This window comes from Streptococcus sp. 1643 (assembly GCF_006228325.1).
Lineage (GTDB): Bacteria > Bacillota > Bacilli > Lactobacillales > Streptococcaceae > Streptococcus.
In genome coordinates this window covers 1,230,759-1,288,429 of the sequence record NZ_CP040231.1, presented here as the reverse complement: position 1 = coordinate 1,288,429, position 57,671 = coordinate 1,230,759, and the positions used below count along the sequence as shown (strand labels likewise).

Annotated in this window: 56 protein-coding genes and 2 pseudogenes (2 of these 58 cut by a window edge); 51 read left to right on the top strand and 7 right to left on the bottom strand. The window is 41.0% G+C overall.

What is annotated here, in order from left to right:
• The 7 genes from prfB to metK all read left to right on the top strand — a co-directional run.
• Positions 1-208, top strand: a protein-coding gene (gene prfB, locus FD735_RS06795; protein ID WP_096753628.1) for a peptide chain release factor 2 (it extends 888 nt beyond the left edge of the window). Within the gene, positions 1-208 belong to an annotated coding region that runs on past the window's edge; the region does not span the whole gene.
• A gap of 17 nt (positions 209-225) precedes the next feature.
• Positions 226-918 carry a cell division ATP-binding protein FtsE gene (ftsE, locus tag FD735_RS06790; RefSeq protein ID WP_000022275.1) on the top strand — a complete coding sequence of 231 codons (693 nt, stop codon included), beginning with the start codon at positions 226-228 and terminating at the stop codon, positions 916-918.
• Entirely contained in the window at positions 911-1,837 is a 927-nt protein-coding gene (gene ftsX / locus FD735_RS06785; RefSeq protein WP_000625554.1) for a permease-like cell division protein FtsX, read from the top strand. The genes ftsE and ftsX overlap by 8 nt, the downstream gene beginning before the upstream one ends.
• A 218-nt stretch (positions 1,838-2,055) precedes the next feature.
• On the top strand, positions 2,056-4,242 hold the full coding sequence (locus FD735_RS06780; protein ID WP_080702762.1) for a PTS transporter subunit IIBC: 2,187 nt from the start codon (positions 2,056-2,058) through the stop codon (positions 4,240-4,242).
• Between the two features lie 51 nt (positions 4,243-4,293).
• Positions 4,294-5,109, top strand: a complete 816-nt coding sequence (locus FD735_RS06775; protein WP_139658806.1) for an endonuclease/exonuclease/phosphatase family protein — start codon at positions 4,294-4,296, stop codon at positions 5,107-5,109.
• A 104-nt stretch (positions 5,110-5,213) separates the two neighbouring features.
• Positions 5,214-6,557: a DEAD/DEAH box helicase gene (locus tag FD735_RS06770; protein ID WP_042767771.1), complete on the top strand. Its 1,344-nt coding sequence runs from the start codon at positions 5,214-5,216 to the stop codon at positions 6,555-6,557.
• Between the two features lie 211 nt (positions 6,558-6,768).
• Positions 6,769-7,959, top strand: coding sequence for a methionine adenosyltransferase (gene metK, locus FD735_RS06765; protein ID WP_139658805.1), 1,191 nt, complete (start codon positions 6,769-6,771; stop codon positions 7,957-7,959).
• Positions 7,960-8,026: 67 nt separating this feature from the next.
• Here the strand turns inward: metK and FD735_RS06760 are convergent, their stop codons facing one another.
• From FD735_RS06760 to FD735_RS06745, 4 genes are all read right to left on the bottom strand, one after another.
• Positions 8,027-8,326: a DUF1827 family protein gene (locus FD735_RS06760; RefSeq protein WP_000767203.1), complete on the bottom strand. Its 300-nt coding sequence runs from the start codon at positions 8,324-8,326 to the stop codon at positions 8,027-8,029.
• 58 nt (positions 8,327-8,384) lie between these two features.
• Entirely contained in the window at positions 8,385-8,837 is a 453-nt protein-coding gene (locus FD735_RS06755; protein ID WP_139658804.1) for an NUDIX hydrolase, read from the bottom strand.
• Positions 8,838-8,967: 130 nt separating this feature from the next.
• Positions 8,968-11,226, bottom strand: coding sequence for an ATP-dependent Clp protease ATP-binding subunit (locus FD735_RS06750; protein WP_139658803.1), 2,259 nt, complete (start codon positions 11,224-11,226; stop codon positions 8,968-8,970).
• A gap of 237 nt (positions 11,227-11,463) precedes the next feature.
• Positions 11,464-11,694: a DUF1797 family protein gene (locus tag FD735_RS06745; RefSeq protein WP_000443577.1), complete on the bottom strand. Its 231-nt coding sequence runs from the start codon at positions 11,692-11,694 to the stop codon at positions 11,464-11,466.
• A gap of 191 nt (positions 11,695-11,885) precedes the next feature.
• Between FD735_RS06745 and FD735_RS06740 the strand changes: the two genes are divergently transcribed.
• From FD735_RS06740 to FD735_RS06670, 15 genes and pseudogenes are all read left to right on the top strand, one after another.
• On the top strand, positions 11,886-12,569 hold the full coding sequence (locus FD735_RS06740; protein ID WP_139658802.1) for an amino acid ABC transporter permease: 684 nt from the start codon (positions 11,886-11,888) through the stop codon (positions 12,567-12,569).
• Complete coding sequence (locus tag FD735_RS06735; RefSeq protein WP_000140921.1) at positions 12,569-13,303, top strand: amino acid ABC transporter ATP-binding protein; 735 nt, start codon at positions 12,569-12,571, stop codon at positions 13,301-13,303. The genes FD735_RS06740 and FD735_RS06735 overlap by 1 nt, the downstream gene beginning before the upstream one ends.
• Before the next feature lie 33 nt (positions 13,304-13,336).
• Positions 13,337-13,657, top strand: a complete 321-nt coding sequence (locus FD735_RS06730) for a TfoX/Sxy family protein (RefSeq protein WP_139658801.1) — start codon at positions 13,337-13,339, stop codon at positions 13,655-13,657.
• 148 nt (positions 13,658-13,805) lie between these two features.
• On the top strand, positions 13,806-14,663 hold the full coding sequence (locus tag FD735_RS06725) for a bifunctional methylenetetrahydrofolate dehydrogenase/methenyltetrahydrofolate cyclohydrolase (protein ID WP_000057225.1): 858 nt from the start codon (positions 13,806-13,808) through the stop codon (positions 14,661-14,663).
• A 4-nt stretch (positions 14,664-14,667) separates the two neighbouring features.
• The gene (locus FD735_RS06720) at positions 14,668-15,441 is read left to right on the top strand and encodes an HAD hydrolase family protein (protein WP_139658800.1); all 774 of its coding nucleotides are present in this window, start codon (positions 14,668-14,670) and stop codon (positions 15,439-15,441) included.
• 56 nt (positions 15,442-15,497) lie between these two features.
• Positions 15,498-16,349 (top strand): NAD(P)H-hydrate dehydratase, encoded by an 852-nt coding sequence (locus FD735_RS06715; RefSeq protein WP_139658799.1) that lies wholly within the window; start codon positions 15,498-15,500, stop codon positions 16,347-16,349.
• Positions 16,350-16,545: 196 nt separating this feature from the next.
• On the top strand, positions 16,546-19,038 hold the full coding sequence (locus FD735_RS06710) for a bifunctional DnaQ family exonuclease/ATP-dependent helicase (protein WP_139658798.1): 2,493 nt from the start codon (positions 16,546-16,548) through the stop codon (positions 19,036-19,038).
• Positions 19,039-19,043: 5 nt separating this feature from the next.
• Positions 19,044-20,267 (top strand): FtsW/RodA/SpoVE family cell cycle protein, encoded by a 1,224-nt coding sequence (locus tag FD735_RS06705; protein ID WP_084882746.1) that lies wholly within the window; start codon positions 19,044-19,046, stop codon positions 20,265-20,267.
• 10 nt (positions 20,268-20,277) lie between these two features.
• On the top strand, positions 20,278-20,832 hold the full coding sequence (locus FD735_RS06700) for a DJ-1 family glyoxalase III (protein WP_084882748.1): 555 nt from the start codon (positions 20,278-20,280) through the stop codon (positions 20,830-20,832).
• An 84-nt stretch (positions 20,833-20,916) separates the two neighbouring features.
• Entirely contained in the window at positions 20,917-21,480 is a 564-nt protein-coding gene (locus FD735_RS06695) for an HAD-IA family hydrolase (RefSeq protein ID WP_008278047.1), read from the top strand.
• A gap of 13 nt (positions 21,481-21,493) precedes the next feature.
• A complete protein-coding gene (gyrB, locus tag FD735_RS06690) occupies positions 21,494-23,440 on the top strand; it encodes a DNA topoisomerase (ATP-hydrolyzing) subunit B (protein WP_000134070.1) in 1,947 nt (648 codons plus the stop codon).
• Positions 23,441-23,520: 80 nt separating this feature from the next.
• Positions 23,521-25,248 carry a septation ring formation regulator EzrA gene (ezrA, locus tag FD735_RS06685; protein ID WP_139658797.1) on the top strand — a complete coding sequence of 576 codons (1,728 nt, stop codon included), beginning with the start codon at positions 23,521-23,523 and terminating at the stop codon, positions 25,246-25,248.
• 74 nt (positions 25,249-25,322) lie between these two features.
• Positions 25,323-26,586: pseudogene (locus FD735_RS06680) on the top strand (IS3 family transposase).
• Positions 26,587-27,099: 513 nt separating this feature from the next.
• Positions 27,100-30,738, top strand: coding sequence for a Cna B-type domain-containing protein (locus FD735_RS06675; protein WP_139658796.1), 3,639 nt, complete (start codon positions 27,100-27,102; stop codon positions 30,736-30,738).
• Positions 30,739-30,945: 207 nt separating this feature from the next.
• Positions 30,946-31,686 (top strand): annotated as a pseudogene (locus FD735_RS06670) (class I SAM-dependent methyltransferase).
• An 81-nt stretch (positions 31,687-31,767) separates the two neighbouring features.
• Here FD735_RS06670 and FD735_RS06665 read toward each other — a convergent pair.
• Positions 31,768-32,127 (bottom strand): DUF3397 domain-containing protein, encoded by a 360-nt coding sequence (locus FD735_RS06665; protein WP_139658795.1) that lies wholly within the window; start codon positions 32,125-32,127, stop codon positions 31,768-31,770.
• A gap of 91 nt (positions 32,128-32,218) precedes the next feature.
• Between FD735_RS06665 and FD735_RS06660 the strand changes: the two genes are divergently transcribed.
• Genes FD735_RS06660 through FD735_RS06640 form a run of 5 tightly spaced genes read left to right on the top strand, consistent with a single transcriptional unit; the run spans position 32,219 to position 36,919 of the window.
• The gene (locus FD735_RS06660; protein ID WP_000867026.1) at positions 32,219-33,175 is read left to right on the top strand and encodes a TIGR01212 family radical SAM protein; all 957 of its coding nucleotides are present in this window, start codon (positions 32,219-32,221) and stop codon (positions 33,173-33,175) included.
• Positions 33,159-33,716 (top strand): class I SAM-dependent methyltransferase, encoded by a 558-nt coding sequence (locus tag FD735_RS06655; protein ID WP_042902095.1) that lies wholly within the window; start codon positions 33,159-33,161, stop codon positions 33,714-33,716. Before FD735_RS06660 ends, FD735_RS06655 begins: the two co-directional genes overlap by 17 nt.
• On the top strand, positions 33,709-33,963 hold the full coding sequence (locus FD735_RS06650; protein ID WP_139658794.1) for a hypothetical protein: 255 nt from the start codon (positions 33,709-33,711) through the stop codon (positions 33,961-33,963). Before FD735_RS06655 ends, FD735_RS06650 begins: the two co-directional genes overlap by 8 nt.
• Before the next feature lie 11 nt (positions 33,964-33,974).
• A complete protein-coding gene (locus FD735_RS06645; protein WP_139658793.1) occupies positions 33,975-36,029 on the top strand; it encodes a sodium:proton antiporter in 2,055 nt (684 codons plus the stop codon).
• Between the two features lie 29 nt (positions 36,030-36,058).
• Positions 36,059-36,919 (top strand): YihY/virulence factor BrkB family protein, encoded by an 861-nt coding sequence (locus FD735_RS06640; protein ID WP_139658792.1) that lies wholly within the window; start codon positions 36,059-36,061, stop codon positions 36,917-36,919.
• 39 nt (positions 36,920-36,958) lie between these two features.
• Here the strand turns inward: FD735_RS06640 and queA are convergent, their stop codons facing one another.
• Entirely contained in the window at positions 36,959-37,987 is a 1,029-nt protein-coding gene (gene queA, locus FD735_RS06635; protein ID WP_139658791.1) for a tRNA preQ1(34) S-adenosylmethionine ribosyltransferase-isomerase QueA, read from the bottom strand.
• Positions 37,988-38,133: 146 nt separating this feature from the next.
• On the opposite strand from queA, the gene FD735_RS06630 reads away from it, so the two are divergent.
• From FD735_RS06630 to FD735_RS06525, 21 genes are all read left to right on the top strand, one after another.
• Positions 38,134-38,841: a glucosamine-6-phosphate deaminase gene (locus FD735_RS06630; protein WP_000864607.1), complete on the top strand. Its 708-nt coding sequence runs from the start codon at positions 38,134-38,136 to the stop codon at positions 38,839-38,841.
• A gap of 525 nt (positions 38,842-39,366) precedes the next feature.
• A complete protein-coding gene (rpsU, locus tag FD735_RS06625; RefSeq protein WP_000048054.1) occupies positions 39,367-39,543 on the top strand; it encodes a 30S ribosomal protein S21 in 177 nt (58 codons plus the stop codon).
• A gap of 130 nt (positions 39,544-39,673) precedes the next feature.
• Complete coding sequence (gene hprK, locus FD735_RS06620) at positions 39,674-40,609, top strand: HPr(Ser) kinase/phosphatase (RefSeq protein WP_000115190.1); 936 nt, start codon at positions 39,674-39,676, stop codon at positions 40,607-40,609.
• A complete protein-coding gene (gene lgt, locus FD735_RS06615; RefSeq protein WP_139658790.1) occupies positions 40,602-41,390 on the top strand; it encodes a prolipoprotein diacylglyceryl transferase in 789 nt (262 codons plus the stop codon). Before hprK ends, lgt begins: the two co-directional genes overlap by 8 nt.
• Positions 41,391-41,774 carry a DUF948 domain-containing protein gene (locus FD735_RS06610; protein WP_000895033.1) on the top strand — a complete coding sequence of 128 codons (384 nt, stop codon included), beginning with the start codon at positions 41,391-41,393 and terminating at the stop codon, positions 41,772-41,774.
• A 15-nt stretch (positions 41,775-41,789) separates the two neighbouring features.
• Entirely contained in the window at positions 41,790-42,188 is a 399-nt protein-coding gene (locus FD735_RS06605; RefSeq protein ID WP_000517390.1) for a YtxH domain-containing protein, read from the top strand.
• Positions 42,189-42,261: 73 nt separating this feature from the next.
• Positions 42,262-43,392, top strand: a complete 1,131-nt coding sequence (hemW, locus tag FD735_RS06600) for a radical SAM family heme chaperone HemW (protein WP_139658789.1) — start codon at positions 42,262-42,264, stop codon at positions 43,390-43,392.
• Between the two features lie 4 nt (positions 43,393-43,396).
• Positions 43,397-44,134, top strand: a complete 738-nt coding sequence (locus FD735_RS06595) for an acyl-[acyl-carrier-protein] thioesterase (protein ID WP_000524791.1) — start codon at positions 43,397-43,399, stop codon at positions 44,132-44,134.
• 10 nt (positions 44,135-44,144) lie between these two features.
• Complete coding sequence (locus FD735_RS06590; RefSeq protein WP_139658788.1) at positions 44,145-44,918, top strand: TIGR01457 family HAD-type hydrolase; 774 nt, start codon at positions 44,145-44,147, stop codon at positions 44,916-44,918.
• On the top strand, positions 44,908-45,525 hold the full coding sequence (locus FD735_RS06585; RefSeq protein WP_139658787.1) for a TIGR01906 family membrane protein: 618 nt from the start codon (positions 44,908-44,910) through the stop codon (positions 45,523-45,525). The genes FD735_RS06590 and FD735_RS06585 overlap by 11 nt, the downstream gene beginning before the upstream one ends.
• A gap of 220 nt (positions 45,526-45,745) precedes the next feature.
• Positions 45,746-46,147, top strand: a complete 402-nt coding sequence (locus FD735_RS06575) for a Spx/MgsR family RNA polymerase-binding regulatory protein (RefSeq protein ID WP_000631261.1) — start codon at positions 45,746-45,748, stop codon at positions 46,145-46,147.
• On the top strand, positions 46,148-46,426 hold the full coding sequence (locus FD735_RS06570; RefSeq protein ID WP_049485131.1) for a UPF0223 family protein: 279 nt from the start codon (positions 46,148-46,150) through the stop codon (positions 46,424-46,426).
• Positions 46,416-47,189, top strand: coding sequence for an inositol monophosphatase family protein (locus FD735_RS06565; RefSeq protein ID WP_139658786.1), 774 nt, complete (start codon positions 46,416-46,418; stop codon positions 47,187-47,189). Before FD735_RS06570 ends, FD735_RS06565 begins: the two co-directional genes overlap by 11 nt.
• Positions 47,190-48,494 (top strand): RsmF rRNA methyltransferase first C-terminal domain-containing protein, encoded by a 1,305-nt coding sequence (locus FD735_RS06560; protein ID WP_139658785.1) that lies wholly within the window; start codon positions 47,190-47,192, stop codon positions 48,492-48,494. It begins immediately after the preceding gene.
• Between the two features lie 210 nt (positions 48,495-48,704).
• A complete protein-coding gene (locus FD735_RS06555) occupies positions 48,705-49,583 on the top strand; it encodes a phosphate ABC transporter substrate-binding protein PstS (RefSeq protein ID WP_049485127.1) in 879 nt (292 codons plus the stop codon).
• Positions 49,583-50,500: a phosphate ABC transporter permease subunit PstC gene (gene pstC, locus FD735_RS06550; RefSeq protein ID WP_001070951.1), complete on the top strand. Its 918-nt coding sequence runs from the start codon at positions 49,583-49,585 to the stop codon at positions 50,498-50,500. The genes FD735_RS06555 and pstC overlap by 1 nt, the downstream gene beginning before the upstream one ends.
• On the top strand, positions 50,490-51,374 hold the full coding sequence (pstA, locus tag FD735_RS06545; RefSeq protein ID WP_000543050.1) for a phosphate ABC transporter permease PstA: 885 nt from the start codon (positions 50,490-50,492) through the stop codon (positions 51,372-51,374). Before pstC ends, pstA begins: the two co-directional genes overlap by 11 nt.
• Positions 51,375-51,384: 10 nt before the next feature.
• Entirely contained in the window at positions 51,385-52,188 is an 804-nt protein-coding gene (gene pstB, locus FD735_RS06540) for a phosphate ABC transporter ATP-binding protein PstB (protein ID WP_000049851.1), read from the top strand.
• 12 nt (positions 52,189-52,200) lie between these two features.
• A complete protein-coding gene (gene pstB, locus FD735_RS06535) occupies positions 52,201-52,959 on the top strand; it encodes a phosphate ABC transporter ATP-binding protein PstB (RefSeq protein ID WP_001287328.1) in 759 nt (252 codons plus the stop codon).
• Positions 52,960-52,970: 11 nt separating this feature from the next.
• On the top strand, positions 52,971-53,624 hold the full coding sequence (gene phoU / locus FD735_RS06530; RefSeq protein WP_000946468.1) for a phosphate signaling complex protein PhoU: 654 nt from the start codon (positions 52,971-52,973) through the stop codon (positions 53,622-53,624).
• 158 nt (positions 53,625-53,782) lie between these two features.
• On the top strand, positions 53,783-54,598 hold the full coding sequence (locus tag FD735_RS06525; RefSeq protein WP_139658784.1) for an ABC transporter substrate-binding protein: 816 nt from the start codon (positions 53,783-53,785) through the stop codon (positions 54,596-54,598).
• A gap of 19 nt (positions 54,599-54,617) precedes the next feature.
• On the opposite strand, the gene FD735_RS06520 is transcribed toward FD735_RS06525, so the two are convergent.
• On the bottom strand, positions 54,618-55,889 hold the full coding sequence (locus FD735_RS06520) for a PLP-dependent aminotransferase family protein (RefSeq protein ID WP_049505528.1): 1,272 nt from the start codon (positions 55,887-55,889) through the stop codon (positions 54,618-54,620).
• Positions 55,890-56,033: 144 nt separating this feature from the next.
• Between FD735_RS06520 and budA the strand changes: the two genes are divergently transcribed.
• From budA to murB, 3 genes are all read left to right on the top strand, one after another.
• Positions 56,034-56,765: an acetolactate decarboxylase gene (budA, locus tag FD735_RS06515; protein WP_139658783.1), complete on the top strand. Its 732-nt coding sequence runs from the start codon at positions 56,034-56,036 to the stop codon at positions 56,763-56,765.
• A gap of 9 nt (positions 56,766-56,774) precedes the next feature.
• Positions 56,775-57,527 carry a YhfC family intramembrane metalloprotease gene (locus tag FD735_RS06510; protein ID WP_139658782.1) on the top strand — a complete coding sequence of 251 codons (753 nt, stop codon included), beginning with the start codon at positions 56,775-56,777 and terminating at the stop codon, positions 57,525-57,527.
• A gap of 111 nt (positions 57,528-57,638) precedes the next feature.
• On the top strand, positions 57,639-57,671 hold the start of the coding sequence (murB, locus tag FD735_RS06505; protein WP_139658781.1) for a UDP-N-acetylmuramate dehydrogenase. Its footprint extends 873 nt past the window's final position; the window shows 33 of its 906 coding nt (coding positions 1-33); the start codon lies at positions 57,639-57,641; the stop codon falls past the right edge of the window.

Below are 57,671 nucleotides of genomic sequence, written 5' to 3'. Positions count from 1 at the left end.
GCAAGAAAAGAAAGCTGCGGAAGTTGATTCCCTTAAAGGTGAGAAAAAAGAAATCACATGGGGAAGCCAAATCCGTTCATATGTTTTCACGCCTTATACTATGGTAAAAGATCACCGTACAAGCTTTGAAGTTGCTCAGGTAGATAAGGTGATGGATGGAGACCTTGATGGTTTTATCGATGCCTACCTCAAGTGGCGAATCAGCTAAGATAGAAAGGAACTCATATGTCAATCATTGAAATGAGAGATGTTGTCAAAAAGTATGACAATGGAACGACTGCCCTGCGTGGAGTATCTGTTACCATTGAACCAGGAGAGTTTGCCTATATTGTAGGACCTTCTGGGGCAGGTAAGTCAACCTTTATTCGAGCTTTATACCGAGAAGTAAAGATTGAAAAAGGAAGCCTAACAGTTGCAGGCTTTAATTTAGTTAAAATTAAGAAGAAAGATGTCCCGCTTCTACGTCGTAGTGTTGGGGTAGTCTTTCAGGATTACAAACTCTTGCCTAAGAAGACTGTTTATGAGAATATTGCCTATGCAATGGAAGTAATCGGTGAGAGCCGTCGCAATATCAAAAAACGTGTTATGGAAGTATTGGACCTGGTTGGTTTGAAACATAAGGTTCGCTCTTTCCCTAATGAACTCTCAGGTGGAGAGCAACAACGGATTGCGATTGCTCGTGCGATTGTCAACAATCCTAAGGTATTGATTGCCGATGAGCCAACAGGAAACTTGGACCCAGATAATTCATGGGAAATTATGAATCTGTTGGAACGCATCAATCTCCAAGGTACTACTGTCTTGATGGCGACTCACAATAGCCAGATTGTAAATACCTTGCGCCACCGTGTCATTGCCATTGAAAATGGCCGTGTCGTTCGTGACGAAGCTAAAGGAGAATATGGATACGATGATTAGTAGATTTTTTCGCCATTTATTTGAATCATTAAAAAGTTTAAAACGAAATGGCTGGATGACAGTAGCAGCAGTGAGTTCGGTTATGATTACCTTGACCCTCGTTGCCCTGTTTGCATCTGTAATTTTTAATACAGCAAAACTGGCTACCGATATTGAAAACAACGTTCGGGTCATGGTTTACATTCGTAAGGATGTAGCTGATAACAGTGAAACGATTGAAAAAGAAGGTCAGACAGTTACCAATAATGACTACCACAAGGTTTATGATGCTTTGAAAGCTATACCTGCTGTTAAGAGTGTTACCTTCTCAAGTAAAGAAGAACAGTACGAAAAACTGACGGAAACAATGGGTGACGATTGGAAGGTCTTTGAAGGGGATGCAAACCCTCTCTATGATGCTTATATCGTTGATACAAATTCTCCAAGTGATGTTAAAACGGTAGCTGAAGAAGCTAAGAAAATTGAGGGAGTATCAGAAGTTCAAGATGGTGGAGCCAACACTCAACGACTTTTTGAACTGGCTTCCTTTATTCGTGTTTGGGGATTGGTTATTGCAGGGCTCTTGATTTTTATCGCAGTCTTCCTCATTTCCAATACCATCCGTATCACCATTATTTCACGTAGCCGTGAGATTCAGATCATGCGTCTGGTAGGAGCGAGAAATGGCTATATCCGTGGTCCATTCTTGCTAGAAGGTGCTTTTATTGGCTTGCTTGGTGCAGCGATTCCTTCTGTTCTTGTTTTCTTTGTTTACAATATGGTCTATCAATCGGTCAATAAATCCTTGGTAGGTCAAAACTTGTCAATGATTACGCCAGATGTGTTTATTCCTCTGATGACAGTCCTATTATTTATAATCGGAATTTTCATTGGTTCAATTGGTTCGGGGATTTCGATGCGTCGATTCTTGAAGATCTAGTTGGATTTAAATGCAAATTGCAGAACAAATCAGAAAAATAATACATTTTTAAAAGAGAAGTTTTCGTAAACTTCTCTTTTTCCTTTTTAAAAATTAAAAAAATAGACAATTTTTTTATAAAAGCCTTTACAAAAAAAATAAAAGTGGTATAATTAATACATAACCAAATGCAAACGTTTTCGTAAAACGTTTGCCTAAATAAAATAAAGGAGATTTGAATGATGAAAGCTACATTCAAAAATGTCTTGTCTTTCGAATTTTGGCAAAAATTCGGTAAGGCTTTAATGGTGGTTATCGCCGTTATGCCAGCGGCGGGATTGATGATCTCAATCGGTAAATCAATCGTGATGATCGACCCAAACCTTGCTCCTCTAGTGATTACAGGTGGAATCCTTGAGCAAATTGGTTGGGGGGTTATCGGTAACCTTCATATCTTGTTTGCCCTTGCTATTGGGGGAAGCTGGGCAAAAGAACGTGCAGGTGGTGCATTTGCAGCCGGACTTGCATTTATCTTGATTAACCGTATCACAGGTACTATCTTTGGTGTTACAGGTGATATGTTGAAAAACCCTGAAGCAATGGTTACTACCTTCTTTGGTGGTTCAATCAAGGTTGCTGACTACTTTATCAGCGTTCTTGAGGCACCAGCGCTTAACATGGGGGTTTTCGTAGGGATTATCTCTGGTTTTGTTGGAGCAACAGCTTATAACAAATACTACAACTTCCGTAAACTTCCTGATGCCCTTTCATTCTTCAATGGTAAACGTTTCGTACCATTCGTCGTTATTCTTCGTTCAGCTATTGCTGCAATTCTACTTGCTGCCTTTTGGCCAGTAGTTCAAACAGGTATCAACAACTTCGGTATTTGGATTGCCAACTCACAAGAAACTGCTCCAGTCCTTGCACCATTCTTGTATGGTACTTTGGAACGTTTGCTCTTGCCATTCGGTCTTCACCACATGTTGACAATCCCAATGAACTACACAGCTCTTGGTGGAACATACGAAGTGTTAACCGGTGCAGCAAAAGGAACACAAGTATTTGGTCAAGATCCACTTTGGCTTGCTTGGGTAACGGACCTTGTTAACCTTAAAGGTTCAAATGCCGACCAATACCAACACCTTCTTACAACAGTCACTCCAGCTCGTTTCAAAGTTGGACAAATGATCGGTTCATTTGGTATCTTGATGGGTGTCATCGTTGCTATCTACCGCAATGTTGATGCTGACAAGAAACACCAATACAAGGGTATGATGATTGCGACAGCCCTTGCAACATTCTTGACAGGGGTTACTGAACCTATCGAGTATATGTTCATGTTCATCGCAACACCGCTTTACCTTGTTTATTCAGTAGTTCAAGGTGCTGCCTTTGCTATGGCAGATATTGTTCACCTTCGTGTCCACTCATTCGGTTCAATTGAATTCTTGACTCGTACACCATTGGCAATTAATGCTGGTATTGGTATGGATATCGTTAACTTTATCTGGGTAACTGTTCTCTTTGCGGTTATCATGTACTTCATTGCCAACTTCATGATCAAGAAATTCAACTACGCAACTCCAGGACGTAACGGAAACTACGAAACAGCTGAAGGAGCATCAGAAGAAGCAGCTCCTGGAACTCCAAAAGTTGCAGCAGCTTCTCAAGCCGTAAACATCATTAACCTTCTTGGTGGTCGTGCAAATATCGTAGATGTGGATGCATGTATGACTCGTCTTCGTGTAACTGTTAAAGACGCAGATCGCGTTGGTACTGAGGAACAATGGAAAGCAGAAGGAGCTATGGGTCTTGTCATGAAAGGACAAGGTGTCCAAGCTATCTACGGACCAAAAGCTGACGTATTGAAATCTGATATCCAAGATATCCTTGACTCAGGGGAAGTAATTCCTGAAACTCTTCCAAGTCAAATGACAGAAACTCAACAAAATACTGTCCATTTCAAAGGTGTAACTGAGGAAGTTTACTCAGTAGCTGACGGTCAAGTTGTTGCCTTGGAACAAGTGGAAGATCCAGTTTTTGCTCAAAAAATGATGGGTGATGGATTTGCAGTAGAGCCAGCAAATGGCAACATTGTATCTCCAGTTACTGGTACTGTATCAAGTATCTTCCCAACAAAACACGCTCTTGGTCTTGTCACTGACTCAGGTCTTGAAGTGCTTGTTCATATTGGTTTGGATACAGTAAGTCTTGAAGGAAAACCATTTACTGTTCATGTCTCTGAAGGACAAAAAGTGGTTGCTGGTGATCTTCTTGTCACAGCTGACTTGGATGCTATTCGAGAAGCAGGACGCAAAACATCAACAGTGGTTGTCTTCACAAATGGTGATGTCCTCAAATCAGTTAAATTAGAACAAACAGGTTCTCTTGCAGCTAAAACAGCAGTTGCTAAAGTAGAATTGTAATATACTTGGGGTTGGAAGCTGTTTTCCAACCTCTTGTTTTAGGAGAAAAGCATGAAATTTCTAACACTCAATACCCACAGTTGGATGGAGAAGGAAACAGAGGAAAAATTCCAAATCTTACTCCAAGACATTCTAGATAAGGACTATGATTTGATTTGTTTCCAAGAAATTAATCAAGAAATGACCTCGCCTGAGGTAGAGGTTAACACTCACTATCAAGCTTTACCATCAGCAGAACCCATTCACCAGGATCACTATGTCCGACTCCTGGTTGAAAAATTGGCTGAGAAAGGGAAAAACTACTACTGGACTTGGGCTTACAATCATATTGGCTATGACCGCTACCATGAAGGCGTAGCTATCTTATCCAAAACACCTATTAAGGCGCGTGAGATTTTAGTATCAGATGTAGATGATCCAACGGATTACCATACTCGCCGTGTTGCCTTGGCTGAGACAGAGGTTGAAGGCAAGGAACTGGCTCTTGCAAGCGTCCATCTCTCTTGGTGGGATAAAGGTTTCCAAGAAGAGTGGGCACGATTTGAGGCTGTACTAAAAGAGTTGAAGAAACCTCTGATTTTAGCAGGTGATTTTAATAATCCAGCTGGTCAGGAAGGCTATCAAGCGATTTTAGCTAGCCCATTAGGATTACAAGACGCGTTTGAAGTTGCGAAAGAAAGAAGTGGTAGCTATACCGTTCCACCAGAAATTGATGGTTGGAAAGGTAATACTGAACCGCTACGAATCGACTACGTCTTTACGACCAAAGAGTTAGAAGTAGAGAGTTTACAAGTAGTTTTTGATGGGCAGAATGGTCCACAAGTCAGTGACCACTATGGTTTGAATGCCATTTTAAACTGGAAATAGAAAATGAAAGGGAACAATCCCTTTCATTTTTTGCTATTCGGACTTAACTACTGAAAAGGTTCAAAATATGGTATAATGGTTAGATGAATAGAATCGAGGATAATATGTCATTTACGAAATTTCAGTTTAAAAACTATATAGAAAAAGCCTTGGAGGAGTTAAAATTTACAACTCCAACAGAGGTACAAGAAAAATTAATTCCTATTGTCTTGGCAGGTCGTGACTTGGTTGGTGAATCAAAAACAGGTTCAGGAAAGACTCATACTTTCTTATTACCCATTTTCCAGCAATTAGATGAAACTAGCGATAGTGTGCAAGCAGTCATTACTGCACCAAGTCGTGAGTTGGCCACTCAAATCTACCAAGCAGCTCGTCAGATTGCAGCTCACTCAGATGTCGAAGTTCGTGTGGTTAATTATGTGGGTGGTACGGATAAGGCGCGTCAGATTGAAAAACTGGCTAGCAACCAACCACATATCGTTATCGGAACGCCAGGTCGCATCTATGACTTGGTCAAATCTGGTGATTTGGCTATTCACAAGGCCAAGACCTTTGTCGTCGATGAAGCCGATATGACCTTGGATATGGGATTCTTGGAAACCGTTGATAAGATTGCAGGGAGCCTTCCAAAAGACTTGCAATTCATGGTCTTTTCAGCAACTATTCCACAAAAATTGCAACCGTTCTTGAAAAAATACTTGTCAAATCCTGTCATGGAAAAAATCAAGACAAAAACAGTCATCTCAGATACGATTGATAACTGGTTGATTTCGACCAAGGGCCGCGACAAGAATGCTCAAATTTACCAGCTGACTCAGTTGATGCAGCCTTATTTGGCAATGATTTTTGTTAACACAAAAACGCGTGCTGATGAGTTACATGCCTACTTGACTGCTCAAGGATTGAAGGTAGCTAAGATTCATGGGGATATTGCTCCTCGTGAACGCAAACGGATCATGAATCAGGTGAAAAATCTGGATTTTGAGTACATTGTTGCAACAGACTTGGCAGCGCGTGGAATTGACATTGAAGGGGTCAGCCATGTTATCAATGATGCCATTCCGCAAGACTTGTCTTTCTTTGTTCACCGTGTTGGACGAACTGGGCGCAACGGACTGCCTGGTACAGCGATTACCCTTTACCAGCCTAGTGATGACTCGGATATCCGTGAGTTGGAGAAATTAGGGATCAAGTTTACTCCTAAGATGGTCAAAGACGGAGAGTTTCAAGATACCTATGACCGTGATCGTCGTGCTAATCGTGAAAAGAAGCAGGATAAGCTTGATATTGAAATGATTGGCTTGGTTAAAAAGAAAAAGAAAAAAGTCAAACCTGGCTATAAGAAGAAGATTCAATGGGCGGTGGATGAAAAACGCCGCAAAACCAAGCGTGCTGAAAATCGCGCACGTGGGCGTGCTGAGCGAAAAGCCAAACGTCAAACATTTTAAAAACTCAGTAGAATCAGGTGATTCTACTGAGTTTTTATTTAGAGAAAATACTGCAAAAAAAAATAAAAAGTGGTATAATGATAAGGTTATATAGTCCCGATAAGGTGGTAGAAAGGTCTATTTTTCTTTCGAGTCGCAACCCGTAGAGGATAGGATTTTTTATCAGTACTTTGTAACTCTATAACAATATTTTTTAAGGGGGGACATTTTTATGTCAGAACGTAAATTATTCACGTCTGAATCTGTATCTGAGGGGCATCCAGATAAGATTGCAGACCAAATTTCAGATGCGATTTTGGATGCTATTTTAGCAAAGGATCCAGAGGCGCACGTTGCTGCTGAGACAGCTGTCTACACTGGTTCCGTCCATGTTTTTGGTGAAATTTCTACACATGCTTATGTGGATATTAACCGTGTGGTTCGTGACACCATTGCAGAGATTGGTTATACCAATACAGAGTATGGTTTTTCTGCGGAAACAGTTGGAGTTCATCCATCGCTTGTTGAGCAGTCACCAGATATCGCCCAAGGGGTTAACGAAGCCTTGGAGGTTCGTGGAAATGCAGATCAAGATCCACTGGACTTGATTGGTGCTGGAGACCAAGGTCTCATGTTTGGGTTTGCGGTGGATGAGACAGAAGAACTCATGCCATTACCAATCTCACTTAGTCACAAGTTGGTTCGTCGTTTAGCAGAACTTCGTAAGTCTGGTGAAATCAGTTACCTTCGTCCAGATGCTAAATCACAAGTTACGGTTGAGTATGATGAAAATGATCGTCCAGTGCGCGTGGACACAGTCGTGATTTCAACTCAGCACGATCCAGAAGTTAGCAATGAACAAATTCACAATGATGTGATTAGCAAGGTTATCAAAGAGGTGATCCCGGCTTCTTACTTGGATGAACAAACAAAATTCTTCATCAATCCAACTGGTCGTTTTGTAATCGGTGGACCTCAAGGGGACTCAGGTTTGACTGGTCGTAAGATTATCGTGGATACCTATGGTGGCTACTCTCGCCATGGTGGTGGTGCCTTCTCTGGTAAAGATGCGACGAAGGTGGACCGTTCAGCCTCTTATGCAGCTCGCTACATTGCCAAGAACATCGTTGCAGCAGGTCTTGCTAAGAAGGCAGAAGTGCAATTGGCCTACGCTATCGGTGTTGCGCAGCCTGTTTCTGTCCGTATCGATACTTTTGGTACTGGAACGGTAGCTGAAAGCAAGCTTGAAAAAGCAGCGCGTCAAATCTTTGACCTTCGCCCTGCAGGAATTATCCAAATGCTGGATCTCAAACGTCCAATTTACCGTCAAACAGCGGCTTATGGACACATGGGACGTACAGATATTGACCTTCCTTGGGAACGTTTGGACAAGGTAGACGCTTTGAAAGAAGCTGTGAAATAAAACTAAAAGATTGGTAGAAACTACCAATCTTTTTTTGCAAAAGAAAACCAGCTTTTGGCTGGTCTTCTTATTTTATAGGGATTGAAATCTCAATCAATTTATCAGAATAAAGCGTCTTGATATTGGCTTCATCAATGCTTTCCTTGTCGATTTTACGTTTTAAGAAGAAGTCTTGGATAGTTTCGATTTCAGGTTCACGAATAGCACGGTGTTTGTTGGAAATGAGGATTTCATAGTGAAGCGGGGCTTGTGTGAAAACTACATCTGTGTTTCCAGCAGAATAGACCTCGACAAGAGTTGCGTCTGTGCTTTCTAATTGGCTTTTAACAAGTTGCGAGTGTGAGTTTGTCGTATTGATAAGCTTCATAACAGTTCCTCCGATTTTCTAACTCTATTATAGCACTTTTTGGATAAAATCGTGTATTTTAGTCAATTTTATGCTGGATTTTCCAAGCTTCTATTCCCCATTTATGGCTACCACGTTTGAGTTTTTCAATTGCTTCATCAACAGGAAACCAAGTAATATGATTAAAATCTTCTAATGGTTTTTGTACTTTTTGGAAAGAAGTAGCTTCATAGAGATAAGCTGGGTTGTAGTAGTAGGTATCACGGTGGCGAGAGTAGAAATATTCATCAGCTTGCCCATAATAGGTTCCAATCTCAGCTGTAAAGCCAAGTTCTTCGATTAGTTCTCTCTTCAGTGCTTCTTGATGATCTTCGCCTGCTTCAATTTCTCCACCTGGCAAGAACCAAGCACCATTGGGAGCTTGAACTAAGACAATTTGTTTTTTTTCTGCATCCGGAATAACTGCGTACACACCATAGCGGGGCTGGTAGGTTACATTCTCTTTTTTAACGCCAAAAGTTGGGTTTGCCATTGCATTTTCCTCATTCTCTAGTATCTTTATTATTATCATAATGGACGAGGGGCAAGCTGTCAAGGTTTTGAATTTATTTTAGTAAAAAAAGTGCAGAAAATGATAGACTTTCTGCACTTGTTAGATAGATTTATTCTTCTATTTCAGAAGCAATCTCTTCTGTTTTCTCAGTTTTTTTGGCAGATTTGATTTGAATATTACCATTACTTGTCATAACTGCCTTGAGGGTTTTCTCACTTGGATTTTCAAGGTAGAAGTCAGTGATGGCATCCTCGATATAGTCTTGAATGGTGCGGCGGAGTGGGCGCGCCCCCATTTTTGGATCATAACCTAGGTCAACCAACTTTTCCTTGACTTTGTCAGTCACATCGAGGTGGATATTGTTGCTAGAGAGGCGTTTGTTGACATCCGCTAGCATGAGTTCGACGATTTGGAGAAGGTTGTCCTTGCTGAGAGGTTTAAATTCGATGATGCCGTCAAAACGGTTCATAAACTCAGGACTAAAGAAGTTACCAAGTTCACCAAGAACAGAATTAGTACGTCCTTCACGAGCAGCTCCAAACCCAACACTGGCTTCGGCCTTTCCAGTACCCGCATTTGAGGTCATGATAATGATAGCATCCTTAAAGCTAACTGTACGTCCTTGCCCATCAGTCAAACGACCATCGTCCAAGACTTGAAGGAACATGTGCATCACATCTGGATGGGCTTTCTCGACTTCATCGAGAAGGATGAGAGAATATGGATTGCGACGAACTTTTTCCGTTAACTGACCAGCTTCATCATAGCCGACATAACCTGGAGGGGCTCCGACCAATTTAGCCACACTGTGTTTTTCCATGTATTCACTCATATCAAAGCGAATCATGCTATCAGCTGAACCAAAAAGTTCAATGGCTAGTTGTTTGGAAAGTTCTGTCTTACCGACACCAGTTGGTCCGACAAAGAGGAAGCTTCCGATTGGCCGGTTAGGAGTTCCAAGTCCAACACGATTACGACGGATGGCCTTGGCAATCTTATCGACAGCTTCATCTTGACCAATGACATGAGCTTTGAGGTCGTCTGCTAGATGGATAAGCTGAGACTGTTCTTTTTCTTTGAGTTCTCCAACAGGGATATTGGTTTTTTGCTCAATGATATGTTCGATGGTTTTCTCGCTAATGATTGGAGTATCCTGATCGGTCACCTTGTTCTTTTGCATTTCTTTGTACTTGGCAATCTGATCGCGGAAATAAGCAGCCTTTTCAAAGTCTTCCTCTCGTGTAGCTTGCGCCTTGAGATTTTCAGCTTCTATTAAACGCTGATCAATCACTTTAGGATCAACAAAGTTCAGTGTCAGATTCATCTTAGAACCAGCTTCATCCAACAGGTCAATAGCCTTGTCTGGCAAGAAGCGATCTTGGATATAGCGGTTGGAAAGATTTGCAGCAGCTTCGATAGCAGCATCAGTATACTTGACGTGATGGTAGTCTTCGTATTTCTTTTGAACCCCTTTAAGGATGATAATGGTTTCTTCGACAGTTGGTTCATCTACCTTGACAGGTTGCATACGGCGCTCTAGGGCGGCATCTTTTTCAATGATGCGGTATTCATTGAGAGTAGTGGCTCCGACCAGTTGCAATTCACCACGGGCAAGGGCAGGTTTGAGGATATTGCCAGCATCCATATTGCCATCGCCTGCTGACCCTGCACCAACAATTTCATGGATTTCGTCGATAAAGAGGATGATGTCCTCGCGTTTGCGAATTTCTTCCATGAGCTTTTGCATTCGTTCTTCAAATTGGCCTCGAATCCCTGTTCCTTGGACTAGACTGACCACATCCAGACGGATGACCTGCTTGCCTTGGAGTTTATGGGGAACATCGCCATCAACAATCTTCTGAGCTAGACCTTCAACAACGGCTGTTTTACCAACACCTGGTTCTCCGATAAGGACAGGGTTGTTCTTGGTTCGACGGTTGAGGATTTCGATAACGCGGATAATCTCCTCATCTCGACCAATAACAGGGTCAATATCTCCCCGACGAGCAATCTCAGTAATATTGATACCATATTCCTCTAAGAGTCCTCTTTCTTGGCTAGGAGGTGTTTGAAGTGGGCCGCGGTTTTGAGGCCCATAACCACCGCTTCCTCCGTATCCCCCACCAGATTGAGTTGGAGGGACGTTATTAGAAGAAGGTTTGAAATTGTTCAAATCATTGAAAAAGTCGCCGAAGGGATCAAAGTCATGATTATTTAAGTCAGTCATTCCTTTAAAGAGGGTATTATTTGGATCTGTTTTGATAATTTTATAGCAATTTTGACAGAGATCAATTTGCTTTTGCTGTCCATTGATATTGGTATACAGATGAATTGTTGAGTCGTTAATTTTACAGTTTTGACAGAGCATACATCTACCTCATTTCATTCTTATTCTTGGTCTAAGAAAAAGGTCAAGAATAGTCAAAGTTTTATACTCTCATTATAGCATGATTAAGGTGTAAAGCAAGTAAAAAGATTGGGAAGTGGTCGTTTTTAAAAGAAGGATTTATGGAGAATCCAGCGACATTGAAGGTAAGAAAAAATCCCATTTGTGGTGACAAAAAGGATTCTCATTCATCGGGCCTTTCTGCCCGTTGTTTTTATATTAGTAAAGGAGTTCGTAGATCTCCATTGCAATCAAATCAATGCTATCAAAGGTATAAGTTTCACGAGCTTCTACATCGCGAAGGGTGAAGAGCGATCCGTTTTCTTCGTCATGGCTGTATGCAACTTCTGCGACAACAACACCTTCACGTTCAAAATTACGTTTTAGATTTCCACCATCTTTTGTCATTGCTTCTAGGCGGTTAATGATTCTAACCAAATGTGATTCCATTTTGATTCTCCTCCATTTCTTATCGTTTCTATTTTACCATAAACAAGAGGTAGTTGACTAGAAAAAAACTGTGATTTCTCTCTATTTCTCTATTCTATCAAGTTAATTGGTAAAATTAGAGAAAAAGGATTGAATTTTAATTCAATTCATGTTATAATCATACAATCCAATACATAGAAAGTTGATTGAATATGAATTTTTCTTTTTTACCAAAGTATTTACCGTATTTTAACTATGGTGCTCTGATTACCGTATTGATTTCTATCCTTGTTGTCTGCTTAGGGACCATTATAGGTGTGTTACTGGCCTTTGCTCAGCGATTACGCTTTAAACCGCTCGTCTGGTTTGCGAATGTCTATGTTTGGATCTTCCGTGGTACTCCGATGATGGTTCAAATAATGATTGCCTTTGCTCTTATGCATATCAATGCTCCGACTATTCAAGTGGGAATTTTAGGAGTTGATCTTTCTCGTTTGATTCCTGGTATTCTGATTATTTCTATGAACAGTGGTGCTTACGTTTCAGAAACTGTTCGTGCGGGGATCAATGCGGTTCCTAAAGGGCAGTTAGAGGCAGCTTATTCCTTAGGTATTCGTCCCAAAAATGCCATGCGTTATGTCATTTTGCCACAAGCTATCAAAAATATTCTTCCAGCTCTGGGAAATGAATTTATCACCATTATCAAGGATAGTTCCCTCTTGTCTGCGATTGGGGTGATGGAGTTGTGGAATGGTGCAACGACTGTAGCGACAACAACTTATTTACCGTTGACTCCCCTTTTATTTGCAGCCTTTTACTATTTGATTATGACCTCTGTTTTGACAGTGGCATTGAAAGCGTTTGAAAAACATATTGGACAAGGAGACAAAAAATAATGACAGAAACCTTGATTAAAATTGAAGAACTACATAAGTCTTTTGGGAAAAATGAAGTTTTAAAAGGTATCAACCTTGAGATTAAACGAGGAGAAGTTGTGGTCATTATCGGTCCGTCAGGGAGCGGGAAATCAACTTTCCTTCGTTCTATGAATCTCCTTGAAGAAGCAAGTAAAGGTAAGGTTATCTTTGAAGGAGTTGATATCACTGATAAGAAAAATGACCTTTTTGCTATGCGTGAAAAGATGGGCATGGTATTCCAACAATTCAACCTCTTTCCCAATATGACAGTGATGGAAAATATCACTTTGTCACCAATTAAAACCAAAGGTGAAAGCAAGGAAGTTGCTGAGAAAAGAGCACAGGAACTGTTAGAAAAAGTTGGTTTGCCAGATAAGGCAACGTCCTATCCACAGAGTTTGTCAGGTGGTCAGCAACAACGGATTGCCATTGCACGTGGACTTGCTATGGAACCAGATGTTTTGCTCTTTGATGAGCCGACTTCAGCCCTGGATCCTGAGATGGTTGGAGAAGTTCTAGCTGTGATGCAAGACCTTGCCAAGTCGGGGATGACCATGGTGATTGTGACTCATGAAATGGGCTTTGCGCGTGAGGTAGCAGACCGTGTTATCTTTATGGCGGATGGGGTTGTTGTCGAAGATGGAACGCCTGAGGAGATTTTCGATCAAACAAAAGAACAACGGACCAAGGAATTTTTGAGTAAGGTTTTGTAATACCTCATTTTTAGAAGAAATGGAGTAGGCATCATGGCTTCCAGTAAAGAATATTTAGATTTTATTCTCGAACAGCTATCAGAGCTAGAGGAGATGAGTTATCGTCCAATGATGGGAGAGTATATCCTTTATTATCTTGGGAAGATTATTGGGGGAATCTATGATAATCGTTTGTTACTGAAGCCTGTGAAGCTGGTCTTGGATCAACTGGGACAGACTAAGCTTGAACGTCCTTATGAAGGAGCTAAGGAGATGATTTTGATAGAAGACATTGAAGATAAGTCATGTCTAATCAGATTAATCAAGGAGATGTATGAAGTCTTACCGGCTCCAAAAGTCAAAAAGAAAGCCTGACAAGTTTACCTAGTATAAATAAGCATAAAAGCTCGATAAGGGCTTTTTCTTATAGTTTCAGACTATAAGGTCCATTAGGCAAGAAGTGTTAGAATGGCGAGTTTTTTTTTGATATAATAGAGGATATTTGATAGAAAAGAGAAGAGATATGGCACAGATTATCGATGGGAAGGCTCTTGCGGCTAAGTTACAAGGACAGTTGGCTGAGAAGACGGCTAAACTAAAAGAAGAAACAGGTCTAGTTCCAGGATTGGTAGTGATTTTGGTGGGGGACAATCCTGCCAGCCAAGTCTACGTTCGCAACAAGGAACGGTCAGCTCTCGCTGCTGGCTTCCGTAGTGAAGTAGTGCGAGTTCCAGAGACCATTACCCAAGCGGAATTGTTAGACTTGATTGCCAAATACAATCAAGATCCAGCTTGGCATGGGATTTTGGTCCAGTTACCTTTACCAAAACATATCGATGAAGAGGCAGTTTTATTAGCCATTGACCCCGAAAAAGACGTGGATGGTTTCCATCCCCTAAACATGGGTCGTCTCTGGTCAGGTCATCCAGTTATGATTCCTTCGACACCTGCAGGAATTATGGAGATGTTTCATGAATATGGGATTGATCTAGAAGGTAAAAATGCAGTTGTTATCGGTCGTTCAAATATTGTTGGAAAACCGATGGCTCAGCTTCTTTTAGCTAAAAATGCAACAGTGACCTTGACTCACTCACGCACCCATCATCTTGCCAAGGTGGCTGCTAAGGCAGATATTCTTGTGGTTGCAATCGGTCGCGCTAAGTTTGTGACTGCTGACTTTGTCAAACCGGGAGCGGTTGTCATTGACGTTGGGATGAACCGAGATGAAAATGGCAAGCTTTGTGGAGATGTTGATTATGATGCGGTTGCACCACTTGCTAGTCACATCACACCTGTACCTGGTGGAGTTGGTCCTATGACTATTACTATGCTAATGGAGCAAACCTATCAGGCAGCGCTTCGAACACTAAACAAGGACTAGGAAGATGAAATTCGTATTTGACCTGGATGGAACGCTATCTTTTGACTATATGACCATAGATGAAGAGATTAAGCAGGTTCTTTTAAAGGCTGAAGATTATGGGCATGAGATTGTATTTGCTTCAGCTCGCTCTTATCGGGATTGTTTGGGTTTATTAGGTTCTGAACTCAGTCAGCGTTTGGTTATAGGTTTGAATGGTGGCGTAGCCTATTATCTGGGGAAGGCTATCTTCGAAAGGAATCTCGATACTAGAGTTTATCAGGCGCTAGTGGATTATTGCCAGACCTATAATCTCCCTTTCTTTGTAGATGATTGCTTTGACTACAGTGGTCAGATTGTAGAGAAGATTCCATTTTTCTCCAGTGTGGATCCCCTAAAGGTGGCTCGTCATCAGAAACTTGAGGACTTAGGGACTCCGATTAAGGTAGTCGTTTATATGGGTGACCATGAGGAGTTGCTTGATGATCTACTTGGTCAGTTAGAAAGACTGGGGCAGGCTCATCTCTCCTATCATGCGCATGAAAAGTGCCTTTATGTTAATCCCTTGGATACTCATAAGGCGACAACTGTTGAAAAATTATGTGGGGAGAACTTCATCGCTTTTGGAAATGACCAAAACGATATTGAACTATTTAAAACGTCTCTCTATTCTGTCCAGATAGGAGATTTTGCCGGCCTTACTCCATATGCAGATGACACGTTAGAGCTAAAAGGAGCTCCTTCTCCAGCAGTGGCAGCTAAAATCTTACAGACCTTTGCGGAATTTAAGGGAAAATAGATAAAAGGAGGTCTGAACCTCCTTTTGTAGTATAATAGAGTGAGAGGGAAAAAACGATGAAAGTGATTGATCAAGCTTTACTAGAAAAAGTCATTATTGAACGTTCTCGTCACAGCCATAAGGGAGATTACGGGCGTTTGCTATTGCTGGGAGGGATCTATCCTTATGGGGGAGCTATCATCATGTCAGCCATTGCAACTGTCAAAAGTGGTGCAGGATTGGTGACCGTTGGAACAGATAGGGAAAATATCCTTGCTCTACACAGTCATTTACCTGAGGCCATGGCATTTTCTCTTCAAGACCAGCAATTGTTAAAAGAGCAGTTGGAAAAGGCAGAAGTTGTCTTGTTAGGTCCGGGTTTGCGAGAGGATGCATTTGGAGAAGAACTCGTAAAACGAGTCTTTGACAGCCTTAGAAAAGACCAGATTTTGATTGCAGATGGCGGCGCTTTGGGCATCTTAGCAAAAGCTCATTTTCCATTCCCATCTAGTCAGCTCATCCTAACTCCCCACCAAAAGGAATGGGAAAGACTGTCTGGTATAGTTTTTGACCATCAAAATACAGAGACGACTGCTAGGGCTCTTTCAGCTTTTCCTCAAGAAACGATTCTAGTCGAGAAGGGGCCAGCAACTCGTATCTGGAAAGCTGGTCAGCCTGAATATTATCAGTTAGAGGTTGGAGGTCCCTATCAAGCAACTGGTGGGATGGGAGATACTCTGGCTGGGATGATTGCAGGTTTTGCAGGTCAGTTTCACCAAGTCAGCCTCTATGAGAGAGTGGTGGCAGCAACCCACCTTCATTCAGCTATCTCGCAAGAACTTGCTCAAGAAAACTACCTTGTCTTGCCAACAGAAATTAGCAAGGCTCTTCCGAAAGCAATGAAAAAAATATCTCAAAAAGGCAGCTAATACCTTAGTTGTCTTTTTTTGTTGATGTAGCTTTGTTAATAAGGTTTTCAAATACCTCAGAATCAGGAATCAACTGCTGAACTTGCGTGAAATTCTCACTTTTAAGGTCTGGGTTTTTAGTCAAACTCGCAAGTGAATCCAGATTGTTATCAAAGTTGAGGGGTGTCAAATCATGCTTTTTTTGATATAATTTTTAATGATGAATGCGAGAAATGATCGGTATGTGGTCGTTGATTTAGAGGCGACCAGCACCGGAAGCAAGGCAAAAATTATTCAAGTAGGTATTGTGGTGATTGAGAATGGTGACATCATCGATCAGTATGCGACTGATGTCAATCCTCACGAACCCTTGGATTCTCATATCAAAGAATTAACAGGTCTGACCGATCAACGTTTGGCTGTGGCACCAGAATTTTCTCAGGTAGCTGGAAAAATTTTTGAATTGGTTAAGGACGGTATTTTTGTTGCGCACAATGTACAGTTTGATGCCAACCTTCTTGCAGAATTTCTCTTTTTTGAAGGGTATGAATTGCGTACACCGCGGGTGGATACAGTTGAGCTTGCCCAAGTTCTATATCCTCAGTTTGAAAAGTATAACTTAGGTATCCTTTGTCAAGAGTTGGGCATTGAGCTGGAACATGCCCATACTGCCCTGTCAGATGCTCAGGCAACAGCTGAACTCTTGCTTTACATGCGTCAAAAACTTTTTGAGCTACCTAAAGGGCTCTTAGAAAGCTTATTAAACCTTGCAGACAACCTTCTCTATGAAAGTTATCTGGTGATTGAGGAGGCCTATCAGCAACAATCTCTCTTGTCTTCGCCAGACTTGATGGAACTTCATGGGCTTTTCCTCAAAAAGGAAAGCAAAGGCTTAGTCCCACGAAAGTTATCCAAAGACTTTGCTAAAAACATTTCTTTATTGGGGCTGGAGGAGCGTCCACAACAGCTGGAATTTGCGGAGAAGATTGAGCAATTATTGGAAGAAGACCAGACTTCCTTTATCCAAGCTCAAACGGGACTGGGCAAGACTTATGGTTATCTCCTCCCAGCTTTGAACTTGGAGAGTCAAGCAGGTATCCTAGTGAGTGTTCCGACCAAAATTCTTCAAAATCAAATCATGCAAGAAGAAGGTCAGCGCTTAAAAGAGGTCTTCCATCTGGAAATTCATAGTCTCAAGGGGCCTCAAAATTACTTGAAACTGGATGCCTTTCACAGAGTTCTCAATCGATCAGAGTCCAATCGCCTTTTCACACGCTTTAAAATGCAGTTGCTTATCTGGCTAACAGAGTCAGAGACAGGTGACTTGGACGAAATCGGGCAGCTTTATCGCTACCAGCACTTTCTGCCAGAACTAGTCCACGATGGCAAGCTTTCAAAGAAAAGTTTATTTGCTACAGAGGATTTTTGGAAACGAGGGCAGGAAAAGGCCAAGACCAGTCGTGTTCTTCTGACCAATCATGCCTATCTGGTCACTCGTTTGGAAGACAATCCAGAGTTTGTTGACAACCGTTTGGTAATTTTGGATGAAGCTCAAAAAATGCTGCTAGCTCTCGAAAATCTAGCTCAGCAGGCTTATCGCCTTGAGGAATTTGTAAGCCAGCTTGATAAGTCCTTGGAGTCAGAAGAAGATTTGATTCAGAAACGCTTGCTTGAGAGTATAGGTTTTGAATGTCGTTACTTGATGGAGCAGTATCAATCAGGTCTTAAGAATGGAAAGTGGTTGGATTCTCTCGAAGAGTTGCGCCAGCATTTTTCGGAGTTAGCTCTCCCAGAGTATCGAGAGCTTGCAAACTTTTTCACCTCGGACCGTGAATTTTGGATTGCTACAGCAGAGAAATCGAGCAAGGATGTCTTGATTTGTTCAAGTAAAAAAGGCCGCTTTATACTAGCAGACTTATTGCCAGAAGATTGTAGGCTCTTAGGAGTATCGGCTACTCTTGAAATCAGCAATCGGGTTTCCCTAGCAGATTTATTGGGATTTCCTGATGCTCCGCTTGTTAAGCTTGATGTAGCAAAGCAGGAACAACAAGAAGTCTTTCTAGTCAATGACTTTCCTCTTGTGACAGAAGTTCCGCATTTTGACTATGCTAGTGAAGTGGCTTCTGTCATTCGAAGCTTACAGGCCTTTCAAGAACCCTTATTGGTCTTGTTTACCTCAAAAGAAATGCTGCTGGCAGTTTCGGACCTGCTCGACCAACCGCATCTAGCTCAGTATAAAAATGGGGAACCAAGCCAACTGAAAAAACGTTTTGAAAAAGGTGAACGTCAGATCTTGCTTGGAACAGGTAGTTTCTGGGAAGGGGTTGATTTTTCAACCCATCCTTGCGTGATCCAAGTGATTCCGAGATTGCCTTTCCAAAATCCCCAAGAGCCTTTAACAAAAAAATTAAACCAGGAACTGCGTCAAGAAGGGAAAAATCCTTTCTATGATTATCAGTTGCCGATGGCGATCATTCGGCTAAAACAAGCTCTGGGCCGTACTGTTAGACGATCTGACCAAGGTTCGGTTGCTGTAATCTTAGACAGTCGTGTTACCAGCAAGCGTTACGGCAAACAAATCGCTCAGGCCTTGTCAAAAGAAAGGGCTGTTCAGGTTCTTTCTAGAGAACAGCTAGAGCCTGCTGTAGCTGATTTTCTCCAATCTCGTCGCAATAGAATGAAAGAAAAATCCAAGAAAGAGAAAAGGTAAAAAATATGAAACGTTCCTTCGACTCTCGAGTCGATTATAGCCTCCTCCTACCAGTGTTTTGTTTACTGGTGATTGGAGTAGTGGCCATTTATATAGCAGTTAGTCATGACTATCCAAATAATGTATTACCAATTCTAGGTCAGCAAATCGCTTGGATTGCCTTGGGTCTTGTCATTGGATTTGTGGTCATGTTCTTTAATACCGAGTTTTTATGGAAGGTGACTCCCTATCTTTATGGTCTAGGGCTAGCTTTGATGGTCCTCCCTCTTGTTTTCTACAATCCAAATCTTGTAGCGTCAACAGGTGCCAAGAACTGGGTATCGATTGGTGGAACGACACTTTTCCAGCCATCGGAATTCATGAAGATTTCCTATATCTTGATGTTGGCTCGAGCCATTGTAAGATTCACTCAAAAACACAAGGAATGGCGACGGACTATTCCCTTGGATTTCCTATTGATTGGTTGGATGATCGCCTTTACCATCCCAGTCTTGATCCTCTTAGCCCTACAAAGTGACTTAGGGACTGCCTTGGTCTTTGTAGCTATTTTTTCCGGTATGGTTCTCCTTTCAGGTGTTTCGTGGAAGATCATCATTCCGGTTTTTGCGACAGGAGTGACTGCAGTTGTAGGTTTTATGGCCATCTTTATAAGCAAGGATGGACGTGCCTTCTTGCATCAGATTGGGATGCCAACTTACCAGATCAACCGCATCTTGGCTTGGCTCAATCCCTTTGATTTTGCACAAACAACAACATATCAACAGGCGCAGGGACAAATTGCGATTGGAAGTGGTGGCTTGTTTGGACAAGGTTTCAATGTGTCCAATCTCCTCATTCCAGTACGTGAGAGTGATATGATTTTCACCGTAATTGCAGAAGACTTTGGCTTTATTGGTTCAGTCTTTGTGGTTGCTTTATACTTGCTTCTCATCTACCGTATGTTGAAGATTACGCTCAGGTCAAATAACCAGTTCTACACCTACATTTCGACTGGTTTTATCATGATGTTGCTCTTCCATATCTTTGAAAATATCGGTGCCGTGACAGGCTTACTTCCTTTGACAGGGATTCCTCTGCCTTTCATTTCTCAAGGGGGATCCGCAATTATTAGTAACCTCATCGGTGTCGGTCTCCTCTTGTCTATGAGTTACCAGACCAATCTAGCAGAAGAGAAAAGTGGAAAAGTTCCATTCAAACGAAAGAAAGTTGTCCTAAAACAAATCAAATAAGGAGGCCACTATGGCAAAAGTAGCAGTTATTTTAGCCCAGGGTTTTGAAGAAATTGAAGCCTTGACAGTAGTCGATGTCTTGCGTCGAGTAAACATTTCTTGTGATATGGTAGGATTTGAAGAGCAGGTGACAGGGTCGCATGACATTCAGGTAAAAGCCGACCGTATCTTTGATGGCGATTTGTCCGACTATGACTTGGTCGTTCTTCCAGGTGGCATGCCAGGCTCAGCTCACCTACGAGATAATCAAGCCCTCATTTCACAGATTAAAACCTTTGATCAAGCAGGAAAGAAAATTGCAGCTATCTGTGCAGCTCCAATCGCTCTCCATCAAGCAGGTGTCCTGAAAGACAAGTACTTTACTTGTTATGACGGAGTTCAGGAGCAAATTACTGACGGAATTTATCAAAAGCAAACAGTGGTTGTAGATGGTAATCTAACAACTAGCCGAGGACCGTCAACCGCACTTGCCTTTGCCTATGAGTTGGTAGAGCAATTGGGAGGAGATGCCGAAAGTTTACGAGTTGGCATGCTCTATCGAGATGTCTTTGGAAATCAACAGTAAGACGAGAGTTCGGCTCTCGTTTTTTACTTGGAAAAATCTAGGAAATCATCGCCTTTTTCATAAAAAAATGGTATAATGAAGGGTATGAAATATCACGACTATATATGGGATTTAGGTGGTACCCTATTGGATAATTATGAGACTTCTACTGCAGCCTTTGTAGAAACCTTAGCCCAATACGGAATAGAGCAAGAACACGACCGAGTCTACGAAGCTTTGAAGGTTTCGACAGCTTTTGCCATCGAGAAGTTTGCACCAGATATCGAGGATTTTTTAGAGAACTATAAAGAAAATGAAGCGCGTGAGCTAGAACATCCAGTTTTGTTTGAGGGAATTCCAGAATTACTCAAAGACATTTCGGACAAGGGTGGTCGCCATTTCTTGGTTTCTCATCGAAATGACCAAGTTCTAGAACTTCTTGCTAAGACCCAGATAGCGAACTACTTCACCGAGGTGGTGACTGCCAGTTCTGGCTTTAAACGAAAACCAGATCCTGAGTCCATGATTTATTTACGTGATAAATATCATATTACATCTGGTTTGGTCATTGGTGACAGAAATATTGATGTAGAAGCAGGCAAAGCTGCTGGCTTAGATGCCTATCTTTTTAATAACGTTGCGACATTGAGACAAGCAATAGACATGTAAGAAAAGGGAAAAAATGACAGAAGAAATCAAAAATCAACAGGCACAGGATTATGATGCCAGTCAAATTCAAGTTTTGGAGGGACTTGAAGCTGTTCGTATGCGTCCAGGTATGTATATTGGATCGACTTCAAAAGAAGGTCTTCACCATCTAGTATGGGAAATCGTTGATAACTCAATTGACGAAGCCCTAGCTGGATTTGCCAGTCACATCCAAGTCTTTATAGAGCCTGATAATTCCATCACCGTTGTGGATGATGGGCGTGGAATTCCTGTTGATATTCAGGAAAAAACAGGACGTCCCGCTGTTGAGACCGTCTTTACAGTTCTTCACGCTGGAGGAAAATTCGGCGGTGGCGGATATAAGGTATCAGGTGGGCTCCACGGAGTAGGATCATCAGTAGTAAACGCTCTTTCAACCCAACTAGATGTTCATGTTCACAAAAACGGTAAGATTCATTACCAAGAATACCGTCGTGGTCATGTTGTTGCTGATCTTGAGGTGGTTGGAGATACGGATAAAACGGGAACAACAGTTCACTTCACACCAGATCCAGAGATTTTTACAGAAACAACGACTTTTGATTTTGATAAATTAAACAAACGTATTCAAGAACTAGCCTTTTTGAACCGAGGCCTTCGAATCTCCATCACAGATAAGCGTGAAGGTCTCGAACAGACTAAACATTATCACTATGAGGGTGGGATTGCTAGCTACGTTGAATATATCAACGAGAACAAGGATGTGATCTTTGATACACCAATCTACACAGACGGTGAGATGGATGATATCACAGTTGAAGTAGCCATGCAGTACACAACCGGTTACCACGAAAACGTCATGAGTTTCGCCAATAACATTCACACCCATGAAGGTGGTACGCATGAGCAAGGTTTCCGTACAGCGCTGACACGTGTTATCAATGATTATGCCCGCAAGAATAAACTGCTAAAAGACAATGAAGATAACCTGACAGGAGAAGATGTTCGTGAAGGTTTGACAGCTGTTATCTCTGTCAAGCACCCTAATCCGCAGTTTGAAGGCCAAACCAAGACTAAATTGGGAAATAGCGAAGTAGTCAAGATTACCAATCGCCTCTTCAGCGATGCCTTCTCTGATTTCCTCATGGAAAATCCACAGATTGCTAAGCGTATCGTGGAAAAAGGAATCTTGGCTGCCAAGGCTCGTGTAGCTGCCAAGCGTGCGCGTGAAGTCACACGCAAGAAATCTGGTTTGGAAATTTCCAATCTTCCTGGAAAACTAGCAGACTGTTCTTCGAACAACCCAGCTGAAACCGAACTCTTCATCGTCGAAGGAGACTCAGCTGGTGGATCAGCCAAATCTGGTCGTAACCGTGAGTTTCAGGCTATCCTCCCAATTCGTGGTAAAATCTTGAACGTTGAAAAAGCTAGCATGGATAAAATCCTTGCAAACGAAGAAATTCGAAGCCTTTTCACAGCCATGGGAACAGGATTTGGTGCAGAATTTGATGTCACTAAGGCTCGTTACCAAAAACTCGTTTTGATGACCGATGCCGATGTTGATGGAGCCCACATTCGAACTCTCTTGCTAACCTTGATTTATCGCTATATGAAACCAATCTTAGAGGCTGGTTATGTTTACATTGCCCAACCACCGATTTATGGGGTTAAAGTTGGAAGTGAGATCAAAGAATACATTCAACCTGGTGCAGATCAAGAAATTAAACTCCAAGAAGCCTTAGCACGTCACAGTGAAGGGCGTTCAAAACCAACCATTCAACGTTATAAAGGTTTGGGAGAAATGGATGACCACCAATTGTGGGAAACAACCATGGATCCTGAACATCGCTTGATGGCGCGTGTTTCGGTAGATGATGCTGCCGAAGCAGATAAAATCTTTGATATGTTGATGGGGGATCGAGTAGAACCTCGTCGCGAATTTATCGAAGAAAACGCTGTTTACAGTACACTTGACGTCTAAAAAATGTGGGAAATAGTTCCCTTGGTTTAAAAAATATGATATAATCATTACGATTGTTTCTAGTATAAAAGGAGTTTGATATGTCTAATGGACAACTAATTTATCTAATGGTTGCGATTGCAGTCATTCTGATCTTAGCTTATGTAACAGCCATCTTTTTACGTAAGCGTAATGTAAGCAGGTTAACGGCCCTTGAAGAAAGAAAAGAAGAACTCTACAACCTTCCTGTAAATGATGAGGTTGAAGCCGTTAAAAACATGCACTTGATTGGTCAAAGTCAGGTGACCTTCCGTGAATGGAATCAAAAATGGGTTGATTTATCTCTGAACTCATTTGCTGATATCGAAAATCACCTCTTTGAAGCTGAAAGCTACAATAATTCTTTCCGTTTCTTTAAGGCAACACACAAGATTGATCAGATTGAGAGCCAAATCGGCTTGATTGAAGAAGACATTGCTGCTATTCGCAATGCTCTCTCAGAACTTGAAAAGCAAGAATCTAAGAATAGTGGCCGTGTCCTTCATGCCTTGGACTTGTTTGAATCCCTTCAACATACCGTTGCAGAAGACTCAGAGAAGTATGGGAAAGCTCTTCCTGAGATTGAGAAACAATTGGAAAATATCCAATCGGAATTCTCTCAATTTGTTACTCTAAATTCATCAGGTGACCCAGTTGAAGCTGCAGCAATTCTTGATTCAACTGAAAATCATATTCTTGCTTTGACACACATCGTTGAGCGAATTCCAGCTCTTGTTGAAACCTTGACAAAGGAATTGCCAGACCAATTGGCAGATTTGGAAGAAGGCTATCGCAAGCTGTTGGATGCCAACTACCACTTTACAGAGACAGATATCGAGTCTCGTTTCCAACTTTTGCATGAATCTCTGAAAAATAATCAAGAAAATATTCGTCAGTTGGAATTGGACAATGCAGAGTATGAAAATAATCGCATCCAAGAAGAAATCAACGCACTTTATGATATCTTCACTCGTGAAATTGCAGCTCAAAAAGTGGTTGAAAGTCTTCTTGCTACATTACCAACTTATCTTAACCACTTGAGAGAAAATAATCAGGTGCTTGTTCAAGACCTTGAACGCTTGACTAAAACCTACCTTCTTCCTGAAAGTGATGGCAATCATGTTCGTCGTCTTCAAGCAGAATTGGCTGCACTTGATACAGCAATCATGGAAGTGACGGAGGATCAAGGTGAGTCAACACAAGCCTACTCTGCTCTTGAAGAACAGTTGGAAATGCTTCAAAGTAACCTCAAGGATATAGAGGATGAGCAAATCTCTGTTAGCGAACGACTTGCCCAAATTGAAAAAGACGACCTCAATGCTCGCCAAAAAGCAAATGTCTATGTGAACCGTTTGCATACCATCAAACGTTACATGGAGAAGAGAAACTTGCCAGGTATTCCTCAAAGTTTCTTGAAACTTTTCTTTACTGCAAGTCATAACACAGAAGATCTGATGGCAGAGTTAGAACAACCACAAGTGAATATTGAATCGGTTAAACGAATTCTTGAAATTGCAACAAATGATATGGAAGCACTTGAAACAGAAACCTATGATATCGTTCAATATGCAACCTTGACGGAGCAACTACTCCAATACTCAAACCGTTACCGTTCATTTGATGAGCGTATTCAAGATGCTTTTAACGAAGCGCTTGAAATTTTTGAGAAAGAGTTTGACTACCAAGCGTCGTTTGAAAAAATTTCACAAGCCTTGGAAGTTGCAGAACCAGGGGTTACTAACCGTTTTGTAACTTCATATGAGAAAACACGTGAAGCGATTCGTTTCTAAAATAGAAACTTAGATTTATTGAATTACACCCCAAAAGTTAGACAGAAAAAATCTAACTTTTGGGGTGTTTTATTATGAAATTAACTTATGAGGATAAAGTTCAAATCTATGAACTAAGAAAACAATGACAAAGATTCAAACAGTTTTCAAAAAGATTTGGTGTGGATTCTTCTAGTCTAAAGTACATTGTGAAATTAATTGACCATTATGGAATAAAAATCGTTAAAAAGGGGAAGAATCGTTACTACTCCTCTAAATTGAAGCAAGAAATGATTGATAAAGTCTTGCTGGAAGGTTGTTCGCAAAGAAGTGTAGCTTTAGGTTATGCTTTACCCAACCGTTCACTGTTGAAAAATTGGCTGGCACGATACAGGAAAACGGGTATACTATTGTTGAGAAAACAAAAGGGAGACCTGCTAAAATGGGACATAAAAGGAAAAACCCCTGGGAATAAATGTCAGAACTAGAGCGACTTCAGGAAGAGAATGAACGCTTATGGATTGAGGTGGCCTACTTAAAAAAGTTAAAAGAGTTAGAGGAAAGGGACGAGTTCTTAGAGCGAGAAAGGCAGAGACAGTTAGAGAAATGGTTTCAGGAGGATTTCGACTAGATTTACTTCTTGAAACGGCACAATTAGCTCGCTCAACTTACTACTATCAGTTGAAGCAACTGGATAGGGTGGTTGATAAGGATCAAGAACTTAAAACCGAAATTCAGGCTATTTATAATGATTATAAAGGAAATTATGGTTATCGTCGGATTCACTTAGAGCTAAGAAATCGTGGTTATGTGGTCAATCATAAGAAAGTTCAACGTCTGATGAAAGTCCTTGGTTTAGTAGCTCGAATTCGTCGGAAACGGAAGTATTCTTCCTACCAAGGAAGAGATTGGCAAGAAAGCAGATAAGCTCATTCAACGCCAGTTTTAGATGGTTTCAACAGCGAAATCATTGCTTATTATCTTTCTACTTCGCCCAACTTAGAACAAGTGAAAACCATTTTGGAACAGGCATTCACAGAGAAACACTACGAGAGTACGATTCTCCATATCGATCAAGGATGGCAATACCAAGATGATTCTTATCATCGGTTTCTAAAGAGTAAGGGAATTCAAGCATCTATGTCGCGCAAGGGCAACAGCCCAGACAACGGTATGATGGAGTCCTTCTTTGGTATTTTGAAATTGGAGATGTTTTACGGTTATAAGAAGCATTTTAGGTCTTTAGAAGAGCTTGAACAAGCTATTGTGGACTACATTGATTACTACAACAACAAACGAATTAAGGTCAAACTAAAAGGACTTAGTCCTGTGCAGTACAGAACTAAGTCCTTTCAATAATTATTTGTCCAACTTTTGGGGGTCAGTACACTAACTTTCGGTTTTTTTAGCAATTAAACTATATGGAATTTAATAGAAGACTCTATTAAATTAGTAAAATAAAAATGTTTAAATATAAAATTTTTTATATTTCAGATTTAATTATAAAAAATTTTTTAAATATTTAATTTGAAAATATTCAGCTAGATAGCTTTTAAAAGCAATATTTTTTGAAAAAGTGAAATTCGATATAAAATATTAACACTGCGTCAATATTTTCAAAAGGCAATAACCTCATAATATTACAAAAAAAATTAATTTTGTTTTATAATAAAATTAAAGGAGATTTCTATATTAAGTACAGAACAAATACGATAAGTATTGTACTCACATATAGTTATGAAATATGTTAATATGATGTAGTTTAATTAATAACTCTCATGTATTTCAATAAGTCTGAAAGGAGATGAGTATTGGGAATCTATTATCAGAGTTGGTCGTTTTAATGTTTTCGGTAATTTAGAAAGGAAGATTATGAAGAACAAGAAATTTTGGTTACCCATCCTAACCTCTCTGGCCTGTTTGCTAGGGATGATCTTTGCTCCAAATTCAGTTCAAGCAAAGGAACTGAAGAACGTTATCAGTAATATTGGAATTTGGGAGGTTGATAATGGTAGATTTATAAAACCGGATGCGAATGGTGTTTATACTCTGTCTCCTGAGCATAATGATTACCCGAACTACAAGTTTATCGTAGATTATGATTTAAGTGCTTACGATGGTAAGTTAGAGGATGGTGATACCTTTACATTCACTGTTCCAGGTCCTTTGTCAGTTAAAGAAGAAACTTTTGATCTAAAGGACAAGGAAACAGACCTTGTTATCGGAGAAGCAAAAATTGTGTCAAATGGTGATAATAATGGTGGAAAGGCTACAATTACCCTAAAAAATTTAAAAACTTACCTAGAGAAGAAGAAGGGAATCTACGTTCAGAATGTTAGAGGAAGCTTCTATCTTGGATTTAGTTCTAAGAATGAACTAAGTGAGCAAACACTACGCTTTGAAAAGACAGAAACCATAAATGAAATTACTTATCAAATCAGGGTTGGTCGAAGAGGCGAGGTTGATTATTCTGAAGGGATTGGCAAAGCCAACTTTAGTAAATATCATGGATTAATTAGTAAGGAAGCCTGGACCTCAAAAGCTTTAAATAAGAGTGGTCAATATCTTCATACGTGGTATGTTAGGGTCAATCCAAAGCAAGCTTCATATGATAAAATTGAGATTCATGATTGGGTTGATCCAAATTCGTCACCAATGCAAATGATTCCGGAATCTCTCAGTGTTATAGCAGGTTGGTATAACAAAGTATACTACATGAAAGATGAGGTAGTTTTAGAAGCTGGTAAAGATTACCAAGTTAATTGGAATGATTCTTATACAGAATTCACCATTACCATTAACAACGCTTCTTCTATCGTAGCTAAAAATGGAAAACCAGCAGCTTTTCGAATTGGTTATAAAACGAGCGCTCCAGGAGATGGTACAAAAGTACTGAATAATGTCGAAGTAAAAGCTAATGATAAAAAACTGGAGTATCAAGATTATAGTAATAAGACGGTACTTCAGCAGATTGGTAATTCTGTTGTGGCCTCAGGAGGAACTATACAATTAGAGACAGCTTACCGTATCATTCTTTACAAGGTCGACGAGCTGACTCATGACCGTCTAAAAGGAGCAAAATTCAAGATTACTCCTCCGGCAGGAGCTACGGCTAAAGAGGAAATTGTAACGACAAATGATAATGGAATTGCTGAATCATCTATTTACTCAGAAAGTGATATCAAGAAAGGGAACTTTACGGTAACCGAGATTGAGGCTCCTGAGGGATATGAGTTGAATCCTACTCCATTTGAGATGACTGTTGGACAAGATGGAGCTATCAAAACAGTTACAAATAAACGTAGCAAAGCTAAAGCCAAGATTAAAGCTAATAAAAAACTTACAGGTCGTGAGTTGAAGGCTGAAGAGTTTGAATTCACTTTAACAGACCAAGATGGTAAGGTGAAAGAAACTGTGAAGAATGACAAAGACGGAAACATTGCTTTCTCAGAATTGGAATTCGACAAAGCAGGGACTTATACCTTTAAAATTGCTGAAAAAGCTGGCAGTGATACAGGCATCAAGTACGACACTAAAACTGTTACGGCTACAGTTACTGTAGCGGACAAGGGTAAAGGTGCACTTGAAGCAACTGTTTCTTACGATGATGAAAAAGCTTTCGAGAATACTTACACTCCAGCAAAAACGGAAGTTCCTGTGAAGAAAGTATGGAAGGACGAGAACAACCAAGACGGTAAACGTCCAACTTCTGTCACAGTTAAATTGCTTGCAGATGGTCAAGATACTGGTAAAACACTTGAATTGACTGAAGCAAATGGTTGGGCTGGAAGCTTCAAAGACCTTGATGCTGATAAAGGCGGCACACCTATCAAGTATACTGTAGTAGAAGTAACTGTTACTGGTTACACTTCTGATGTTACTGGTGACGCTGCATCAGGATTCACTATCACAAATAGTTATTCTCCAGAAACAGTTGATGTAAAAGCAACTAAGAACTGGGATGACGCAAACAACCAAGACGGCAAACGTCCAACCAAGATTACAATCAATCTTTTAGCAGATGGTGAGAAAGTCGCATCGAAAGAAGTTCAAGCAGCCGCAGACGGAACTTGGACTGCTACATTCGAAAAATTAGCAAAATATAAAGCTGGTAAAGAAATCAAATACACTGTAACAGAAGAAGCCGTAGCAGAATACGAAGCGACTATTACAGACTTTACGATCACAAACAAATATGCTCCTAAAGCAATCGACTACAAGGTAACAAAAGTATGGAAGGACGCAAACAACCAAGACGGCAAACGTCCTGAGTCCGTAACGGTTCAACTTTACAAAAAAGTAGGAGATGCAGATCCAGTAGCTGTTGAAGGTAAGAAATTGACCTTAACAGCTAAGGAGAAGACTGATGATAACACTTGGGTAGCATCCTTCACCAATCTTCCACAATACGAAGCTGGAAAAGAAATCACCTATTCTATCAAGGAAGTGGATGTACCAGCTGGTTATGAATCCTCTGTGACTGGTCAAGTAGTGACAAACACCTATAATCCAGAAACAGTTGTTCTTTCAGGAACTAAGGTTTGGAAAGATAACAACAACCAAGACGGTAAACGTACAAGATCTGTGAAAGTTCAAATTCTTAACGGCGAAAAAGTTGTTCAAGAAATTGAAGTTTCAGAAAAAACTGGCTGGAAGTTCGAATCTAAAAAACTTCCTAAGTATGAAAATGGTAAAGAAATCAAGTACACTGTCAAAGAAACTGCTATGACAGAATACAAAGCAACCATCACTACAGATAAGGATGGCAAGTACACCATTACCAATGAATATACACCAGAAAAAATTGCTGTAAGTGGACAAAAGACCTGGATTGATAATAACGACCAAGATCGTATCCGTCCAGCATCTATCACTGTCGCTCTTCTTGCCAATGGTAAAGAAACTGGCAAGACAGCAATCGCAACAGCTGAAACAGGTTGGAAGTATGAATTCACTGAACTGGACCGTTACCAAAATGGTAAAGCAATCGAGTACACAGTCAAAGAAGTTGGTGTTCCTACAGGTTACACAGCTACTGAAACTGGTATGAATGTGACCAACACCCACACACCAGAGAAAACAGCTGTAAAAGGTCATAAGATCTGGAAAGATGAAGAGAACAAAGATGGCATCCGTCCAGCATCTATCACCGTAAAACTTCTTGCAGATGGTAAGGAAACTGGTCAGACAGCTACAGTGTCAGAAACAAGTGGCTGGACTTATGAGTTTACAGGTCTTGATCGTTATCAAGAAGGTAAGGAGATTGCCTACACTGTTGAAGAAGTGAATGTTCCAGATGGTTATACAGCTTCAGTAGAAGGTTACAACATTACAAATACGCACACTCCTGAAAAACCAACACCTGGCAAACCAAATGAACCAGGTAAGCCTAAAAAAGGTGGGGAATTGCCTAATACAGGAAGCGAGTCTAACCAAGTGGCTCTAGTAGCTGGAATCGCCCTTCTTGGATTGGGAACAGGATTCTTGGCAAGACGCAAAAAAGAAGATTAAGTTTTTTAAACGGTATCTTTCACGAAATTTTGCAACACAGTTTAAAAGTGGAAACAAGTGTCAATGGAAATTGGCACTTGTTTTTTTTGTAACTAACTCTGGTTCTACTACCAGATACAAGTGGATAGTTGCCACTTACTAAAAAGCTATTGTTTTTGCGATGAATTCCACTATAATAGGTGACAAATAGAAAAGGAGATGTTGCATATGATTGAAACAAGATTACAAGATAAATTGAAGTCAGGCTTGGAGGTAGAAAATTTTCAAAAAGATGGGGCTATCTATCTGTCTCTTAATCCAGATTATCTATCTGGATATAATGCTAAATAGATGACCATGTATAACCATATGGCTCGCTGGTACGATATGAGTGAGAAATGGATAGGACCACTTCTCCACGGCAAAGCAATTGATAAGTTGAGAAGGGATCTGATGGAGGAAATAGAATGGAAAGATAATTTATCAGTTCTTTATGTCTCTATCGGGACTGGTCAAGACCTCCGTTATATCCCTGAGACAATTGACCTGAAAAGTTTAGACTTTGTAGGGGTAGATATTTCTATCAGTATGCTAGAAAAATGCCAGAAATCTTGCGCTAACAAGACCAATCTGCAACTTTTCCATGCTTGCGCGGAGGATCTACCCTTTGCGGATAATAGTTTTGACATTGTCTACCATATTGGCGGAATCAATTTTTTCAATGATAAGGCCAAGGCTATGCAGGAAATGCTACGAGTGGCGAAGTCAGGGACTAAGCTTTTAATTGCAGATGAGACGGCTGACTATGTGGATCAGCAATATAAGAAAAATCATTTTAGTAAGGATTATTTTAAAGATGCTACTGTTGATTTGAGTGAAATTGAGAATGCTGTTCCAAGCGAAGTTAAGGAAAAGGAAATGAAACTTCTTTGGGATGGTAAATTCTACGCCTTGACATTTAGGAAATAAGAAAAAGTATCTTGGTAGAGCTTAGAAAGTAAGTATGAAGATAAAAACATTCCCTTAGACAGCTGTCTGAGGGAATACTTTTTATGGGAGCATCATCAATTTGACAATCATAGCTATGTAGATGATTAAGGTAAGGAGAAAACCGGCTCTCCAGAAGAATTTGATGAATTTAGGGTAATAAAAACTTCGTTTTTTGACAAGGAAAAAGACTACAAGGAGGATTGCTAGGAGAGAAAGTGCGACTCCAAGTCGCGGTAGAAAGTTGTGGGTAAAGGCTTTAGCAGTGATCAGATAGTACTCGAATACCAAAAGTGGAAAAGCTAGATCCGCGAAATTAAATCCTATTTTCCTAAGTCCGAAAAGCTTGGTGACAATAAAGCAAACCACCAAGGTTAATATCAATAATAAAATAGATGCTATTTTCATTAAAATCATACCCATATTGTATCATAAAAAAACGCTAAAGGAAATGAGAAACAAGGGAATTTGTTGGAAAGTCAGGCTTTTGAGATTGTAGGTGTTTTTTGTTATAATGAAAGTTATGAAATCTTATAATACCTTGAATGATTATTATCGAAAACTTTTTGGAGAAAAGACTTTCAAAGTTCCTATTGATGCGGGATTTGACTGTCCAAATCGTGATGGAACTGTAGCTCATGGTGGTTGTACTTTTTGTACGGTTTCAGGTTCTGGAGATGCCATCGTGGCACCGGATGCTCCTATTCGTGAGCAATTTTATAAGGAAATTGACTTTATGCACCGCAAGTGGCCAGATGTTCAGAAGTACTTGGTTTATTTCCAAAACTTTACCAACACCCATGAAAAGGTGGAAGTGATTCGGGAGCGATATGAGCAGGCTATCAACGAGCCAGGTGTAGTGGGAATCAATATCGGAACACGTCCGGATTGCTTACCTGATGAAACAATCGAATATTTGGCTGAGTTATCGGAACGCATGCATGTGACGGTTGAATTGGGATTACAGACAACCTTTGAAGCAACCTCTGACCTGATTAACCGTGCCCATTCTTATGAATTGTATGTTGAAACAGTAAAACGCTTGAGGAAATATCCCAAGATTGAGATTGTTTCCCATTTGATTAATGGTCTGCCCGGTGAGACTCATGAGATGATGATTGAAAATGTACGCCGTTGTGTTACGGATAATGATATTCAAGGAATTAAGTTGCACTTGCTTCACCTCATGACCAATACACGGATGCAGCGAGATTACCACGAAGGACGCTTGCAACTGATGAGTCAGGATGAGTATGTCAAAGTTATCTGTGATCAACTGGAAATCATTCCCAAGCATATCGTCATCCATCGAATTACAGGAGATGCACCGAGAGATATGCTGATTGGTCCTATGTGGAGCCTCAATAAATGGGAAGTGCTAAATGCCATTGAAACTGAGATGCGACGTCGTGGAAGTGTGCAAGGATGCAAGGCTGTAAAACAGGAGTTTAAAAATGAAAAGACCACTTGAGATGGCACATGATTTTTTGGCTGAGGTTGTGACAAAAGAGGATATTGTAGTGGATGCGACCATGGGCAATGGCCACGATACACTTTTTTTAGCCAAGCTAGCCAAGCAAGTCTATGCCTTTGATATCCAGGAGCAGGCTTTGGAGAAGACGCAAGAGCGTTTGGATCAGGCTGGAATGACAAATGCCCAGTTAATCTTGCAAGGTCATGAGACACTGGACCAATTTGTTACAGAAGCTAAGGCAGGGATTTTTAATCTGGGTTATCTGCCTTCTGCTGACAAATCTGTCATCACCCAACCTCAGACTACTATCGAAGCATTAGAAAAGCTGTGTCATTTGCTTGTCAAGGGGGGACGGATTGCTATCATGATCTACTATGGTCATGAGGGAGGAGACACCGAGAGGGATGCTGTATTGGATTTTGTTAGCCAGTTGAACCAACAAGAGTATACAGCTGCCATTTATCGGACTCTCAACCAAGTTAATAATCCACCGTTTTTAGTTATGATTGAAAAATTAGAAAGGTATAGACATGGATAAGCAATACCTTCGTGAGAAGCTTGAGGCAATGCGCCAAAATTTTGTCGAGTCAACGCATCACGAGCGAGCAGTCGGAGTGCTCGACGAAGCACATATGAGCAAAAAAATGCTTAAAATCAAGAAAAAATTAGTGGCTCTTGAAATGGAACGATGCCAGAAGAAAATTGAGCACAAAGACTGTTCTAAGATTGATCAGAAAATCCAAGAGCAAAAGAAGATTTTTGAATCTTGTTGTAAAAAAGATTAAGGAGGAATTGTGTGGAATTACTCATTTACTTGATTCTATTTTTATTTGTCTTAATCATTTCAACTACGACCAATAAACTTCTCCCTTTTTTGCCCCTTCCTCTTGTGCAAATCCTTTTGGGGATTGGGATTGGCTTATTTGTTCCCGATGCGGACTTTCATCTCAATACAGAGCTGTTTCTGGCCATGGTTATTGGTCCCTTACTTTTCCGAGAGGCAGAAGAAGCGGATATTACGTCCATTTTGAAACATTGGCGGATTGTCGTCTTTCTGATTTTTCCTGTGATTTTTATCTCAACCTTAAGCTTGGGAGGCATGGCTCACTTCCTTTGGATGACTCTTCCTTTGGCTGCCTGTTTAGCAGTTGGAGCGGCACTTGGGCCAACAGATTTGGTTGCCTTCGCATCTCTTTCTGAACGTTTTCGTTTTCCCAAACGGGTTTCTAATATTCTAAAAGGGGAAGGACTCTTAAATGACGCTTCTGGTTTGGTTGCCTTTCAGATGGCTCTTGCTGCTTGGACAACAGGAACGTTTTCTTTCAGCCAAGCTGGAACTTCCCTAGCACTTTCTATTCTTGGTGGTTTTGTAGTCGGTTTTGTGACGGCTATGGTCAATCGTTTTTTGCATAGCTTTTTACTGAGTGTACGAGCGATAGATATAGCCAGTGAACTATTGCTAGAGCTAAGTTTGCCGCTCATGACCTTTTTCATCGCAGAAGAGTTTCATGTTTCAGGGATTATCGCAGTAGTGGTTGCAGGTATTTTGAAGGCCAGTCGCTTTAAGAAAATTACGCTCCTTGAGGCTCAGGTAGACACCGTGACAGAGACCGTCTGGCACACCGTGACCTTTATGCTAAATGGATCAGTCTTTGTTCTCTTGGGAATGGAATTAGAATTGATTGCAGAGCCAATTTTGTCTAATTCTCTCTACAATCCCCTTCTTTTACTGCTTTCAGTTGTCGTTCTGACCTTCTTGCTTTTTGCGATCCGCTTTGTCATGATTGCTGGTTTTTACTTTGTGAGGACGCGTCGACTTAAGAAAAAAATTCATAAGTACATGAAAGATATGCTTCTTTTGACCTTCTCTGGTGTCAAAGGGACAGTATCTATCGCGACTATTCTCCTCATACCAAGTCATTTGGAGCAGGAGTATCCTCTGTTGCTCTTTCTCGTAGCAGGCGTTACACTATTAAGCTTTCTAACAGGTTTACTGGTCCTCCCTCACTTATCTGAGGAACAAGAGGAAAGCAAGGACCATTTGATGCATATTGCGATTTTGAATGATGTAGCTGCAGAATTAGAAAAAGAACTGGACCATCACAAGAACAAACTTCCTCTTTATGCAGCTATTGATAATTATCATGGTCGGATTGAAAACCTCATCCTTAGTCTGGAAAATAAGAGAGTCCAAGAGGACTGGGAGTCCCTCAAACTTCTTATCTTGAGTATTGAGAGTGACGGTTTGGAGCAAGCCTACGAAGAAAATAGAATCAGCGAGCGTGGCTATCGAGTTTACCAACGTTACTTAAAAAACATGGAGCAGAGTATCAATCGGAATTTCGATTCTAGAGTGACTTATTACTTCCTAGTTTCCTTACGGATAATGCGCTTTCTACTCCATGAAATGTTTACCTTTGGCAAAACTTTCCGTAGTTGGATGAATGAAGAATCTCGTAAACTATTAGCAGTTGACTATGATCAAATTTCAGAGTTGTATTTGGAAAATACAGAGCTGATTATCGAGAGTTTGGAAAACCTAAAAGGGGTTTACAAGAGTTCTCTGATTAGTTTTATGCAAGAGTCTCGTCTACGTGAGACGGCCATTATCGGAAGTGGTGCCTTTGTTGAGAGGGTTATCAATCGCATCAAGCCAAACAATATCGATGAAATGCTACGAGGCTACTATCTCGAACGTAAGGCAATCTTTGAATACGAAGAAGCTAAACTGATAACAGCCAAGTATGCCAAAAAACTACGCCAAAATGTGAATAATTTAGAAAATTATTCTCTGAAAGAGGCCGCAAATACTTTACCTTATGATATGCTAGATTTAATCAGAAGAACTTAGATGATGAAGAAAATGACGGAGGATGGAACATGAAAAAGTGGTGGAAAGAGCTGACGGACAGGCCCTTATTGAAAGCTTTTTTGCATTATTATCAAGCATCTGATAGTGAGTTGACCAGTGTTGCGGTTGCCTACTATTGGTTGATTTCAATCTTTCCTTTGCTGATGATAATGGTTAATATCTTGCCTTATTTTCAGATTCCGGTCTCAAATTTTTTACTGACGATCAAGGAATTTTTGCCTGATACGGTGTATGATGTGGTCGCCAAGATTGTCCGAGAAGTTCTGACTCAACCATCGACTGGTTTGCTGAGTTTTGCCGTTTTATCTGCACTCTGGACCTTTTCGAAATCAATGGATTTCCTCCAAAAAGCCTTTAACAAAGCCTATGGGGTGACCAAGAGTCGAGGAATTATCTCCCATCAGTTGATGAGTCTCCTTGTTAGTTTTGGCTTGCAGATTCTTTTTGCTCTAGCCTTGTTTTTGAGTATGTTTGGTCGTATGTTGCTCAACCTTCTCAAAACTTACTGGCAATCAGACAGTCCGCTATTTTCCTACCTGCAAGATTTTACAGGCCCTCTGGTCTATGCCTTGATTTTTGCCATTCTAGTCATGATTTATTACTTCCTTCCAAAAGTAAAAGCACCACGAATCCGCTATGTTTTACCAGGAAGTGTCTTTGTCTTGCTAACTCTTATCTTTTTATTGAATATCTTTTCTGTCTACGTCAATAGTTATGTTAATCATCTGGTTGATGTCCGATTTTTCAGTTCCATTATCGTGGTAGTCATGATGTTCTGGTTTATTCTCATTGCAAAGATTTTGATTATCGGAGCAGTTATCAATGCCAGTGTTCAGAGCTTGAAAGATCCAAAGTTTAGTATGGAATAATTAGAAAAATCCCTATTAGGTTTCCTAATAGGGATTTTCTTAATAGATAAACATGGCATCTCCAAAACTGAAGAAGCGGTAGTGTTCTTGGATGGCATGGTGATAGGCATCTAGGACTAAGTCACGACCGGCAAAGGCAGAAACTAGCATAACAAGAGTTGACTTGGGTAGGTGGAAGTTGGTTGAAAAAGCATCCACAACCTTCCAGTCATAGCCTGGTTTGATAAAGATATTGGTCCAGCCAGAATCTGCTTGGATTTGCCCATTAAACTTGGAACCGATGGTTTCCAGTGTGCGGATCGAAGTGGTTCCGACAGCGATGACACGACCTCTATTTTCCTTAACAGAGCGAAGGGTGGCTGCTGCTTCCTCAGAAAGTTGGTAGAATTCGGAGTGCATTTCGTGTTCATCCAAATTGTCCACAGAAACAGGTCTAAAGGTTCCGAGTCCGACATGAAGAGTGAGATAGACCAGATGAACACCTTTGGCTTGGATTTCTGCTAGCAGTTCTTTGGTGAAGTGCAATCCAGCAGTCGGTGCTGCAGCAGAGCCACTCTCTTTAGCGTAGACCGTTTGATAGCGTTCACGGTCATCCAATTTTTCATGGATATACGGTGGCAGCGGCATTTCTCCCAGACTTTCCAAGACTTCTAGGAAAATTCCTTGGTATTCAAAGCGGACAATACGGCCCCCGTGGGTTAGTTCTTCTGTAACGACAGCACTGAGACGACCATCTCCAAAGCTGACACGAGTACCGACCTTGAGGCGTTTGGCAGGTTTAGCCAGAACTTCCCACTCATCACCTGCAGTATTTTTGAGTAGGAGAAGCTCCACATGGCCACCTGTTTCTTCCTTTTGACCATAGAGGCGGGCAGGGAGAACGCGAGTGTCGTTCATGACAAGAGCATCACCAGGTTCCAGCATGTCGATAATAGAGTGGAAATGTTTATCCTGCATTTCTCCCGTTTCACGATTAACGATAAGGAGTTTAGACGCATCACGTTTTTCAAGGGGTGTTTGGGCAATCAATTCCTCAGGTAAGTGGAAATCAAAATCAGCTGTATTCATTTTTTCATCATTCTTTCTAAGTTCTAATCCTATCCATTATAACATGTTTCAAGTTTGGACGCTCTTTTTTTAGAAATTAAATCGTTTTCACTTGACAAAAATTGGTCTATACCATATAATGAATATAGAAATATGGAGGATATAAAATGAAAGTTATAAAAGTTGAAAATCAAGTCGAAGGTGGAAAAGTAGCTTTTGAGATTTTGAAGGAAAAATTGGCCAATGGTGCTCAAACATTAGGACTTGCAACAGGAAGCAGCCCGCTTGAGTTTTACAAGGAAATCGTTGAGAGTGACCTTGATTTTTCAAATCTAACCAGTGTGAATCTTGATGAGTATGTAGGGCTTGATGGGGACAATCCACAGTCTTATCGTTACTTCATGCAGGAAAACTTGTTCAACCAAAAACCATTTAAGGAAAGCTTCTTGCCACGTGGTGTTAAGGACAATGCTGAAGAAGAAGTTGAACGCTACAATCAAATTTTGGCTGACCATCCTGTTGATTTGCAAATCTTGGGGATTGGTCGCAATGGACATATCGGCTTTAACGAGCCAGGAACTCCATTTGATAGCCAAACGCATCTAGTAGAACTTGATCAATCTACCATCGAAGCCAATGCACGTTTCTTTGACAAGATTGAAGACGTTCCAACTCAAGCCATTTCAATGGGAATTAAAAACATCTTGGATGCCAAGTCAATTATTCTCTTTGCCTACGGTGAGTCGAAAGCAGAAGCCATTGCTGGAACAGTATCAGGCCCAGTGACTGAGAATCTACCAGCAAGTAGCCTACAAAACCACCCTGATGTGACTATTATTGCTGATGCAGAAGCGCTCAGCTTACTTGAAAAGTAAAAATACAAGAACCACTTGCTCTTTGGAGTGAGTGGTTTTAGACATATAAAACTTCAACATTATGTTAGGGGACCACATGAATAAAGAAGAATTTCTAAAAATAAAAGAAGCATATAAGAACGATAGGCAGAAGAGAAAAAGAAGATAATAGACTTCCTCTTAAATAAGAAAAATAATGATGGAAACTTAATATTTTTTTAAAAAACAGATATAAATAAAAATGAGTTAAATAAAGATGAGGATATATCATTTGTACAGACAAGTGGAGGAAGTGGAAAACCAAATGACTCATCAGGAGGTACTTTATCTAGACCATATGATTTATCAAATCATATGTGGATTGATTTGTCTTATAAAGGAAATAAAATCTTAATCTCTTTACAGTCTTTTGATATTGATCCAAATAATGAAAAGAATCTTCATGTCTTATATGATAGAAAGAATAAAAAACTTAGTTTCCTCTTGACATTTATTCATTTTGCATGTAAAATAGAATAGATCTTGAACTTGAAGGGAGTGAAAAAAATGTCTAAAACAGTAGTACGTAAGAATGAATCTCTTGACGATGCACTTCGTCGTTTCAAACGTGCGGTTACTAAAGCTGGTACTCTTCAAGAAACACGCAAACGTGAATTCTATGAAAAACCTTCTGTAAAACGTAAACGTAAATCAGAAGCAGCTCGTAAACGTAAAAAATTCTAATTTGAAATGAAAGGCTAGACTTGTCTAGTCTTTTTATTTTTAAATAAATACTGTAAATCCTGCAAAAAAAGGAAACTTCCACCTACAATCTGATATAATAGTAGGGAGAACTCGATTGAAGGAGGAAATTATGTCGGTTTTAGTAAGAGATGTCATTGAAAAACTCAGATTAGATATTGTCTATGGTGAAGGCGAATTACTTGAAAAAGAAATCAATACTGCGGACATTATGAGACCTGGTCTTGAAATGACGGGCTATTTTGATTACTATACACCAGAACGGATTCAGCTGTTAGGGATGAAAGAGTGGTCCTATTTAGTCGCCATGCCTGCCCAGAACCGTTATCAAGTTTTGAAGAAAATGTTTCTACCTGAAACACCTGCGGTTATCGTGGCCCGTGGCCTGGTGGTACCAGAGGAAATGTTGAGGGCTGCTAGGGAATGCAAGATTGCGATTTTAACCAGTCGAACAGCAACCAGTCGTTTATCTGGAGAGTTATCCAGCTACCTTGATTCCCGTTTGGCTAAACGTACCAGTGTGCATGGTGTCTTGATGGATATCTATGGCATGGGTGTCTTGATCCAAGGGGATAGTGGTATCGGTAAGAGCGAGACAGGTCTTGAGCTTGTGAAGCGTGGACACCGTCTAGTAGCAGACGATCGTGTAGATATTTATTCTAAGGATGAGATGACTCTTTGGGGCGAACCTGCTGAAATCTTGAAACATTTACTTGAGATTCGTGGAGTTGGGATTATCGATATCATGAGTCTCTATGGTGCAAGTGCCGTAAAAGATTCTTCACAAGTTCAGCTAGCAGTTTATCTAGAAAATTACGATACGCATAAGACCTTTGACCGTCTAGGAAACAATGCCGAAGAACTCGAAGTTTCTGGTGTAACGATTCCGCGTATCCGCATCCCAGTAAAAACAGGACGCAATATTTCCGTTGTTATTGAGGCAGCTGCCATGAACTATCGTGCTAAAGAAATGGGCTTTGATGCGACGCGTTTATTTGAAGAACGCTTGACAAATCTAATCGCTCAAAATGAGGTGAAACATGATTAATCCAGTCGCATTTGAAATTGGTCCCTTTGCTATTCGTTGGTATGCTTTGTGTATTGTAGCTGGTTTGGTTCTGGCAGTCTACCTTGCCATGAAAGAAGCTCCTAAAAAGAAAATCCTGTCAGATGATATTTTGGATTTTATCCTGATTGCTTTTCCGGTAGCTATTTTAGGTGCTAGACTATACTACGTACTCTTTCGTTTAGATTATTATCTGCAAAATCCAGGTGAAATCATCGCCATTTGGAATGGTGGTTTGGCCATTTATGGAGGTTTGATAGCGGGCGCTATTGTCCTTTATATCTTTGCAGATAGAAAGCTGATTAATACTTGGGATTTCTTAGATATTGCAGCACCGAGCGTCATGGTTGCCCAGAGTTTAGGGCGCTGGGGGAACTTCTTTAACCAAGAAGCCTACGGTGCAGCAGTAGATAGTCTGGATTATTTGCCAGGCTTCATTCGTGACCAGATGTACATTGATGGTAGCTACCGTCAGCCGACCTTCTTATATGAGTCGGTTTGGAATCTAATTGGATTTGCTTTAATCTTGATTTTTAGACGAAAATTCAAGGAAATCAGACGTGGTCATATTACTGCTTTCTACTTGATTTGGTATGGCTTTGGTCGTATGATCATCGAAGGGATGCGGACGGATAGTCTCATGTTCTTTGGTCTGCGAGTTTCCCAATGGTTATCAGTTATCCTTATCGGACTCGGTATTTTTATCATACTTTATCAAAATCGAAAGAAAGCCCCTTTCTATTATACAGAGGAGGAAAAATAAATGTTAGAAGTTGCATATATACTTGTTGCGATTGCTTTGATTGTCTGTTTAGTCTATTTGACAATCACGATTCAAAAAGCAGGTCGTATGATTGATGAGACAGAGAAAACCATCAAAACGTTGAGCTCAGATGTGAACGTTACCTTGCATCAGACTAATGAATTGTTGGTTAAGGTCAATGTGTTAGCAGACGATATCAATATCAAAGTTGCGACGATTGATCCACTCTTTACGGCGGTGGCAGACTTGTCTGAGTCAGTTTCTGATCTTAACCAACATGCGCGTGTTTTAGGCAAAAAAGCTTCATCTGCTGGTTCAAAGACCATTAAAACAGGTGCAGGCTTATCCGCTCTTCGTGTCGCAAGTAAATTTTTCAAAAAATAAAAAAGGAGAAATCTTATGGGAAAACTATCCTCTATCCTTTTAGGGACTGTTTCAGGTGCAGCTCTTGCTTTGTTTTTGACGAGTGACAAGGGCAAGCAAGTTTGTAGTCAAGCTCAGGATTTTCTAGATGATTTGAGAGAAGATCCAGAATATGCTAGAGAGCAGGTTTGTGAGAAACTAACTGAAGTGAAGGAACAGGCAACTGACTTTGTATTGAAAACAAAGGAGCAAGTAGAATCTGGCGAAATCACTTTTGATAGTGTCCTTGACCAAGCTAAAAACTGTGCTCGACAAGCGACGGAAGCGTCAAAGGAAACCTTTAACAATCTCAAGGAGCAGTGGCAAGAACAGTCAGCAACTCCAGACGTTGCTGAAGACCAAGAAGAAATCATCATCGATATTACTGAAGTATAAGGTATCACCATCTCTGGTTTTTGGAGATGGTGATTTTTATCTGCAAGCCTGTCTTTGTGGTATAATAAATACTATGCAGAAAAAACCAACATCCGCCTACGTGCATATTCCCTTTTGTACACAGATTTGTTATTATTGTGACTTTTCAAAGGTGTTTATTAAGAATCAACCAGTAGATAGTTATTTGGAGCATCTGCTAGAAGAGTTTCGTTCTTATGATATCCAAAAATTGCGAACTCTCTATATTGGAGGTGGGACGCCAACAGCTCTGTCCGCTCCGCAATTAGAGTTGCTCTTAGATGGCTTGACTAAAAATCTAGACTCATCTGTCTTGGAAGAATTGACCATTGAGGCCAATCCAGGCGATTTGGACGCGGATAAGATTGCGGTTTTGAAACAGTCGCCAGTCAATCGTGTTTCCTTAGGTGTGCAGACTTTTGATAACAAAATGCTGAAAAAGATCGGGCGTAGTCACTTGGAGAAGGATATTTATGAGAATATCGACCGTCTCAAACTGGCTGGTTTTGACAATATCTCCATTGATCTAATCTATGCTCTTCCAGGTCAAACTATGGCTCAGGTCAAGGACAATGTGGCTAAGGCTATCTCGCTTGATATTCCTCATATGAGCCTTTATAGCTTGATTTTGGAAAATCATACGGTCTTTATGAACCGCATGCGACGAGGGAAGTTGCCCCTACCCAAGGAAGAGTTAGAAGCGGAGATGTTTGAGTACATCATTTCAGAGCTTGAGCGAGCTGGTTTTGAGCATTATGAGATTTCGAATTTCTCCAAACCAGGCTTTGAAAGTCGCCATAATCTCATGTACTGGGACAATGCTGAATATTATGGTATCGGTGCGGGTGCTTCAGGTTATGTGAACGGGGTGCGCTATAAAAACCACGGTCCTATCCGCCACTATCTCAATGCAGTAGAGGCAGGAGATGCACGGATAACAGAAGAAAACCTGACTCAAAAGGAGCAGATGGAAGAAGAAATGTTCCTAGGCCTCCGGAAAAAATCCGGGGTTTCTATGGCGCGATTTGAGGAAAAATTTGGACGATCCTTTGATGGACTTTATGGCGAAATCATCAGAGATTTGGTTCAACAAGGACTTATGCAGATCGACGGTGATCGTGTCCGAATGACAAAGAGGGGTCTCTTCTTGGGAGACACTGTAGCAGAACGATTTATTTTGGAGTAGAACAATGGGCTTAACTTATCAAATGAAAATGAAAATTCCTTTTGATATGGCGGACATGAACGGTCATATCAAACTTCCAGATGTGATTTTGCTGTCCTTGCAAGTATCAGGTATGCAGTCGATCGAACTGGGAGTTAGTGACAAGGATATGTTAGAACGTTACAATCTGGTCTGGATTATTACAGACTATGCGATTGACGTGGTTCGCTTGCCTCGCTTTGCTGAAGAGATTACGATTGAAACAGAAGCATTGACTTACAATCGTCTTTTTTGCTACCGTCGTTTCACTCTCTATGATGAAGCAGGTCAAGAAATCATTCGCATGGTAGCAACCTTTGTTCTCATGGACAGGGACAGTCGTAAAGTTCATGCTGTCGAACCGGAAATTGTTGCGCCTTACCAGTCTGAGTTTGATAAAAAACTCATCCGTGGGCCAAAGTATGCTAACCTAGAAGACCCGATCAGTAAAGACTACCATGTTCGTTTTTACGACTTGGATATGAATGGTCATGTTAATAACAGCAAATACCTGGATTGGATTTTTGAAGTCATGGGAGCAGATTTTTTGACCAAGTATATTCCAAAGAAAATCAATCTCAAGTATGTCAAAGAAGTGCGACCAGGTGGCATGATTGCCTCAGCTTATGAACTCAAGGGACTAGAAAGCAAGCATGAGATTATCAGTGATGGCGAGATCAATGCCCAAGCTATGATTACGTGGCAAGAAATTGAAGGCAATTAGAAAGGACGATATGGCTTATAAAGGTTATTTAATTGATTTAGACGGAACCATTTACAAGGGGAAAGACAGAATCCCGGCAGGAGAGGCTTTTGTCCATGAGTTACAAAAAAGAGAAATTCCCTACCTCTTTGTGACCAATAATACAACCCGTACTCCTGAGAGCGTTCAAGAGATGTTGGCTCAGAATTTTAACATTAATACCCCTCTATCAACTGTCTATACAGCAACTCTGGCAACCATCGACTATATGAACGACTTGGGACTGGAAAAGACAGTCTATGTCATTGGTGAAGCAGGGCTCAAGGGTGCTATCCAGGCGGCAGGTTATGTCGAAGACAAGGAAAATCCAGCCTATGTGGTCGTTGGACTGGACTGGCAAGTTGACTATGAAAAATTTGCCACAGCAACTCTAGCCATTCAAAAAGGTGCTCACTTTATCGGAACCAATCCTGACCTCAATATCCCGACGGAACGTGGTCTCTTGCCTGGTGCTGGTTCACTAATTACACTTCTTGAAGTAGCAACACGGGTCAAACCAGTTTATATCGGGAAACCAAATGCTATCATCATGGACAAGGCGGTTGAGCACTTAGGTTTGAAAAGAGAAGAATTGCTCATGGTTGGGGACAATTACCTGACGGATATCCGAGCAGGGATTGACAATGGTATTCCAACGCTCTTGGTGACGACAGGTTTTACCAAAACAGAAGAAGTGGCGGACTTGCCAATCGCACCAACTCATGTAGTTTCTAGCCTTGCGGAGTGGAATTTCGATGAAAACTAAACTGACCTTTTGGGGAAGTATGCTCTTTTTCCTCTCCCTTTCTATCCTACTGACCATTTATCTGGCATGGATTTTCTATCCCATGGAGATTCAGTGGCTGAACTTAGCGAATCGAGTCTATCTAAAGCCCGAAACCATTCAATACAATTTTCATATCTTGATGAATTACCTGACCAATCCCTTTAGTCAGGTCTTAGAGATGCCAGATTTTCGTTCATCAGCGGCTGGTTTACATCACTTTGCGGTGGTGAAGAATCTCTTCCACTTGGTTCAGCTAGTTGCCCTAGTGACGCTACCTAGTTTCTATTTCTTTGTTAGAAAGATTGTGAAAAAAGGATTTCTACCTCTATATCGTAAAAGTATTCTGACTTTAGTGCTATTGCCTCTAGTCATTGGGCTTGTAGGAGTGTTGATTGGTTTTGAGCAATTCTTTACTCTTTTCCATCAGATTCTCTTTGTGGGAGATGATACCTGGCTTTTTGATCCAGCAAAGGATCCCGTTATTTGGATCTTACCAGAGACTTTCTTTCTCCATGCCTTTTTACTTTTCTTTGCTTTGTATGAAGGAATGTTTGGTTTCCTTCTCGCTAAAGCTGCAAGGAAATAGTGGAAAAAATTCTGTATTTTTAATAAAAACCGAGAGAAGTTGCTCTACTCCCTATTTATTGTTAGGTTATCCTAAAGATAAACTTGCAAAGCAGGAGATTTTTGCAGAAAACAGTCTATTTTCTATGAAAAAATAGGCTTTTTTTCTAAAAATACCTAGTCAAGCGCTTTATTTTTTTGTATAATAGAAATAGCAAGTATAGATAAAAGAAGAGAAAAGCATGATTACACTATTTTTATCACCGAGTTGTACATCATGTCGTAAGGCAAAGGCTTGGTTAGAAACGCATAAAGTGCCCTTTCAAGAGCATAATATTATGACTAGTCCTTTAACAAGAAAAGAATTACAACATATTCTTTCCTTGACCGAAAATGGTACTGATGACATCATTTCAACTCGTTCAAAAATTTTTCAAAAATTGGATATTGATGTAGAGAGTATCTCGGTATCGGAGTTGCTTCAGTTGATTGAGCAATATCCTAGTCTTTTGCGTCGCCCAATTATTATAGATACCAAACGCATGCAGATCGGTTTTAATGAAGATGAGATTCGTGCTTTTCTCCCTCGTAGTTACCGTAAACAAGAATTGAAAGAAGCAACATTGAGAGCTGGTATAGGATAGATGAACAAACAGTATAGTTACCCACTAGATTTGTCGTGGAGCACTGAAGAACTTGCTTCAGTGCTTTCTTTTTTTAATGATGTTGAAGCTGCTTATGAAGATAAGGTTGAAGCAAAAAAACTGCTAGAATCTTACAAGAAATTTAAGTCTGTGGTTCCAAGCAAAAGTGAAGAAAAACGTTTAGGTCGCGAATTTGAGACGGCTAGCGGTTATTCCTTCTATCATGCAGTTCAATTAGCAAAAGAAAAAAGAGAAGGGAAGATTTCTCTTGGAAACTAAATTTGAATTTGCCAAACAGATTGTGCAGGAAGCTGCTAACTATATTTTGGCTCACATGAAAGAAGATTTGCAGGTTGAGCGCAAATCTTCGCCTACAGACTTGGTGACGCGTTTGGATAAGGAAGTTCAGGATCTCTTGGTTGGTAGAATTTTAGCATCTTATCCAGAAGACTTGATTTGCGCGGAAGAGGGTTGTTTACGTGCTGCAGTCGGTCAAGGTTCCGTTTGGGTGATTGATCCCATTGACGGTACCAATAACTTTGTCGCTCAGCAGGAAGATTTTGCCGTGATGTTGGCTTATTTTGAGAATGGTGTGGGCAAATTTGGTGTCATCTATGATGTCATGAAAGGCGATTGTTACCATGGTGGTGGTGCCTTTCCTCCTTGTCGCAATAATGAGCCCTTACCGCCTTTTAAAAAGAAACCTCTTCAAGAATTTTTAGTTGCCGGTAACTCAGGTATGTTTGAAAGCAATGAGTGGGGCTTGGGTGATTTGGGTCGATCAGTGTTGGGAGTCCGTGTTTACGGCAGTGCGGCCATTAGTTTTGCCAAGGTTTTATCGGGTCGTCTTCTGACTTATATTACCTACTTGCAACCATGGGATTACGCTGCGGCCAGTATCTTAGGGGAAAGTCTGGGTTATCGCCTTCTTACGGTATCAGGTGAGCCCGCTGATTTTAAAACGCGTCAGCCTGTCATGATGGTGCCAATCGAGATGCAAGAAGAGATTCAGTCTTATATCTACGAAAGGAAAGAGAACTAAATGCAATTTCCAGAAGGATTTGTTGAAAAATATGAAGCGATACTAGAAGACGAGGCAAGAGACTTTCTTGCCTCTTTTAAACAAGAAGCAGTTCCGGCTTTTCGAGTCAATCCCTTAAAAGAAAGTCAGTTATCGTTTGCAGATGCTATTCCCCATACACCTTGGGGGTATTATGGCAAGGTTTCTGGAAAGTCACCAGAGCATGTGACAGGTCTTGTTTATTCGCAAGAGCCTGCAGCCCAAATGGTGGCCCAGGTAGCTCAACCAAGACCTGGCATGAAAGTCTTGGACTTGGCGGCAGCACCAGGTGGAAAATCCACTCAACTAGCAGCTTATCTGGCTAATCAAGGAGTCCTTGTTTCCAACGAAATTTCAAGCAAGCGTGCTAAGATTTTAGTGGAAAATATGGAGCGATTTGGAGCGACAAACGTTGTTGTGACTAATGAATCTGCTGACCGCTTGGCCAAGGTTTTTAAAGGTTACTTTGATGTGATTGTTCTTGATGCACCTTGCTCAGGTGAAGGGATGTTTCGTAAGCAGCCAGATGCCATGGATTATTGGAGTACCGATTATCCGAGCCAATGTGCTAGTCTCCAAAGGGAAATTTTAGAAGATGCAGTGACCATGCTTGCTGAAGGTGGCCGTTTAGTTTATTCGACCTGTACTTGGGCACCAGAGGAAAATGAAGAAATCGTCCACTGGTTACTTGATACTTATGATTTTGAACTGCTTCCAGTTGATCATGTGAACGGTATGGTAGCAGGAATTGACCTTCCTGAAACGGCGCGGATGTATCCTCATCATTTCAAGGGAGAAGGTCAGTTTGTTGCCCACCTGCAGTTTAAGGGACAAAATCCAGCACCTAAATTCAAAGCTAGCAAGAGCAATCTCAGTCGTGAGCAACTGGCTTTGTGGCAAGAATTTGCCCAAAAACACTTGCGAGTCAATCTAACTGGTATCTTGCAAACTTTTGGAGATCAACTCTATCTCTTGCCAGAGATGCTACCTGATCTAGGAAAACTCAAAATTGCCCGAAATGGGCTCCATCTGGGGACTTTTAAAAAGAAACGCTTTGAACCAAGCTTTGCTCTGGGATTAGCATTGAAACCAAGCCAAGTAAAACAAAGTGTTGAAATCAATGATGAGAACTTTGTAAAATATGTGGCTGGTGAGACTGTTCAATTGTCTGAAGCTAGACCAAATGGCTGGTACCAAGTTCTGGTTCAAGGAAACGGACTAGGCTTTGCCAAGGTAACGGGTAATGTTTTGAAAAATTATTATCCAAAAGGGCTCAGATTCAGGTGAAAAAGCTAGTCAAAGAGCCTATTCTATGTTATAGTGGAAGTATGAGTTTTTTCTGATAGTCTTTCATTATTACTTATATTATACGATGGAATTGTCCGCTCTTAAGAATGACTAGATAAAATAAAGCGGGACAATCATTGATGATAATTGGATGATCAGGACAAACGGAAGAAATCAGAACATTTATCATTATGTTCAAGGAGAATAACAGTGAAAAAAAGAAAAAAGCTCGTCATGTCTCTTGCAGCTCTTTTTATGGCAGGTTCTCTAGCAGGATGTGCTAGCTGGATTGATCGTGGAGAATCCATGACAGCCGTTGGTTCAACTGCTCTTCAGCCTCTTGTTGAAGCGGCAGCAGATGAATTCGGTTCTAGAAACATCGGAAAAACAGTTAATGTTCAAGGTGGTGGATCGGGTACAGGACTATCTCAAGTCCAGTCTGGAGCAGTTGACATCGGGAACTCTGACGTCTTTGCAGAGGAAAAAGAAGGAATCGATGCTTCGGCTCTAGTAGACCACAAGGTTGCAGTGGCTGGTCTTGCAGTGATTGTAAACAAGGAAGTGGATGTTGAAAATCTCACAACCGAGCAACTTCGCAAAATCTTTACAGGTGAAGTGACCAACTGGAAAGAAGTTGGGGGCAAAGACCTGGCCATTTCAATCATCAACCGAGCAGCAAGTTCTGGTTCACGAGCGACGTTTGATACGGTGATTATGAATGGCCAAGCGGCAATGCAGAGCCAAGAACAGGATTCTAACGGGATGGTCAAGTCGATTGTATCCCAAACGCCTGGAGCCATTTCTTACCTGGCTTTTGCCTATGTAGATGACTCCGTGAAAAGCATGAAACTGAATGGGTATGAACCTACATCTGAGAATGTAACGACCAACAACTGGCCTTTGTGGTCTTATGAACATATGTACACACTTGGTCAGCCAAATGAGTTAGCTGCTGAATTCCTGAATTTCGTCCTCTCAGATGAAGCCCAAAATGGAATTGTTAAGGGCATGGGCTATATCTCTATCAATGAAATGAAAGTCCAAAAGGATGCTTCAGGTACCGTTACAGCAGTAGAAGGAGGTCAATAATGAATCAAGAAGAATTATCTAAAAAATTACTCTCTCCTTCAAAGAACTCTCGCCTTGAGAAGTTTGGTAAAGGTTTGACCTTCACTTGCCTTTCTTTGATTGTCATCATTGTGGCAATGATTTTGATTTTTGTAGCCCAAAAAGGCTTATCGACCTTCTTTGTCAATGGGGTCAACATCTTTGATTTCCTCTTTGGACAAACTTGGAATCCTTCAGGGAAACAATTTGGTGCCCTTCCGATGATTTTGGGTTCCTTTATTGTGACGATTTTATCGGCCCTCATCGCAACTCCCTTCGCTATCGGAGCTGCAGTCTTTATGACAGAAGTATCACCAAAGGGTGCAAAGATTTTGCAACCGGCCATTGAACTCCTCGTCGGTATTCCTTCAGTCGTCTATGGATTTATCGGTTTGCAAGTTGTGGTGCCTTTTGTTCGTAGCGTCTTTGGTGGAACTGGTTTTGGGATCTTGTCAGGGATTTTCGTTCTTTTTGTCATGATCCTACCAACTGTAACCTTTATGACAACAGACAGCTTGCGTGCTGTTCCTCGTCATTACCGTGAAGCCAGTTTGGCTATGGGAGCCACTCGTTGGCAAACCATCTGGCGTGTGACCTTGAAAGCAGCACGTTCAGGTATTTTTACTGCAGTGGTCTTTGGGATGGCGCGTGCCTTCGGTGAAGCCCTTGCTATTCAGATGGTTGTCGGAAACTCAGCAGTTATCCCAACCTCGCTAACAACACCAGCTGCGACCTTGACTTCTGTTTTGACTATGGGTATCGGAAATACCGTCATGGGAACGGTTGATAATAACGTTCTCTGGTCACTGGCCTTAGTCTTGCTCTTAATGAGTTTGGCCTTTAACAGTGTGATTAAATTGATTACGAAAGAAAGAGGAAAGAAAAACTATGCACGCTAAGAAATTAGATAAACTTGCAACAGCTGTCCTCTATACCATCGCGGGTATCATCGTTGCCATCTTGGCATCCTTGATTCTCTATATCTTGGTGAGAGGGTTACCGCATATCTCTTGGTCCTTCTTGACAGGGAAATCTTCCTCTTATCAAGCAGGTGGGGGTATCGGGATTCAGCTCTACAATTCCTTCTTCCTTTTGGTCATTACCTTGATCATTTCTGTTCCGCTGTCTATGGGAGCTGGCGTTTTCCTCGCTGAGTATGCCAAAAAAGGACCTGTGACCAATTTTATTCGTACCTGTATTGAGATTTTGTCTTCTCTACCATCAGTCGTTGTGGGTCTCTTTGGTTACTTGATCTTTGTAGTCCAGTTTGAGTATGGATTTTCAATCATTTCAGGTGCTTTGGCCTTGACGGTCTTTAACCTCCCTCAGATGACTCGAAATGTTGAAGACAGTTTAAAACACGTTCACCATACACAACGTGAGGCTGGTCTGGCCCTTGGAATTTCTCGTTGGGAGACTGTGGTCCATGTCGTCATTCCAGAAGCCCTTCCAGGTATCGTAACGGGTGTTGTCTTGGCATCTGGCCGTATCTTTGGTGAGGCCGCCGCTCTTATCTATACGGCAGGACAATCCGCTCCAGCTCTTGACTGGTCTAACTGGAATATCCTCAGTGTTACCAGCCCTATCTCAATCTTCCGACAAGCAGAAACCTTGGCTGTCCACATCTGGAAGGTCAACAGTGAAGGAACCATTCCTGATGCTACCATTGTATCTGCTGGTTCTGCCGCCGTGCTCCTCATCTTTATCTTGATTTTTAACTTTGGAGCTCGCAAACTCGGAAGCTATTTACACAAGAAATTAACCGCTGCCTAAAGGAGAAGCCATGTCAAAATATAACTGGGATGAAAAGCATATCATCACCTTCCCTGAAGAAAAAGTGGCCCTCTCTACTAAGGATTTACATGTTTACTATGGTAAAAATGAATCTATCAAGGGCATCGATATGCAATTTGAAAAAAATAAAATTACGGCCTTGATTGGTCCTTCTGGATCAGGGAAATCTACTTATCTTCGCAGTCTCAATCGGATGAATGATACCATTGATATTGCCAAGGTAACAGGTCAAATCCTCTACCGAGGGATTGACGTCAACCGTCCAGAAATCAATGTCTATGAGATGCGCAAGCATATCGGAATGGTCTTCCAACGTCCAAATCCATTTGCCAAGTCTATTTACCGGAACATCACTTTTGCTCATGAACGTGCAGGTGTTAAGGATAAGAAAGTACTTGATGAAATTGTAGAAACTTCGCTCCGTCAGGCTGCCCTTTGGGACCAGGTCAAAGACGACCTTCACAAATCAGCCTTGATGCTTTCTGGAGGTCAGCAGCAACGTCTCTGTATCGCTCGTGCCATCTCTGTCAAGCCAGATATCCTCTTGATGGATGAACCGGCGTCAGCCTTGGATCCGATTGCGACAGCCCAGCTGGAAGAAACCATGTTGGAATTGAAGAAGGACTTTACCATCATCATCGTTACCCACAGTATGCAGCAGGCTGCGCGTGCAAGTGACTACACTGGATTTTTCTACTTGGGTGATTTGATTGAGTATGATAAGACATCCAATATTTTCCAAAATGCTAAGTTACAGTCAACCAATGACTATGTAACGGGACACTTTGGTTAGAAAGGAAACGGTATGTCAGAAGCGATTTTACAGGTGTCAGACCTGTCCGTTTATTACAATAAAAAGAAGGCCTTGAATAGTGTTTCCCTTTCTTTCCAACCTAAGGAAATAACAGCCTTGATTGGTCCTTCTGGATCAGGAAAGTCCACCCTACTCAAAGCCATCAACCGCATGGGAGATTTAAATCCTGAGGTGACTACAACTGGATCAGTGGTCTATAATGGTCACAATATCTACAGCCCCCGTACCGATACGGTTGAATTGCGTAAGGAAATTGGTATGGTCTTTCAACAGCCCAATCCCTTCCCTATGTCTATCTACGAAAATGTTGTCTATGGGCTGCGTATCAATGGGGTTAAGGATAAACATGTTTTGGATGAAGCAGTAGAAAAGGCCTTGCAACGTGCTTCTATCTGGGATGAAGTAAAGGATCGTTTGCATGATTCGGCCATTGGTCTCTCTGGTGGACAACAACAACGTGTTTGTGTTGCTCGTGTCTTAGCAACCAGTCCGAAAATCATCCTCTTAGATGAACCAACTTCAGCTTTGGATCCTATTTCTGCAGGTAAGATTGAGGAAACCTTGTATGGTCTGAAAGATAAATACACCATGCTCTTGGTAACGCGTTCGATGCAACAAGCCTCACGTATCTCTGATAAAACAGGATTTTTCCTAGATGGGGATTTGATCGAGTTTAATGATACGAAGAAGATGTTCCTAGAGCCACAAAACAAGGAAACAGAAGATTATATTACAGGAAAATTTGGATAAGGAGTTGAATGATGTTACGATCTCAATTTGAAGAAGATTTGGAGAAATTGCACAACCAGTTCTATGCTATGGGACAAGAAGTGCTCTCACAGATCAATCGTACAGTGCGTGCCTTTGTTACGCATGACCGTGATTTGGCAAAAGAAGTCATCGAAGACGATGCAGAAGTAAATGAATATGAAGTGAAGTTGGAAAAGAAATCATTTGAAATGATCGCCCTCCAACAACCTGTTTCGCAAGACCTTCGTACCGTCTTGACCGTTCTCAAGGCAGTGTCAGACGTGGAACGCATGGGAGATCATGCAGTGTCTATCGCTGAGGCGACCATTCGTATGAAGGGGGAGCAACGTATCCCTTCTGTTGAAGAAGAAATCAAAAAGATGGGACGCGACGTGAAAAACTTCGTCGAAGCAGCTCTAGATCTTTATCTCAACGGGTCTGTGGATCAAGCCTACGAAGTCGCGGCGATGGATGAAAAAATCAACCATTACTTTGATAGCATCCGTGATTTGGCTACAGAAGAAATTAAGAAAAATCCTGAAGCTATCGTTACAGGCCGTGATTACTTCCAAGTCATTTCTTTCTTGGAACGTATTGGAGACTACGCAAAAAATATCTGTGAATGGGTTGTTTACTTTGAAACAGGTAAGATTGTCGAATTATAAGAAACGGTTTAAATATACAGAAGAAAAGGCTGATTAAAATAAATCAGTCTTCTTTTTTTATGAAAAGAATTGTTTTATAATCAAAATTTCTAAAAGGGTTGACAACTATTTTTAAAAGAGTTATAATTATTCAGAATTAACAGAAAGGTCGTTTATTTATGAAGTTTAAGAAATGGATATTAGTTGTGTGTAGTATGCTTGCCAGCATGATTTTAGTAGCTTGCCAGTCAGGAACGGATAGTTCCCAGTCTGCTGTGGATGCTATCAAACAAAAAGGGAAGCTAGTTGTGGCGACTAGCCCAGACTATGCGCCGTTTGAATTCCAATCCTTGGTAGATGGTAAAAACCAAGTGGTTGGTGCAGATATTGATATGGCTCAAGCAATTGCAGACGAGCTTGGGGTTAAACTTGAAATCTCTAGCATGAGTTTTGACAATGTCTTGACCAGTCTTCAAACTGGAAAGGCTGACTTGGCCATTGCAGGAATTAGTGCTACAGATGAGAGAAAGGAAGTCTTTGACTTTTCAATCCCTTACTATGAAAATAAGATGAGTTTCTTGGTTAGAAAAGCTGATTTAGACAAATACAAGGATCTTACAAGCCTCGCAAGTGCCAATATCGCAGCTCAAAAGGGAACTGTGCCAGAAACCATGGTCAAGGAACAATTGCCAAATGCCCAGTTGACATCCTTGACCAATATGGGGGAAGCAGTCAATGAATTGCAGGCTGGAAAAGTGGATGCTGTTCATATGGATGAACCAGTTGCTCTTAGCTACGCAGGTAAAAACTCAGACCTTGTCGTTGCATCTGTTAACTTGACAATGAAAGATGGCGAAGCCAATGCCGTTGCTATTAAGAAGAATCAATCAGACTTGAAAGCAGTAGTCGATAAGGTTATCCAAAAACTGAAAGACGACGGAACCTATCAAAACTATCTTGAAAAGGCAGCGAAACTAACAGAAGTTGAGCAATAAGAAAAAGCAGAGTTGGACTTTAATCCAATTCTGCTTTTATGTATTCTAATAGCTCTTCTAGATTTTCAAGAGTGACTTTGGCGAACTGATAAGGACAGGCGTCCAAATAAGCCTTCTCAAAAAAGTCTAATTTGAGTGAGCTGTGTTTCAAACTGGCAATCTTAGGATAGTGTCTCAAATCAAGCAAAAGACCATCGTGTAGAGGATAGTGGGGTAAGGGACAGGTGTTTTTTTCAAGTAGCTCCTTAATCTGAGCCTGATAGTTCTCTTGAAGGCTCAATCGAGCCAGTCGATTTTTTTCAAATAACTGGCTATCGATGTAAAGAGAAAGAGCCTTTTGCATGATGAGATTGCTGTCATAGTCCAAGATATTTTTGTAGGAAACAAAGGCCTCTTTTAGGGCATTTGGAAGAATGAGAGCGGTAATACGAAGGGCTGGAAAGAGACTGGTTGAGAAGGACTTGATATAAATGACCCGATCCTCAGTATCCAGATAGTGGAAGGTTTGTCCCTTTTTAGAGTCTAAGTCACCTAGATAATCATCCTCTACGATGTAAACACCATACTGGTTTGCTAGATCCAGAATAGCCCTTTTTTCCTGATCAGAATAGGAATGACCTAGGGGATAGTGGAAGCGAGGAATAGTGTAGAAAAACTTGATCTTCCTAGATTTGAACTGTTCTTCTAGTTCGTCAAGGTTGATGCCATCAATTCGGCGTTCAATGGTCTGGTATGCTAGCCCCTGAGCGACCAAGAGGCGATTCATCCGGTGGTAGGTCGGTTGTTCGACCAAAATCTCCGCTCCCTTGCTCGGAAAGTCAATCTGAGAAAGGATAAAGAGAGCTTGCTGGGTACCAGATGTTAGAACCAGTTGATCGGGTTTACAGTAGAGAGCTTGGTTGAAAAGAAGTTGATGGACAGATTGTCTGAGTTCCTCAAGGCCTTCTTGGTTGTCATAGTAGTTGAAGAGGTAGTTTTCTCGGCCTATCAGGGTTTCGTTGACGCAGAGTCGGAAGTCGTCATAGGCACTGGCATGTTCGTCAGTGACTTCGATTTCCAAGTCTTGGTGCTGTCCTTGTTCTAGAACATAGTAGCCACTTTGGGGTTTGGCATAGAGGTATTGTTCATGGCGTAATTCCAGCAGGGCTCGTTGGATAGTGTCCTTGCTACAGTGGAAGTCTTGGCTCAGTTGACGGATGGAGGGAAGCCGGCTACCTGTTGGAAATTTTCCTGATTCGATCCCCTTTTTTAGAAAGGAAACGACTACTTGGTATTTACTTTCTTTCTTCATTCCAGACCTCCGTTAATTTTGTTACATTGTACCTTTTTTTTGCCTCCTTTGCAATGGGAAAAGCATTCCCCCTTTCACAACTAGGAGCAAATGTGGTATACTTAGAAAGTATGATGATTCATTGAACAGAAGATAAGAAAGAGAATGGATAGAAAAGTGCAGGAACCGGTAAAATTATTTCAATACAATACTCTAGGTGCCCTAATGGCTGGTCTCTATGGCGGAACCATGACAGTGGGAGAATTGCTAGAACATGGTGATCTTGGTTTGGGGACTTTGGATTCGATTGACGGGGAGTTGATTGTCCTTGATGGCAAGGCTTATCAAGCCAAGGGATCTGGTCAAACACCTGAAATCGTTGAAGTGGCAGCGGATGCCCTTATTCCCTATGCAGCAGTGGTTCCTCATCAGGCAGAAGTGATTTTTCGTCAGCGCTTTGAGATGACGGACAAGGAATTGGAAAAGCGAATTGAGTCCTACTATGATGGGGAAAATCTTTTTCGTTCCATCAAGATTCATGGCGAATTTTCACAAATGCACGTACGGATGATTCCCAAATCCACACCTGATACCAAGTTTGCTGATGTCGCAACTCACCAACCTGAATACAGCAGTGAAAATGTATCGGGAACTATTGTTGGATTTTGGACACCAGAGATTTTCCATGGGGTGAGTGTTGCAGGCTACCATTTGCATTTTATCTCAGATGATTTGACCTTTGGTGGGCATGTGATGGACTTTGTTATCAAAGAAGGAATGATTGAGGTTGGGGCAGTCGACCAGTTGGACCAACGTTTTCCAGTCCAAGATCGCCAGTATTTATTTGCTAAATTTAATGTTGACGAGATGAAGAAAGACATTGAAAAGTCAGAATAGGAGAAAAAGATGACAGTACATATTATCCTTACCATGATCGCTTTGGTTCTCATTCTAGTAAGTGGAACTTGGTATGCCAAAAAACGGTTTAAAATCTCTCTTGCAGTGATGGGCTTGGGGGCAATCGCATTTTTTGTTTCTTCTCAAGTGTTAGAGAAGATGGTTCACCTTCTGATACTTCATCCGCAAAAAGATGGAACCATTCCGCTTATGCAGGAGCAGCCTTTCTTATACGTCCTTTATGGAATCGCTATGGCAGCCCTCTTTGAGGAAACAGCTCGTCTTGTCTTTTTTAAATGGTTGGAGAAAAAGAGAAAGCTAGAAGATCGAGATGCTTTGGCTTATGGTTTGGGACATGGGGGCTTGGAGATGCTCTATCTCGGAATGGGAAGCTTGATCAGTCTTTTGATTCTCTTTTCACTCATCCAGTCTTCAAATACTGATGTAGCAAATCTTCTTCCAAAATCTACGCTCGAAACGGTTCAGTCTCTTTCTGTATGGCAGGTTTATTTACTAGGAGTTGAACGTGTGCTTGCCTTAGTTCTCCAAATCTGTCTTTCCATCTGGGTTTACCAAAGTGTTAGCCAAAAGAAATGGATCTACCTCCTTGCTGCCTATGGTTTGCATGCCTTGTTTGACTTGGCTCCAGCCCTATCTCAGGTGGGATGGATTGCAAATCCGCTTCTAGTTGAGTTTATTCTTCTCGCAGAACTACTAGCCTTTATCTGGCTGACCAAATTTACATTTTGGAAAAAATCATAAAAAGAGGGGTGACCTCTTTTTTTATGTAATGATAAAACAAGCTCTTTTTATGGTCGTCAAATGTCTCTAAAAATGGTATAATGGAATGAATTTTGAAAAAGGAAGAGTGACATGTCAGTAAAAGAAAAAATGCTTGAAATCCTA

Excerpts from the sequence above, each read along its gene's own strand:
- ftsE (WP_000022275.1), top strand. The coding sequence starts at position 226 with ATGTCAATCATTGAAATGAGAGATGTTGTCAAAAAGTATGACAATGGA.
- ftsX (WP_000625554.1), top strand. The coding sequence starts at position 911 with ATGATTAGTAGATTTTTTCGCCATTTATTTGAATCATTAAAAAGTTTA.
- FD735_RS06780 (WP_080702762.1), top strand. The coding sequence starts at position 2,056 with ATGATGAAAGCTACATTCAAAAATGTCTTGTCTTTCGAATTTTGGCAA.
- FD735_RS06775 (WP_139658806.1), top strand. The coding sequence starts at position 4,294 with ATGAAATTTCTAACACTCAATACCCACAGTTGGATGGAGAAGGAAACA.
- FD735_RS06770 (WP_042767771.1), top strand. The coding sequence starts at position 5,214 with ATGTCATTTACGAAATTTCAGTTTAAAAACTATATAGAAAAAGCCTTG.
- metK (WP_139658805.1), top strand. The coding sequence starts at position 6,769 with ATGTCAGAACGTAAATTATTCACGTCTGAATCTGTATCTGAGGGGCAT.
- FD735_RS06760 (WP_000767203.1), bottom strand. The coding sequence starts at position 8,326 with ATGAAGCTTATCAATACGACAAACTCACACTCGCAACTTGTTAAAAGC.
- FD735_RS06755 (WP_139658804.1), bottom strand. The coding sequence starts at position 8,837 with ATGGCAAACCCAACTTTTGGCGTTAAAAAAGAGAATGTAACCTACCAG.
- FD735_RS06750 (WP_139658803.1), bottom strand. The coding sequence starts at position 11,226 with ATGCTCTGTCAAAACTGTAAAATTAACGACTCAACAATTCATCTGTAT.
- FD735_RS06745 (WP_000443577.1), bottom strand. The coding sequence starts at position 11,694 with ATGGAATCACATTTGGTTAGAATCATTAACCGCCTAGAAGCAATGACA.
- FD735_RS06740 (WP_139658802.1), top strand. The coding sequence starts at position 11,886 with ATGAATTTTTCTTTTTTACCAAAGTATTTACCGTATTTTAACTATGGT.
- FD735_RS06735 (WP_000140921.1), top strand. The coding sequence starts at position 12,569 with ATGACAGAAACCTTGATTAAAATTGAAGAACTACATAAGTCTTTTGGG.
- FD735_RS06730 (WP_139658801.1), top strand. The coding sequence starts at position 13,337 with ATGGCTTCCAGTAAAGAATATTTAGATTTTATTCTCGAACAGCTATCA.
- FD735_RS06725 (WP_000057225.1), top strand. The coding sequence starts at position 13,806 with ATGGCACAGATTATCGATGGGAAGGCTCTTGCGGCTAAGTTACAAGGA.
- FD735_RS06720 (WP_139658800.1), top strand. The coding sequence starts at position 14,668 with ATGAAATTCGTATTTGACCTGGATGGAACGCTATCTTTTGACTATATG.
- FD735_RS06715 (WP_139658799.1), top strand. The coding sequence starts at position 15,498 with ATGAAAGTGATTGATCAAGCTTTACTAGAAAAAGTCATTATTGAACGT.
- FD735_RS06710 (WP_139658798.1), top strand. The coding sequence starts at position 16,546 with ATGATGAATGCGAGAAATGATCGGTATGTGGTCGTTGATTTAGAGGCG.
- FD735_RS06705 (WP_084882746.1), top strand. The coding sequence starts at position 19,044 with ATGAAACGTTCCTTCGACTCTCGAGTCGATTATAGCCTCCTCCTACCA.
- FD735_RS06700 (WP_084882748.1), top strand. The coding sequence starts at position 20,278 with ATGGCAAAAGTAGCAGTTATTTTAGCCCAGGGTTTTGAAGAAATTGAA.
- FD735_RS06695 (WP_008278047.1), top strand. The coding sequence starts at position 20,917 with ATGAAATATCACGACTATATATGGGATTTAGGTGGTACCCTATTGGAT.
- gyrB (WP_000134070.1), top strand. The coding sequence starts at position 21,494 with ATGACAGAAGAAATCAAAAATCAACAGGCACAGGATTATGATGCCAGT.
- ezrA (WP_139658797.1), top strand. The coding sequence starts at position 23,521 with ATGTCTAATGGACAACTAATTTATCTAATGGTTGCGATTGCAGTCATT.
- FD735_RS06675 (WP_139658796.1), top strand. The coding sequence starts at position 27,100 with ATGAAGAACAAGAAATTTTGGTTACCCATCCTAACCTCTCTGGCCTGT.
- FD735_RS06665 (WP_139658795.1), bottom strand. The coding sequence starts at position 32,127 with ATGGGTATGATTTTAATGAAAATAGCATCTATTTTATTATTGATATTA.
- FD735_RS06660 (WP_000867026.1), top strand. The coding sequence starts at position 32,219 with ATGAAAGTTATGAAATCTTATAATACCTTGAATGATTATTATCGAAAA.
- FD735_RS06655 (WP_042902095.1), top strand. The coding sequence starts at position 33,159 with ATGAAAAGACCACTTGAGATGGCACATGATTTTTTGGCTGAGGTTGTG.
- FD735_RS06650 (WP_139658794.1), top strand. The coding sequence starts at position 33,709 with ATGGATAAGCAATACCTTCGTGAGAAGCTTGAGGCAATGCGCCAAAAT.
- FD735_RS06640 (WP_139658792.1), top strand. The coding sequence starts at position 36,059 with ATGAAAAAGTGGTGGAAAGAGCTGACGGACAGGCCCTTATTGAAAGCT.
- queA (WP_139658791.1), bottom strand. The coding sequence starts at position 37,987 with ATGAATACAGCTGATTTTGATTTCCACTTACCTGAGGAATTGATTGCC.
- FD735_RS06630 (WP_000864607.1), top strand. The coding sequence starts at position 38,134 with ATGAAAGTTATAAAAGTTGAAAATCAAGTCGAAGGTGGAAAAGTAGCT.
- rpsU (WP_000048054.1), top strand. The coding sequence starts at position 39,367 with ATGTCTAAAACAGTAGTACGTAAGAATGAATCTCTTGACGATGCACTT.
- hprK (WP_000115190.1), top strand. The coding sequence starts at position 39,674 with ATGTCGGTTTTAGTAAGAGATGTCATTGAAAAACTCAGATTAGATATT.
- lgt (WP_139658790.1), top strand. The coding sequence starts at position 40,602 with ATGATTAATCCAGTCGCATTTGAAATTGGTCCCTTTGCTATTCGTTGG.
- FD735_RS06610 (WP_000895033.1), top strand. The coding sequence starts at position 41,391 with ATGTTAGAAGTTGCATATATACTTGTTGCGATTGCTTTGATTGTCTGT.
- FD735_RS06605 (WP_000517390.1), top strand. The coding sequence starts at position 41,790 with ATGGGAAAACTATCCTCTATCCTTTTAGGGACTGTTTCAGGTGCAGCT.
- hemW (WP_139658789.1), top strand. The coding sequence starts at position 42,262 with ATGCAGAAAAAACCAACATCCGCCTACGTGCATATTCCCTTTTGTACA.
- FD735_RS06595 (WP_000524791.1), top strand. The coding sequence starts at position 43,397 with ATGGGCTTAACTTATCAAATGAAAATGAAAATTCCTTTTGATATGGCG.
- FD735_RS06590 (WP_139658788.1), top strand. The coding sequence starts at position 44,145 with ATGGCTTATAAAGGTTATTTAATTGATTTAGACGGAACCATTTACAAG.
- FD735_RS06585 (WP_139658787.1), top strand. The coding sequence starts at position 44,908 with ATGAAAACTAAACTGACCTTTTGGGGAAGTATGCTCTTTTTCCTCTCC.
- FD735_RS06575 (WP_000631261.1), top strand. The coding sequence starts at position 45,746 with ATGATTACACTATTTTTATCACCGAGTTGTACATCATGTCGTAAGGCA.
- FD735_RS06570 (WP_049485131.1), top strand. The coding sequence starts at position 46,148 with ATGAACAAACAGTATAGTTACCCACTAGATTTGTCGTGGAGCACTGAA.
- FD735_RS06560 (WP_139658785.1), top strand. The coding sequence starts at position 47,190 with ATGCAATTTCCAGAAGGATTTGTTGAAAAATATGAAGCGATACTAGAA.
- pstC (WP_001070951.1), top strand. The coding sequence starts at position 49,583 with ATGAATCAAGAAGAATTATCTAAAAAATTACTCTCTCCTTCAAAGAAC.
- pstA (WP_000543050.1), top strand. The coding sequence starts at position 50,490 with ATGCACGCTAAGAAATTAGATAAACTTGCAACAGCTGTCCTCTATACC.
- pstB (WP_000049851.1), top strand. The coding sequence starts at position 51,385 with ATGTCAAAATATAACTGGGATGAAAAGCATATCATCACCTTCCCTGAA.
- pstB (WP_001287328.1), top strand. The coding sequence starts at position 52,201 with ATGTCAGAAGCGATTTTACAGGTGTCAGACCTGTCCGTTTATTACAAT.
- phoU (WP_000946468.1), top strand. The coding sequence starts at position 52,971 with ATGTTACGATCTCAATTTGAAGAAGATTTGGAGAAATTGCACAACCAG.
- FD735_RS06525 (WP_139658784.1), top strand. The coding sequence starts at position 53,783 with ATGAAGTTTAAGAAATGGATATTAGTTGTGTGTAGTATGCTTGCCAGC.
- FD735_RS06520 (WP_049505528.1), bottom strand. The coding sequence starts at position 55,889 with ATGAAGAAAGAAAGTAAATACCAAGTAGTCGTTTCCTTTCTAAAAAAG.
- budA (WP_139658783.1), top strand. The coding sequence starts at position 56,034 with ATGGATAGAAAAGTGCAGGAACCGGTAAAATTATTTCAATACAATACT.
- FD735_RS06510 (WP_139658782.1), top strand. The coding sequence starts at position 56,775 with ATGACAGTACATATTATCCTTACCATGATCGCTTTGGTTCTCATTCTA.